This window comes from Streptomyces monticola (assembly GCF_042665355.1).
Lineage (GTDB): Bacteria > Actinomycetota > Actinomycetes > Streptomycetales > Streptomycetaceae > Streptomyces > Streptomyces monticola.
The window spans coordinates 113334-167272 of record NZ_JBHTCF010000004.1 but is presented as its reverse complement, the minus strand read 5'-3'; the positions used below and the strand labels follow the sequence as shown (position 1 = coordinate 167272).

Below are 53939 nucleotides of genomic sequence, written 5' to 3'. Positions count from 1 at the left end.
GGTGGTCGTGGCTCAGTCGTGGCCCGGCGGGGAGCCCGCTGACGGCTCGGCGGGAACCCTGCGGGAACTCGTCGAGGGCTCAGCGGGAGCCCGGCGGCGACTCAGCAGCAGCGGAAGCCCTCCCGCGGATCCGCCTCGCGCGCGTCCATCCGCTCGCGCTCGAACTCGCGCCGCGACATGACCTCGGTGCCGGGCGCACAGGCCCGGGCATGGGCGACATACCGGTCGTACACCGCCTCGCCCGTGAGCTCCCGCCACCAGTAACGGGCGCGCGCCCAGAAGGAGTTCGCGGTGCCCGGGGAGGCCGAGGAGTGCGCGGCGCCCGGGGAAGCCGGGTGGTGCGCGGAGCCCGGGGTGCCCATCAGGACGACCCGGACCCGGCGGGCACATCGTCCTTCGAGCCGCCGGCGTCGCCGCCGCCGGCTCCCACCGCCGCCAGCTCGGCCTTCTCCTCCTTGGTGGCCCAGAGCCCGGCGGGCGCGACCACCTTGGACTCGACGTAGGGCACCTCGGAGAGCTTGGCCGTACCGGGCTTGCGGATGGCCTTGACGCAGACCCGCGCCGCGTCCGCGAGGACGACCAGGATGAGGACCGCGAACAGGGCCGAAAGGACGCCGTCCACCGTGGAGTTGGTGACCACGGTGTGCATGTCGTCGACGGTCTTCGCGGGCGGCAGCGGATCCGCGCCCGAGTCGATCGCGGCCTGGTACTTGTCGCGCTGCGCGAAGAAGCCGACCTTCGGGTCGTCGGAGAACACCTTCTGCCAGCTCGCGGTCAGGGTGACCGCCGCGTCCCAGACCAGCGGAATGCCGGTCACCCAGGCCCACTTGAGGCGCCCGGACTTGATGAGCAGCGTGGTGCACACGGCGAGGGCGACGGCGGCGAGCAGCTGGTTGGCGATACCGAACAGCGGGAACAGCTGGTTGATGCCGCCCAGCGGGTCATGCACGCCGACCCACAGGAAGTAGCCCCAGCCGCCGACCACGACCGCGCTGGTGAGCCAGACGCCCGGCTTCCAGCTGACGTCGCGCAGCGGCTTCCAGACGTTGCCGAGCGTGTCCTGCAGCATGAAGCGGCCGACACGGGTGCCCGCGTCCACCGTGGTCAGGATGAACAGCGCCTCGAACATGATCGCGAAGTGGTACCAGAAGGCCTTGAGCCCGGCACCGCCGATCACGGCGGAGAAGATCTCCGACATACCGAGCGCGAAGGTCGGGGCGCCACCGGTGCGGGAGAGCAGCGAGGCCTCCTCGACATCCTTGGCGGCCTGCGTCAACTGCTCGGGCGAGATGGTGAATCCAAGGCCCTGCACCGCCTGCGATGCGGACTCCACGGTGGAACCGATCACGCCCGCGGGCGAGTTGACGGCGAAGTACAGACCGGGCTCGATGATGCACGCCGCGATCACCGCCATGATCGCCACGAACGACTCGGTGAGCATGGAGCCGTAGCCGATCAGGCGGACCTGCGACTCCTTCTGGATCATCTTCGGTGTCGTACCGGAGGAGACCAGGGAGTGGAAGCCGGACAGGGCGCCGCAGGCGATGGTGATGAAGACGAACGGGAACAGCGAGCCGGAGAAGACCGGGCCCGTGCCGCTGGAGGCGAACTCCGTGACCGCCGGCATCTTCATCGTCGGCAGCGCGATGACGACGCCGAGTGCGAGCAGCACGATCGTGCCGACCTTCATGAAGGTCGAGAGGTAGTCACGGGGCGCCAGGAGCATCCAGACCGGAAGCACGGAGGCGAGGAAGCCGTAGACGACCATCCAGATGACCAGCGTGCCCGGTTCGAGCGTGAAGGTGTCGGCCCACGAGGACTCCGCCACCCAGCTGCCCGCGACGATGGCGAGCAGCAGAAGCGCGACACCGATGACGGAGACCTCGGTGACCCGGCCGGGACGCAGGATGCGCAGATAGAAGCCCATGAGGAGGGCGATCGGGATCGTCATCGCGATGGAGAAGACACCCCACGGCGAGTGCGCGAGGGCGTTCACGATGACCAGGGCGAGCACCGCGAGCAGGATGATCATGATCGCGAACACCGCGACCAGGGCGGCCGCGCCGCCGAACGGCCCGATCTCGTCCCGCGCCATCTGGCCGAGCGAGCGGCCGTCGCGGCGGGTGGAGAAGAACAGGGTGACCATGTCCTGCACGGCACCCGCGAAGATCACGCCCGCGACGATCCAGATGGTGCCGGGGAGATAACCCATCTGGGCCGCGAGCACCGGGCCGACGAGGGGGCCCGCGCCCGCGATCGCGGCGAAGTGGTGCCCGAAGAGCACCCGCCGGTCGGTGGGGTGGAAGTCGACACCGTTGTTCAGGCGCTCGGACGGGGTCGCCCGGGTCTTGTCGACCTTGAGCACCCGGTTCGCGATGAACTTGGAGTAGAAGCGATAGGCGATGGCGTACGAGCCGAGTGCGGCCGCCAGCATCCAGGCGGCCGAGATCTCCTCGCCCCGCGAGAGCGCCAGTACGCCCCAGCCGACGCCGCCGACGAGCGCCACCAGTGTCCAGATGACGATCGATTTGGGTGTGATTCTTCGCGTGCTTCGCGTCTTGGTGGATGCCGACTCCGGCATGGTGGCTCCGTCCCCTAGATCACCCTGTTAATCCGCAGGAAATCTAGGCGACTGTCTCATCAGGAGTCACCCCCCGTCCGCATATCGGTACGACTACGAAAGGTCGCCGATAGCGTCACGGCGCCGCGCCGGCAGTGGCCAGGGGCACTCCCCGGCTCCGGCGGTGGCTGCCGGCGGTGGCCGCCGGCAGCAGCGGTCAGCAGCAGCGGAACCCCTGTCTCGGGTCCGACTCCTGGCGGTCCGTCCGCATCCGTTCGAAGTCGCGCCGGGACAGCACGAGGACACCCGGGTGGTTCTTGCGCGCATGCTCGACATAGCGGTCGTACGCGGACTCGTCGGTGAGTTCACGGACATACCACCGCACCCAGGCCAGTGCCCGCCGGACCCTGCTCGCCGTCATGCCCCCCGTCATGCCTCCTGTCATGCCCGCTGCCTCTCGCGCTCCGCCGCCAGCTCCGCCTTCTCCTCCTTGGAGGCGATGAGGCCGGCCGGCGCGGTCAGCTTCGACTCCACGTACGGCGCCTCGCTGAGCCGGGAGGCCCCGGGGTCGCGTACGTGCTTGACGCAGACCCGTGCCGCGTCCACGAGGATGATCACGATCAGCAGGGCGAGGGCGGCCGAAAGCACCCCGTCCACCGTGGAGTTGGTGACGATGGTGTGCATGTCGTCCATGCTCTTGGCGGGCGGCAGGACCTTGCCCGCGTCGATGCCGTCCTGGTAGACGGAGCGCTGCTCGAAGAAGCCCACGCGCGGATCGCTGGAGAACACCTTCTGCCAGCTCGCGGTGAGGGTGACCGTGGCGTCCCAGGCCAGCGGAATCCCGGTGATCCAGGCCCACTTGAGGTGCCCGGACTTCACCAGGAGCGTGGTGCACACGGCGAGGGCGACGGCGGCGAGCAGCTGGTTGGCGATCCCGAAGATCGGGAAGAGCTGGTTGATCCCGCCGAGCGGCTCGTGCACGCCGACCCAGAGGAAGTAGCCCCACAGGGCGACCACGGCGGCGCTGGTGATCAGGAGTCCGGGCTTCCAGCTCACATTGCGGAACGGCTTGTGGACGTTGCCGAGCATGTCCTGCAGCATGAACCGGCCCACGCGGGTGCCGGCGTCGAGCGCGGTCAGGATGAACAGCGCCTCAAACATGATCGCGAAGTGGTACCAGAAGGCCTTGAGACCGCCCCCGGTGACCTGGGAGAAGATCTCCGAGACGCCGATGGCGAGGGTCGGGGCGCCGCCGGTGCGGGAGAGCAGCGTGGCCTCCTCGACGTTCTTCGCGGCGGCCGCGAGGTCCTGCGGGGAGATGGAGTAGCCGAAGTTCGCGACCGCCTGGGACGCGCTCTGCACGCTGTCGCCGATGACACCCGCGGGCGCGTTCATCGCGAAGTACAGGCCGGGGTCGATGATGCTCGCCGCGACCAGGGCCATGACCGCCACCGATGACTCCATCAGCATGGAGCCGTAGCCGATCATCCGGACCTGCGTCTCCTTCTGGATCATCTTCGGTGTCGTACCGGAGGAGATCAGCGCATGGAATCCGGACAGGGCGCCGCAGGCGATGGTGATGAAGACGAACGGGAAGAGCGAGCCCGCGAACACCGGCCCGTCGCCGCGCCCCGCGAAGTCCGTGACGGGGTCCATCTTCATCGTGGGCAGCGAGACGAGCACTCCGAGCGCGAGCAGCCCGATGGTGCCGATCTTCATGAAGGTGGAGAGGTAGTCGCGCGGCGCGAGCAGCATCCACACGGGAAGCACGGAGGCGACGAAGCCGTACGCCACCATCCAGATGACCAGCGTCGAGGGCGCGAGCGTGAAGGTGTCGGCGAGCGAGGACTGTGCCACCCAGCGCCCCGCGACGATCGCGAGCAGCAGCAACGCGACGCCGATCAGGGTGACTTCGGAGACCCGGCCGGGCCTGAGCACCCGCAGATAGAAGCCCATGAACAGGGCGATCGGAATCGTCATCGCGATGGAGAAGGTGCCCCAGGGCGACTGCGCGAGGGCGTTCACGATGACCAGGGCGAGCACCCCGAGCAGGATGATCATGATGGCGAAGGTGGCGAGCAGCGCCGCCGCCCCGCCGAACGGACCGATCTCCTCGCGCGCCATCTGCCCGAGCGAACGGCCGTTGCGCCGGGTGGAGAAGAACAGCACCACCATGTCCTGCACGGCACCCGCGAAGATCACGCCGACGATGATCCAGATGGTGCCGGGGAGATATCCCATCTGGGCGGCGAGCACGGGGCCGACGAGGGGGCCCGCGCCCGCGATGGCCGCGAAGTGATGACCGAGCAGCACGCGGCGGTCGGTGGGGTGATAGTCGATGCCGTTGTTCAGGCGCTCGGCCGGGGTGGCGCGGGTCTTGTCGACCTTGAGCACCCGATGGGCGATGAACTTCGCGTAGAAGCGATAGGCGATGGCGTACGAGCCGAGGGCCGCGGCCACCATCCACGCGGCCGACACCTCCTCGCCCCGCGAGAGCGCCAGTACGGTCCAGCCCGCGGCGCCGGCCAGCGCAACGAGCGTCCAGATCACGAGGGTTCGCGGGCTTGCACGACGCACTGGGCTGTCCTCCCGTTCATGCGATGACGGGAGGACGGTAGAGCAGGAAAGTGAGCTGCGCTACACCGCGGACGTACGCGGGGAAACGACTGGTTCAGTCCTGCGGGCGCCGCAGGCGGGCCACGAACTTGTAGCGGTCGCCGCGGTAGACCGAGCGCACCCACTCCACCGGGTGGCCCGAGGCGTCCAGGGAGTGCCGCGACAGCATCAGCATCGGCAGCCCGACGTCCGTGCCGAGCAGCGCCGCCTCGGTCGGGGTCGCGAGAGAGGTCTCGATGGTCTCCTCGGCCTCGGCGAGGTGGACGTCGTAGACCTCGGCGAGCGCGGTGTACAGCGACGTGTACTTGACCAGGGAACGGCGAAGGGCGGGGAAGCGCTTCGCGGAGAGATGGGTGGTCTCGATGGCCATCGGCTCGCCGTTGGCCAGCCGCAGCCGCTGGATGCGCAGGACCCGGCCGCCGGTGGTGATGTCGAGCAGCCCGGCGAGCCGGTCGTCGGCGGTGACATAGCCGATGTCCAGGAGCTGCGAGGTGGGTTCGAGACCCTGAGCCCGCATGTCCTCGGTGTACGAGGTGAGTTGCAGCGACTGCGAGACCTTGGGCTTGGCGACGAAGGTGCCCTTGCCCTGGATCCGCTCGAGCCGGCCCTCGACGACCAGCTCCTGCAGGGCCTGGCGCACGGTGGTCCGTGAGGTGTCGAACTCGGCGGCGAGGGTGCGCTCGGGCGGCACGGGTGTGCCCGGCGGCAGCGTCTCCGTCATGTCCAGCAAGTGCCTTTTGAGGCGGTAGTACTTGGGCACGCGGGCGGTGCGGGTCGTGCTCTGCTGCGGCTCGGCCGGCGCGACGGCGGCCTCACTGTCGGTACTGCCCGCTTCGGTGCCCATGCCCTGCCTTTCCGGCTCTTGCGCTGCTGCCGTCACCGGCTCCTCCGTCTGTCGCGGCTCACATCGTGGCACGCCCCGGCCGCGACCTGTCGCTCCCTCTCAGGTGTCGGTCAGGTAACGGGATGTGGGACCCCTCTTATACACCCTTGACACCCCTAAAGGTCTAGGCCAAGCTCCCCGTACTGGTCTACACCATTAAAGACCAGGTCCCAGTCCCACGAACAGTGCCTGCGGTATGTCGCCGAAGTGGGTGGGGGGTTGCTGGTTCCCTGAGGAGGGTGACGTGAAGCGCAAGCTGATAGCCGCGATCGGGGTCGCGGGGATGTTGGTGTCCGTAGCGGCCTGTGGTTCGGACGACGGCGAGGGCAAGGCGGGGGCCGACGGCTTCAAGGGCCAGACGCTGACCCTGTGGGCCATGGACGGTTCGACGCCCGACGGCTGGACCAAGTCCGTGAAGGCCGCCTTCGAGAAGAAGACCGGCGCGAAGCTGAAGCTCGAAGTCCAGCAGTGGAACGGCATCCAGCAGAAGCTGACCACCGCCCTGTCCGAGGAGAACCCGCCGGACGTCTTCGAGATCGGCAACACCCAGACCCCGGCGTACGCCAAGACCGGCGGCCTGGCCGAGCTCGAGGACCTCAAGAAGTCCATCGGCGCCGACTGGACCGAGACCCTCAACGAGGCCTCGGTCGTGGACGGCAAGCAGTACGCCGCCCCGTGGTTCGCCGCGAACCGCGTCGTGATCTACAACAAGTCGGTCTTCAAGGAGGCCGGCGTCACCGAGATCCCCAAGACCCGCGCCGACCTGTTCAAGGCCTTCGACAAGATCAAGGCCAAGGGCAAGGCCGAGCCGGTCTACATGCCGGGCCAGAACTGGTACTTCTTCGACGGCCTGACCATCGGCACCGGCGCCGAGCTCGTGAAGAAGGACGGCGACAAGTGGGTCTCCAATCTCGCCGACCCCAAGGTGGGCGAGGCCATGGAGATCTACAAGAAGTACGCCTCCTACTCCACGGCCCCCAAGGACAAGGACGAGGCGACGCCGCAGCAGGCCGAAGTCTTCGCCAAGGGCAAGACCGGCGCCTTCATCGGCATGGGCTGGGAGGCCGCCACGGCCATCAAGGCCAACCCGAAGATCGAGAAGGACATCGGCTACTTCACGATCCCGGGTGAGAGCGCGGACAAGCCCGAGGGCGTCTTCCTCGGTGGCTCCAACCTCGCGGTCGCCGCGGGCAGCGAGAAGCAGGAACTCGCCAAGGAGTTCCTGAAGATCGCCCTCTCCGACAAGCACGAGGGACAGCTCTCCAAGGAGCTCGGCGTCATCCCCAACAAGGAGTCGCTGCAGAAGAACCTCGAGGGCCAGGCCGCCGGTGAGGCGGCGGCGCCCGCCGTCGCGGGCGGCGGCACCACGCCGCTGATCCCCGAGTGGGCCGCCGTCGAGAACCCGCCGAACCCGATCAAGACGTATATGACCGCCGTCCTGAACGGTAAGTCGCACGCCGCCGCGGCCAAGCAGGTCGAGGCCGAGTTCAACAAGCGTCTCGCGCAGAAGCAGTAGCACCGGCGAGCCGGGGGCGGGGCCGGGGGGCTCCGCCCCCGGCCCGTACTGCCTTGCCGCCACACGGCCTTGAACTGAACGCTCTCGTACGAAAGAGATGGCGAGCATGACCGTGCAGACCGAACGCCAGGACTCCCGCCCGGCGGAGGTGCTGAAGGCGGACGGTGCGGGAGGGCGACCGCGCAAGAACGCGGCGCCGCGGTCCCGCACCACCGCACTCGTGCCCTATCTGCTGCTGCTTCCCGCCCTCGCGGCGACCCTGCTGCTGCTCGGCTGGCCGCTGGTCAAGAACGGGCTCCTGTCGTTCCAGAACCTCAATATGAGGCAGCTGATCCAGCACCTCACCGAGTGGAACGGCATCGACAACTACACCGAGGCGCTCGGCAATTCGGAGTTCTGGCGGGTCACGGTCCGCTCGATCCTGTTCACCGGCGCCAACGTCGTACTGATCATGATCTTCGGAACCCTGGTCGGACTGCTGCTCGCCCGGCTCGGCAAGAGGATGCGGCTGACGCTCCTGATCGGCCTCGTGCTCGCCTGGGCGATGCCGCCGATCGCGGGCACCACCGTCTACCAGTGGCTGTTCGCCCAGCGCTTCGGCGTCGTCAACTGGGTGCTCGACAAGCTCGGCTTCCATTCGATGGCCGACCACAACTGGCTCGGCACCCAGTTCTCCACCTTCTCGGTGGTCACGCTGCTCATCGTCTGGCAGTCCATCCCGTTCGTGGCGATCAACCTGTACGCCGCCACGACCACCATCCCCAAGGAGCTCTACGAGGCCGCGGCCCTGGACGGCGCCGGCCCCTGGAAGAGCTTCACCTCGGTCACCATGCCGTTCCTGCGGCCCTTCCTCTACGCGACCACGTTCCTGGAGATCATCTGGGTCTTCAAGGCGTTCACCCAGGTCTTCGCGATCAACGAGGGCGGCCCCGACCGGCTCACCGAGATCCTGCCCGTGTACGCGTACATCGAGGGCTTCGGCAACCAGCACTTCGGCATGGGCTCCGCCATCGCGCTGCTCACCATCGTGATTCTGCTCGCCCTGACCGCGTACTACCTTCGCGTGGTGCTCAAGCAAGAGGAGGACGAGCTGTGAGCCGCTCGACTTCATCGAGGATCAGCCGTATCTGGCCCAACGCCCTGGCCGTCGTGCTCTTCGTGGGCTTTGTCTTCCCCGTCTACTGGATGTTCGCCACGGCCTTCAAGCCGACCGGCGACATCATCAGCGAGAACCCGGTCTGGTTCCCGCTCGACTTCACCTTCGAGCACTTCAAGACGGCCGTCAGTGCGGACAACTTCTGGACGCTGGTGCGCAACTCCGTCACCGTCACCGTGCTCGCCGTCGGCTTCTCCCTGGTCATCGCGCTGTTCGCGTCCTTCGCACTCGCCCGGATGCGGTTCAAGGGCCGGCGCGGCTTCATCGTCGGCTTCATGCTCGCGCAGATGGCGCCCTGGGAAGTCATGGTGATCGCGATCTACATGCTGGTCCGCGACGCCGACATGCTCAACAGCCTGATCCCGCTCACCCTCTTCTACATGATGATGGTGCTGCCCTTCACGCTGCTCACGCTGCGCGGCTTCGTCGGGGCCATCCCCAAGGACCTGGAGGAGTCGGCCATGGTCGACGGCTGCAGCAGGCCGCAGGCGTTCATCAAGGTGATCCTGCCGCTGCTCGCACCCGGCCTGATGGCGACCTCGCTGTTCGGCTTCATCACCGCCTGGAACGAGTTCCCGATGGTGCTGATCCTCAACAAGCAGGCCGAGGCGCAGACCCTGCCGCTGTGGATCTCCAAGTTCCAGACCGTCTTCGGCGACGACTGGGGCGCCACCATGGCCGCCTCCTCGCTCTTCGCCATCCCGATCCTGCTCCTCTTCCTCTTCCTGCAGCGCAAGGCCGTCAGCGGTCTGACCGCAGGCGCCGTGAAGGGATAACCCGCCGTATGACGACACTCATCCGTGGCACCGACACCCTGACCCGCGACGCCCTGGCGGTCCTGCAGCCCGGTTTCGTCGGCACCAGCGCGCCCGAGTGGCTGCTCCGCCGGATCGGCGAGGGCCTGTGCTCGGTCGGCCTGTTCGGCCGCAATATCGCCTCGCCCGAGCAACTGGCCACGCTCACAGCCCAGTTGCGAGCCGAGCGTGACGACGTCCTGGTCGCCATCGACGAAGAGGGCGGCGACGTCACCCGCCTGGAGGTCCGCTCCGGCTCCTCCTTCCCGGGCAACCACGCGCTCGGCGCGGTCGACGATGTGACGCTGACCCGCGACGTGGCCGCCGAACTCGGCCGCCGCCTCGCCGCCGCCGGCGTCAACCTCAACTGGGCGCCGTCGGCCGACGTCAACTCCAACCCCGACAACCCCGTCATCGGCGTACGCTCCTTCGGCGCCGACCGCGATCTCGTCTCCCGGCACACCGCCGCCTATGTCACCGGACTGCAGTCGTCCGGAGTGGCCGCCTGCACCAAGCACTTCCCGGGCCACGGCGACACGGCGGTCGACTCGCACCACGCGGTGCCCCGTATCGACGCCTCCCTCGAGGTGCTGCGGGAGCGCGAACTGGCCCCCTTCCGCGCGGCCGTCGCGGCGGGCACCAAGGCCGTCATGAGCGCCCACATCCTGCTCCCGGCCCTCGACCGGGACCGCCCGGCGACCCTCTCGCGGCGCATCCTCACCGGACTGCTCCGCGAGGAACTGGGCTTCGACGGCCTGATCGTCACCGACGGCATGGAGATGCAGGCCATCTCCGCGACGTACGGCATCGAACGCGGCAGCGTCCTCGCCGTCGCCGCGGGTGCCGACGCGATCTGCGTGGGCGGCGGCCTCGCCGACGAGGACACCGTCCTGCGCCTCCGGGACGCCCTCGTCGACGCGGTCCGGGCCGGCGAACTGCCCGAGGAGCGCCTCGCCGACGCGGCCGCAAGAGTCCGCGCCCTGGGGGAGTGGACCGCCGCGGCGGTACGTGTCGAAAGCGGTGTCGGCCGTGACATCGGCCAGGTCGCGGCCCGCCGCGCCCTCGCCGTGACCGTCAACGGCGAGCACACACCGCTCACTTCACCCGCCTACGTCGCCGCCTTCACGCCCATGGCCAATATCGCGGTCGGCGACGAGACCCCGTGGGGCGTCGCCGCCGAACTGGCCCGGCTGCTCCCCGGCACGGCGACCGGCAGCTACGGGGCCGACGACGACCCGGCGGAGGTCCTGGCCGCCGCGGGCGAGCGCCGGATCGTCGCCGTGGTCCGCGACGCGCACCGGCACGCCTGGATGGCCGGGGCCCTGGACGCGCTCCTCACCGCCCGCCCCGACACGGTGGTGGTCGAGATGGGCGTACCGCAGTCCGCACCACGCGGCGCGCTGCACATCGCCACGTACGGCGCGGCCAGGGTGTGCGGAGTCGCGGCGGCGGAGGCGATCACCGGCGCGTGAGCCGCGCGCCGCGCCACGCATCACTCGGCAGGTCTGCGCAACACGAACGGGCCGGGCGCCGCACGAAGCGGCACCCGGCCCGTTCCAGCGGAGCTGCGTCCCCTGGGCGTCCCTGGGTATCCCTAGGTACCCCTGGGCCAGGCTCAAATACCCTGCCAGTCAGGCTTGTTGTCGAAGGCGTGCCGGAAGTAGTCCGCCAGCTTCAGCTTGGACGCGGCCGCCTCGTCCACCACGACCGTCGCGTGCCGGTGCAGCTGCAGCGCGGAGGCGGGCACCAGCGAGGAGACCGGCCCTTCCACGGTCTGCGCCACGGCCTCCGCCTTGCCCTCACCGGTGGCGAGCAGCACCAGATGACGGGCGTCGAGAATCGTTCCGATCCCCTGGGTGATCACGTGGTGCGGAACCTGGTCGATGTCGTCGTCGAAGAACCGCGCGTTGTCGATCCGGGTCTGCTCGATCAGCGTCTTGATCCGGGTGCGCGAGGCGAGCGAGGAGCACGGCTCGTTGAACCCGATGTGCCCGTCGGTGCCGATCCCCAGAATCTGCAGATCGACCCCGCCGGCCTCGGCCAGCGCCTTGTCGTACGCCTCGCAGGCCGCCTGCACGTCGTCCGCGCTGCCGTCCGGACCCATGAACTGGCTCTCCGGCAGCCCGAGCGGCTCCACGACCTGGCGCAGCACGGTCGCGCGATACGACTCCGGGTGCCCTGCGGGCAGCCCGACGTACTCGTCGAGCTGGCAGATCCGCGCCCGCGAGGCGTCCACGTCACCGGCGCCGGTCCTGGCGATCAGGGCGTCGTAGATGGGCAGCGGGGTCGAGCCGGTGGCCACGCCGAGCAGCGCGTCGGGCTTGCGGGCCAGCAGGTCCGCGATGGCCCCCGCGATGAGCTCTCCGCCCGCCTTGGCGTCCTTGACGATGACAACTTCCACGCTGGGCCTGCCGATCTGGGTAGTGGATGTGCACGCGTATGGATCTGCGTAGTCCTGAGCCGTGTGGTATAGACCAATCTAACAGAGCTCACGCCAACCCGCGCCCCGAACTGCTCCGGCTGGCGGCCCCCCGCCCCCTCGTGGTCGACTGCCAGTAGCCAGGCCCGACACAGCCCCGCGCCGACGCCACACGGCGCCCGACTCGGGGCACCGACAACCCCAAGCCGCACCCCGACGCACGGCGCCACCCCGCGATCCGCACGGCGACGGCGCCCGCGCCCAGCAATCCGCACGGCGCCCGCTCAGCAATCCGCACGGCGGCGGACACCGGGCAGTCCACGCGCACCCCGGGGCGAACCACCGGCTGCTCGGCGAACCGCACGGCGGGTGCCCGCGATCCACCGGGCACCCGGCACCCGGCACCCGGCACCTAGCACCCCGCACCCCCACCAGCACGCACCCCCGACGCGAACGCCGGGCACCCCGCCGGCGAAGGCACCGTGAAGACTGGGAGGCACCCCGCATGTCCGTCACCACATCCGCGCCGCACAGCGAGCAGCCCGGCCGGATCATGTCCGGGGAGATGGCCGAGCAACCGGCCGTCCTGCGCCGCATCCTCGAGCAGGGCGCCCCGAGAATCCGCGAGGTGGCCCGGCTGATCGCGGCGAAGAAGCCCCGCTTCGTCCTGCTCACCGCCCGCGGCACCTCCGACAACGCCGCGCTCTATGCGAAGTACCTCCTGGAGATCCAGCTGGGTCTGCCCTGTGGCCTCGCCTCCATGTCCACCACGACCGCCTACGGCGCCAAGCCCGATCTCGCCGATGTCCTGGTCATCACCGTCAGCCAGTCGGGCGGCTCACCGGACCTGGTCGCGTCCACCCGCGCCGCGCGCGATGCGGGCGCGCTCACCCTGGCCGTCACCAACAACCCGGACTCGCCGCTGGCCGCGGTCTCCGAGCACCACATCGACATCCTGGCCGGACCCGAGAGGGCCCTGCCCGCCACCAAGACCTATACGGCCTCCCTTCTCGCCCTCTATCTCCTTGTCGAAGGACTGCGCGACGGCGACGGCGCCCCGGCTGCCGCCCTCCCGGACCTGGCCGCCCAACTCCTGTCCCGCCAGGGCGAGATCAAGCAGCTGGCCGCCCGCTACCGCTTCGCCGAGCGCATGGTCATCACCTCCCGCGGCTACGGCTATCCGACCGCCAAGGAAGCCGCCCTCAAGCTGATGGAGACCAGCTACATCCCGGCGCTCTCCTACTCCGGCGCCGACCTGCTGCACGGGCCGCTCGCCATGGTCGACAACATCTCGCCGGTCATCGCGGTCGTCACCGACGGCAAGGGCGGCGAGGCGCTGCAGCCCGTGCTCGACCGGCTGCGCGGCCGCGGCGCCGATCTGGTCGTCATCGGGCCCAGGGCCCAGGTCGAGCAGGCCTCGGCCGGCTTCGACCTGCCCACCTCGGGCGTGCCCGAGGAACTTCAGCCGATCCTGGAGATCATCCCCCTCCAACTGCTCGCCTACGAGGTCACCATCGCCCGTGGCCAGGACCCCGACGCCCCACGCGCCCTGGCCAAGGTGACGGAGACGCACTGACCTTCACCGATCCGGCGCACCTCCCTTTCCCTATCGCTCGTTACAAAAAGAACAGTAGGCCGCCCCGGGTCAAGTTTTCTAGTGCCCGCTATACAATTCACTCATGGTGACGAAACCAGCCGCGACGAAGCAACGATCGGCGGCGGAGCAGCGGGCGGCCACGGCCAAGCAGCGCGGCCGCCCCCGTTCCTTCGACCGTGCGCAGGCCCTTGACCAGGCCGTCTGGACGTTCTGGGAGCGCGGCTACGAAGCGACGTCGGTCGCCGATCTCACCCGCGCCATGGGTATCGGCCCGCCCAGCCTGTACGCCGCCTTCGGTGACAAGCGCACCCTTTTCGAAGAGGTCCTCGCGGAGTACCTGGAGAAATACGGCTCCTTCGGCACCCGCGCCCTGGAAGAGGAGCCGACCGCGAAGGCGGCGCTCGGCCGGGTACTGCGCGAGGCGGCCGCCGAGTTCACCGCCCCCGACCGTCCGCACGGCTGCCTCGTCATCCACGCCGCCACCAACTGCACGACCCCGGAAGTGGAAGAGACCCTGCGGGAGCGGCGCACCTCCAACATCGCGGCCTTCGAGAGCCGTATCCGCGCGGACATCGCGGCGGGGCGGCTGCCGGCGGACACCGATGCCGCGGTCCTGTCCCGCTACGTGGCGGCCGTGTTCCAGGGCATGTCCCAGCAGGCCCGCGACGGCGCCACACGCGAGGAGCTCGAGCGCGTGGCCGAGCTGTCCATGGCGGCCTGGCCGCCCGAGGGGAAGTAGCGCCGGAGGTCTTCCAGGTGCGCTCCGGGCGCGCTCCGGGTGCATCCCGCGGCGCCCGGAGACGAAGGCTGTGCGTCTCGGAGAAAGAAACAAGAACAAACCTCCGCTGACGCATGGACATCGGAGAATGGTCTAGTCCACAATGCACAGGTAAAGCTTCCGCTCTTCCCGCACAGAAGAGCGGAGTGAGGCCCCCGGCGCTCTCTGCCCTGACCGCGCCGGAGACCTCTCTCGGCCGCACGGGACCGCACACCCGACGGCCGGAACTGCTCCGGGCTGCGGTGCCGGGAGGGCTGAGGGTCCCTCCCAGGTGCCGCGGCCCGCGGGTGTTTTGGGGCCCGCGAGGACCGGAAGCGGCGCGGGTCCGCGCTGTCCGAGGCGAAAGGTACGCTCGCACACGTGCCCTCCATGAACGAACTCGTACGCCAGCACACGGCCCTCGGTGACACCGATCTCGAGTGGCTGCATCTGCTGGTCTCGGAGTGGCAGCTGCTCTCCGACCTCTCCTTCGCCGACCTGGTCCTGTGGGTCCCCACACGTGACGGCACCCGTTATGTGTCCGTCGCCCAGATGCGCCCCAACACCGGTCCGACGTCCTACCAGGACGACATGGTCGGCCACCTCGTCCCGCGCGGGCGCCGCCCACTGCTGGACGCCGCGCTCGACGAGGGCCGCATCGTCCGCGAGGGCGACCCGGAGTGGCGCGAGGAGGTCCCGGTCCGGGTCGAGTCCATTCCGGTACGCAGGGAGGGCCGCGTACTCGGCGTCATCGCGCGCAACACCAACCTGCTCACGGTCCGTACGCCGAGCCGCCTGGAGCTGACGTATCTCCAGAGCGCCTCCGACCTCGCGCAGATGATTGCCGCCGGTTCCTTCCCCTTCCCCGGCCAGCAGGTCGACATGGACGCGTCGCCGCGCGTCGGCGACGGCCTGATCCGCCTGGACGCGGACGGCATCGTGCAGTACGCCTCGCCGAACGCCCTGTCCGCGTACCACCGCCTCGGCCTCGCCGCCGACCTCGTCGGCCACCACCTCGGCCGGGCCACCGCCGAACTCGCCCCGTCCCGCGGCCCGGTGGACGAAGCCCTGGTCAAGCTGGCCAGTGGCTGGGCGCCGCGCGAGACCGAAGTGGAGGGGGACGACGGCGTCATCCAGCTCCGCGCCATCCCGCTGAAGCCCAAGGGAACCCGTATCGGCTCCCTCGTCCTGCTGCGCGATGTCACCGAACTGCGTCGCCGCGAGCGCGAGTTGATCACCAAGGACGCCACCATCCGGGAGATCCACCACCGGGTGAAGAACAATCTGCAGACGGTCGCGGCCCTGCTGCGTCTGCAGGCCCGCCGCATCGAGTCCGACCGCGGCCGCGAAGCCCTCGAAGAGGCGGTACGCCGCGTGGGCTCTATCGCGATCGTGCACGAGACGCTGTCCCAGAACCTGGACGAGCGGGTGGAGTTCGACGAGATCGCCGACCGTGTCCTCGCGATGGTCGCCGAGATCTCGCCGGGCAAGGTCACCGGCCGGCGCAGCGGCCGCTTCGGCATCCTGGACGCCGAAGTCGCCACCCCGCTGTCGATGGTGCTCACCGAAGTCCTGCAGAACGCACTGGAGCACGGCTTCCGCGAGGGCGACCACGGCACGGTCGAGGTCTCCGCGGTCCGCGGCGGCACGCGCGCGGAGGCCCGTCTCCTCATCACCGTCCAGGACGACGGCGTGGGTCTGCCCGCCGGCTTCGACCCGCACCGCGCGGGCAATCTGGGCCTGCAGATCGTGCGCACCCTGGTGGAGGGCGAGTTGAGCGGGACCTTCGACATGGTCCCGGCCCCGGAGCGCGGCACCCAGGTGATCCTGGACATCCCGGTCCGCGCCGAGAAGTAGCGCTTACGCAGAGGCCGGTCGTACGGCGGAAATTGCTTGCACTCAGAAGTGGCGTGTACGCACCCGGAGTTGACGCCGCCGCTTCCCTCGCCTTCCGGCCCCGGAACAGCAGTAAGCCCCGGACCTTTTGGTCCGGGGCTCAAAGCTCACGTTGCTGAGCGCATCGGGGGGTACTGCGCGCTGCGGCTCGGGGGCGGGAGATGCGTACTCGCTGTACGCGCCGCCGGGCTCAGGCTCGTACGGGGCGCGGGTGTCAGGCGCTGGCCTGGCGGGCCCGGTTGCGGGCGGCGCGGCGCTTCATTGCGCGACGCTCATCCTCGCTGAGGCCACCCCAGACGCCGGAGTCCTGGCCGGACTCGAGCGCCCACTGCAGGCACTGCTCCACGACGGGGCAGCGGCGGCAGACGGCCTTGGCTTCCTCGATCTGCAGCAGCGCAGGACCGGTGTTGCCGATGGGGAAGAACAGCTCGGGGTCTTCCTCGCGGCAAACGGCGTTGTGACGCCAGTCCATGGCTGCTACCTCTCCTTGGTATTACGTGCAGGTTGCTTGTGAATGTGAACGCTTTCACGAATCCCCCCGCAAGGGAAGGGCCAACCACCAGTCGCCTGGTGTAGGTCCTGTGTGAGAGAGGGGGTTCGGGCTCTCTGTGGGGCCGATGTTGCGGGCCGTCCTGAGCGCCAAGAAGAGATTCGCAAACCTCGGCGGCGGATACAACCCCTTCCGGAAAGTTTTTTTTGATTCCTCGGTGTCGGCTAGGTCACAGCCGTACTTCTATGGGGTGGAGCCTGGCCTAAACGTTCGAGTGAAAGGACTTTAGGCCCTTCCACTCACACAATCACACGCAGTGCACGGCGTACGCCTGTGAACGTCACGCTCGTTCGCAGCCCCAGGTGGTCACCGTCCATCTGGAAGGGAAGCGGGACCTTCGATTGCAAGGTGAAGTCCGTCAGATCGTGGAGGGTGGCCGCGTGCTTGCCGTGCGGGCCGCGCTCGGGGGTTGAAGTGAGCAGCTGAGTGGCGTATCGGGCCACGGCGGGAGTGGAGAGCTTGCTCAGCCCGAGCACATCGAGACCGGCGTCGAAGGAGGCCTGAGGGGACGCGTAGACCGGGCGATTACCCAGGTAGGTCCAGGGCGAGGTGTTGCACACTATGGCGAGTACGAGGTCGCTCAGCGGGTCCTCGCCCGGCTGCTCCAGGGTGATGGTGCCGTGCCGGCGGTTGGGCTCGTCGAGGAACTGGCGCAGCATCTGCCGTACGTAGAGCGCATGGGTCGAACGCTTGCCGCGTTCGCGTTCCCTTTCGACCCGGCCGATCACGCTGGCGTCGAAGCCGAGCCCCGCGCAGAACGTGAACCAGCGCGCCGGTGCCGCTTCGTCCTCGGTGCCTTCCGTGCCCGCGGCCAAGCCGAGCCCGACCGTGCGTTGACTGCCGCTGCGCAAGGCGTCGAGCAGGGCTCCGGTGGCCTCGACCGGGTCGTTCGGGAGGCCGAGTGCGCGGGCGAAGACATTCGTCGAGCCGCCCGGTACGACCGCGAGTCCGGGCAGGGCGTCGGGGCGCGGGCCGTGGTGGAGGAGGCCGTTCACCACTTCGTTGACCGTGCCGTCGCCGCCGAGGGCGACGACCAGTTCGATGTCCTTGCTCTCGGCGGCCTGCCGGCCCAGATCGCGGGCGTGGCCGCGGTACTCGGTGGTCACCGCCTCCAGCTTCATCTCACTGGCGAGGGCATGGATCAGAACGTCCCGCGTGCGGGCACTGGTGGTGGTTGCCGCCGGGTTGACCACGAGGAGTGCACGCATGCGAAGCAGGGTACCCACCGCTCTTTACCTGGCCCAGACCCAGGTGGCCACAGGGCTCCCGGGAGGGCGGGGCTACCCTGCTGGGGTGAGCAGTGCTGAGCAGAATCCAAGCCCCCAGGACCCGCGCCCCCCGCGGCTGACCGCCGCCGCGGCGCTCGCCGCGCTCGAAGGCCTCGCGCTCGTGGTCGCGGGCGGATATCTCGTCGTGAAGGGTGCGGCGGGCGGGGCGGACAACGTCCAGCAGGCGGTCACCGGCGGGATCACCATGATCGCGCTCGCGGTGCTTCCGCTGCTCGCCGCCCGTGGCCTCCTGAAGCTCCGCAGCTGGAGCCGGGGGCCCGCGATCATCACGCAGATCATGGCGCTTCCGGTGGCCTGGCAGCTGCTGCAGGCGGACAGCATGGCGATTCCGGCGGGTATCGCACTCGCCGTGGTGGCGGTGACGGCGCTGGTGCTTCTGGTGAATCCGGCCACGACCAAGGCTCTGGGTATCGGCCCGAGGTAGTCCTTCTGTCTACGTCCGTTCGTCTGCGTCTGTGCGTCTGCGTACGGTCGTCTACGTCCGTCTACCTCGGACGGTCCGTCCACCTCGGGGTTCACGCCGTCCGCCGGTGAGGCGGGACTACTCCTCCACGAGCAGCTTCTCCCGCAGTTGGGCGAGTGTGCGGGCCAGGAGGCGGGAGACATGCATCTGTGAGATGCCGACCTCCTGCGCGATCTGGGACTGCGTCATGTTCCCGAAGAAGCGGAGCAGCAGAATTCGCTTCTCCCGCGGAGGGAGATCTTCCAGGAGCGGCTTGAGGGACTCGCGGTACTCGACGCCCTCCAGGGCCTCGTCCTCCGCGCCCAGGGTGTCGGCCACCGCCGGGGACTCGTCGTCCGTGTCCGGGACGTCGAGGGAGAGCGTGGAATAGGCATTGGCCGATTCCAGCCCCTCCAGGACCTCTTCCTCGGAGATGCTCAGCTTCTCGGCGAGTTCATGCACCGTGGGGGAGCGGCCGTGCTGCTGCGAGAGCTCCGCCGTCGCCGTGGTCAGCGCCAGGCGCAGTTCCTGGAGCCGGCGCGGTACGCGGACCGCCCAGCCCTTGTCGCGGAAGTGCCGCTTGATCTCGCCGACGACGGTGGGTGTCGCGTAGGTGGAGAACTCGACGCCGCGCTCGGGGTCGAAGCGGTCCACGGACTTGATCAGTCCGATCGTCGCCACCTGCGTCAGGTCGTCGAGGGGCTCGCCGCGGTTGCGGAAGCGGCGGGCCAGATGCTCGACCAGGGGCAGATGCATACGGACGAGCTGATTGCGCAGCTCCGCGTACTCCGGGCTGCCGTCGGGCAGCTTGCGCAGCTCGAGGAACATCGCCCGCGCGCCGCTGCGGTCCTGCGGATCGTGGTGGTGCCCGTGCTCTGTCATGTGTCCCGCCCGTCGCCCGCCGCCGACCTGGCGCTCGCCCTTGTCATCGCGCTGTGCCTGCTCCGCAGTCCCCGGCTCCTCCGGGTGCGGCCGGGCCTGCTGTTCGGGGATGACGCGCCGGGTTCCCGGCCGTCCGCCCCTGCCGTCGGTGTTCTCGGCGGGCAGACCCCATGTGCTGCGCTCTTCGTCACGCACCGGCCCGTCCCCGTCCCTCACGCCGGCCCGGGTCCCGCGCCGCGCTGTTTGTACAGGCTGATCGAGACGGTCCTGTCGTCGGCGACCGTGGAGTCGACCTTGCCCGCGAGGGCCGAAAGGACAGTCCAGGCAAAGGTGTCCCGCTCGGGTGCCCGGCCGTCGGTCGTGGGGGCCGAGACCGTGACCTCGAGCGAGTCGTCGACGAGCCGGAAGACGCAGCTGAGTACGGAGCCGGGCACGGCCTGCTGCAGCAGGATCGCGCAGGCCTCGTCGACCGCGATACGGAGGTCTTCGATCTCGTCCAGGGTGAAGTCAAGGCGCGCCGCGAGACCGGCCGTGGCCGTACGCAGCACCGACAGGTAGGCACCCGCGGCCGGCAGCCGGACTTCCACGAAGTCCTGAGTCGCGGGCTCGCCTGCGATCTGGGACACCCTCACCTCCAAGGTGGTACAAGCACGTTCGGGGTTCCGGCCCGCCGCTCGGCGGCGGTCCGGCACAGCGTCGCACGGGAAACGCGCTGCGTGTTCAGCGGTGACGCTATCGCGCTCCCACGTTCCGTGTCCCGGCGGACCCCCGGCCCGTTTGTTCACTCATAGTAAGCCTACGGGTACGGACAGTGGCTAGGGGTTTCGCGGGCCCAATTGGAAACAGCGCGCGCCGGGTTGACGTACCCAGGCCCTACACGATCGAACCGTCCTCGAAGCACCACCGCCAGCTCTGGCCGGGCTCGAAGCTTCGCATCACGGGATGGCCCGTTTCCTTGAAGTGCTGTGAAGCGTGCTGGAACGGCGAGGAGTCGCAGCAGCCCACATGCCCGCAGGACAGGCACAGGCGCAGCTGCACGGGGTGGCTGCCGGCGGCCTCGCACTCCAGGCAGGTCTCACTCAGCGGCGCGGGCTCCGGGTGCGGCAAGAGGGAGACGTGAGAGCACTCGTTCATGATTGCCAGGTTACGACGCACCTTTCGATTGAGGGCGGTCTGAGCCGATGCAGGTATTGCCATTGCTCTTGTTGGTCGCGGGCAGCGCGGCGGTTGCGGGGATCGCACGCCGTACGCCGATCCCCGCGCCGCTGCTGCTCGTCGGCGCGGGCCTCCTGGTGTCGTACGTCCCGGGGGTGCCGCACTACGAGCTGGATCCGCACGTGGTGCTTCCACTGCTGCTGCCGCCGCTGCTGTACACCGCGGGCGTGGAGAGCTCGTATCTCGATCTGCGGGCCAACTGGCGTCCTGTGGCCCTGCTTTCGATCGGGTACGTGCTCTTCGCGACGCTGGTGGTCGGTTATGCGGTCTATCTGATCGTTCCCGATCTGCCGCTGACCGCGGCTCTGGTACTCGGTGCCGTGGTCGCGCCGCCGGACGCGGTGGCGGCGACGGCGATCGCGAGACGCGTCGGCCTGCCGTCGCGGATCACCACGATCCTGCAGGGCGAGTCCCTGGTGAACGACGCCACCGCGATCACCGCCTACAAGGTGGCGCTCGCGGCCGCGGTGGGCGAGGGCGCCAGCTGGGCGGGCGGAATCGGGGAGTTCGCGGTCGCGGCGCTCGGCGGCGTGGGGGTCGGCCTGGTGCTGATGGTGCCGCTGCACTGGCTGCGTACGCGACTCAAGGAGGCGCTGCTGCAGAACACGCTGTCGCTGCTGATCCCCTTCGTCGCCTACGCGGCGGCCGAGGAGGTGCACGCCTCCGGGGTGCTCGCGGTCGTCGTCGTCGCCCTCTATCTGGGCCACCGCTCCTGGCAGGTCGACTTCGCCACCCGGCTCCAGGAAGCGGCCGTCTGGCGGATGGTCGCCTTCATCCTGGAGTCCGCGGTCTTCGCCCTGATCGGACTCCAACTGCCCGTCGTGCTGCAGGGACTTGGGGAGTACGAGGGGCTCCGCGCCGCCTGGTACGCGGTGGCCGTCTTCCTCGTCGTCGTGGCGGCGCGCTTCGTGTGGGTCTATCCGGCGACGTTCCTGCCGCGCGTGCTGTTCCCGCGGATCAGGGAGCGCGAGACCAATCCGACGTGGACGGGGCCGCTGATCGTCGGCTGGGCGGGGATGCGCGGGGTCGTGTCGCTGGCGATCGCCTTCTCCATTCCGGTCGCCATGGACGACGGCGAGGCCTTTCCGGGGCGCAGCCTCGTGCTGTTCCTGACCTTCACGACGGTCATCGGGACGCTCGTGGTGCAGGGTCTGACGCTGCCCACCCTGATCCGGGTGCTGCCCATCGCCAGGCCCGATGTCCACGCGGACACGCTCGCCGAGGCGCAGGCGCAGAGCGAGGCCTCACAGGCGGCGGAGGCGCGCCTGGAGGAATTGCTCGCCGACGAGCGCAACGCCCTGCCGCAGGCCCTCGCCGACCGCCTGCGCACCGTCCTTGAGCGTCGCCGCAACGCTGTGTGGGAGCGGCTCGGCGCCGCCAACCCGGTCACCGGCGAGTCGGCCGACGACACCTACCGCAGGCTGTCGCGCGAGACCCTGGCCGCCGAGCGGGCGGTCTTCGTGGAGCTGCGCGACCGGCGGCGGATCGACGACGAGATGCTGCGGAACCTGCTGCGCCGCCTGGACCTGGAGGAAGCGGCGGCCTATCGGGAGGAGTCCGCCTGAGGTCCGGGCCAGGGGCGGCCCGTGATCACCGCGGTGACGCGGGTGCCCGCCGGGAAGGCGCCCTCTTGGGTGAGGGTGGTGAGGCCGTAGAGCAATTTGGCGACATAGAGACGTTCGGGCGCGAGGCCGTGGCGGTGCTCGAAGTCCTCGGCGAAGGCGTCCAGTCCAGGGGTCGTACGGGCGTAGCCACCGCAGTGGAAGCGGTCCTCCAGGTGCCAGCGGCCCGTACGGGAGCCGAACGCGCTCTCCTGGAGGCGCTCTATGTCGGCGGCCAGGAAGCCGCCCTTGAGGACCGGAACGCCGATGGCCCGCTGCGAGGGCGCCAGGCCCGCGGCGAGGCCGGCGAGGGTGCCGCCGGTGCCACAGGCCACGGCGGCGACGTCGGTCACCGCGCGCAGCTCCTCGCCGAGTGCGGTACAGCCTTGTACGGCAAGGGAGTTGCTGCCGCCTTCCGGCACCACGTGCACGTCCCCGGGGCCTGCCGCACCGGTGGCGGCCAGGAGCGCGGCGAGCACGTCCGGCTCGCTCTTGCGGCGGTACGTCGACCGGGCCACGAAGTGCAGCCGCATGCCGTCGGCGGCGCACTGGGCGAGCGAGGGGTTCAGCGGGCGGTGGGCGAGTTCGTCGCCGCGTACGACACCGATGGTCGGGAAGCCGAGGAGACGGCCCGCGGCCGCGGTGGCCCGCAGATGGTTGGAGTAGGCCCCGCCGAAGGTGAGCACGGGGCGGCCGGCCGCGGCCCGCAGATTGAGGGCGAGCTTGCGCCATTTGTTGCCCGCGAGCTCCGGGTGGATCAGGTCATCGCGTTTGAGGAGCAGGCGGACGCCGTGGCGGGTGAAGCGCTCGTCCTCGATCTCCTGCAGGGGGGACGGGAGTCTCGGCTGCAGGAGGGCGGGGTCGGGCGCTTTCACCCGATCATTGTCGCTCTTGGTGACCGCCGGCGGTGGTCGGCGGTCCGTGGTGACCGCAGTGACCGCCAGTGACCACCAGTGATCTTCGGTGGTCGTCGGTGGCCGTCGGGTCAGGGGCGGGTCACTTCAGGCGGTCGCCGATGCGCTTGCGCATGGCGTCCATGGTGAAACCGCGCGGGTCGGGCTTGCCCGGCTGCCACTCCAGATGACCGATGACCGAGCGCTCCGTCCAGCCGTGGTGGCGGCAGACCGCGGCGGCGGCCTTCTCGATGGCCTCCAGCTGGGCCTCGGGCCAGGGGTCCTCGCCGTCGCCCATGTTCTCGCACTCGAAGCCGTAGAAGTGGCGATTGCCGTCGGTGTTCGCCTCGTTGTCCGAGGGGAGGCGCTTTTCGGCGATGACGGCGCGCAGGACGTCGTCGTCGCCGAGGCCGGCGTGGTTGGCGCGGCCGTTGCCCACCAGGTGGACCCGGCCGTCCTTGGTGATGACTCCGTGGCACAGCGGGCCGGGCAGCGAGGCGTGGCCGTCGTAGCAGATACGCACGGTCGCCGCGCTGCCCGAGGTCACGGTGTGGTGGATCATCACGCCGTGCACCTGGCCCCAGGGGCCTTTGTGGTTGCGGTTGTGATTCCGCCAGTCGCGTACTTCGACGACCGTCAGGCCTTCGTCCTTCAGGGCGTCGAGGAAGGTTCCCGCAGACATGGGCTTGGCCATGACTCCTCCGTCACGGGATGCGGCGGCGGCCGATTGCGCACCGCCTCTTAGTGCCGCTTGTACCGGAATGCCGGGGCGGTAGCCAGCAGTTGGACCGCGTTCGACGGGGCGTGCGAGCCGATCCGGCCGCTGTGGCCGGTTCAGGTGCTGTGGCCGGTTCGGGTGGGGGTCAGCCGCGGAGGATGCCGTCGCCGTTCGCCGCGATGTGGGCTTCCACGGCCTGGAGGGCCTGCTGGGTGGCGCGGGGGTCGCCGGTGCCCTGCCGCTCGGCGTAGTACGCGGCGCCCAGCTTCTTGAGGAGGTCTCCTCCCGCGCGCTGCGTCTGCACCTCGTCGATCTTCTGCTTGCCCTGTGTGAGGCCGCGCTGTGCCTGCTCCTTCGCGCGATCCAGGAAGCCTGCCATGGCTTGTCTCCCGTCGTGGTGCGGATGTGCGGTCGGTTGCGGAGTGTGAACGGATGGTCGGATCTTGGAGTTCCCGAAGGGGGAGGGCCGGGAGTTCCCGCGGTGAGGGGCCGGGGAAAGCGCGCGGCCCGCGGGCGGAGCGAAAACGGATTGAGGGAATCCGTTGTTCTGCCCATGCCCGCGGTGACCCATTCCCGCTCGTTTGTGTGATGGCGCCACAACTCCTCGTGCTGGAAGGGTTGTTGATCGCGCCGGTGCACGCCGGGCGCGCGTCGACATGCTGCACAGCAGGTCAAGGCAGATGGAGAGGGCACATACATGTCGGTAGGCGAAGAGATCCGCACGGAGCAGGGCAGGCCTCAGCAGAGTCTTGCCACCGGTGCCGCGCGGAATCTGGCCACCACCACCAAGTCCACCCCGCAGATGCAGGAGATCAGCTCGCGCTGGCTCCTGCGCCAGTTGCCCTGGGTCCAGGTGCAGGGTGGCACGTACCGCGTGAACCGCAGGCTGAGCTACTCGGTCGGCGACGGCCGCGTCACCTTTGTGAAGACCGGTGACCGGGTGCAGGTGATCCCCGCCGAACTCGGCGAGCTGCCCGCGCTGCGCACGTACGAGGACCTGGAAGTGCTCGGCGAGCTCGCGAGCCGCTGCGAGCAGCGGGAGTTCGCACCGGGAGAGGCGCTCGCCTCCTTCGGCAGCCGGGTGGACGGGGTCTTTCTGCTCGCCCACGGCCGCGCCGAGAAGCTCGGCACCGGCCCCTACGGCGACGATTCGGTGCTCGGGGTGCTTGCCGACGGCGCGTACTTCGGCGACGCCTGCATCGTCGACTCCGAGGCGATCTGGGAGTACACCGCACGGGCCGTGACGACCTGCACGGTCCTGGTGCTGCCTCGCCAGGCCATCGACCAGGTGGCGGAGCGTTCGGAGACGCTGCGCGGACACCTCGGGCAGGTGCGGTCCATTCCGCACCAGCGCACCAACAAATACGGCGAGAAGGAGATCGACCTCTCCGCCGGCCACGTCGGCGAGCCGGAGATCCCCGGCACGTTCGTGGACTACGAGGCCTCGCCCCGTGAGTACGAACTGAGCGTCGCGCAGACCGTGTTGCGTATCCACACGCGCGTGGCGGACCTCTACAACCAGCCGATGAACCAGACCGAACAGCAGCTGCGGCTCACCGTGGAGGCGCTGAAGGAGCGCCAGGAGCACGAGCTCATCAACAACCGCGAGTTCGGCCTGCTCAACAACTGCGAGTACGAGCAGCGCATCCAGCCGCACGACGGCGCGCCCAGCCCCGACGACATGGATGAGCTGCTCAGCCGCAGGCGTGGCTCCAAGCTGTTCCTCGCCCACCCGCGCGCCATCGCCGCGTTCGGCCGAGAGTGCAACAAGCGGGGTCTCTACCCCGACAGCGTGGACGTGGACGGCCACCGCCTTCCGGCCTGGCGCGGTGTGCCGATCTTCCCGTGCAACAAGATCCCGATCAGTGACGAGCGGACGACCTCGATCATCTGCATGCGTACCGGCGAGGACGACTCGGGCGTCGTCGGACTGCGCCAGTCCGGAATCCCCGACGAGATCGAGCCCAGCCTGTCGGTGCGCTTCATGGGCATCAACGAGCAGGCGATCATCTCCTATCTGGTGACGGCCTATTACTCGGCGGCGGTGCTCGTGCCCGACGCGCTCGGCGTTCTGGAGAACGTCGAGATCGGCCGCTGGAGGTGAGCGAGGGGCTGCTCGCGGCGCACACCGCAGAGGGGCAGGAGGCCGTCGCCCTGCTCGACCGCACACGGCAGGCCGTCGAACCCGAGCTGCGCAGGGCCGTCGCCTCGCTGCCCGGGTCGATGCGCCGGATCGCGAGCTACCACCTCGGGTGGGAGCACGCGGACGGCGGCCCCGCGGCCGGACAGGGCGGCAAGGCGATCCGCCCGGGGCTCGTGCTCGCCGCGGCACGCGCCCTGGGCGGGCAGCCCGCGACGGCCGTGAAGGCGGCAGCCGCAGTGGAGCTGATCCATAATTTCACGCTCCTGCACGACGACGTCATCGACCGCGACCGCACCCGCAGACACCGTCCCACCGCCTGGACCGTCTTCGGGGACGCGGACGCGATCCTGGCCGGTGACGCCATGCAGGCGCTCGCCCTGCGGGTGCTCGCCGACGATCCGCACCCGGCGGCACCGGCGGCGGCGGCGCGGCTCGCGGCCTGTGTGGTGGAGCTCTGCGAGGGCCAGCACACGGACACGGCTCTGGAGGAGCGCGGCTGCGACGAAGTGAACCTGGAGGAGTGCCTCGCGATGGCCGAGGCCAAGACGGGGGCGCTGCTCGGCTGCGCGTGCGCGCTGGGCGCGCTGTACGCGGGGGCGGACCGCGACGAAGTGGAGGCGATGGACGCCTTCGGCCGCGAGGCCGGGCTCGCCTTCCAGCTGATCGACGACGTGATCGGCATCTGGGGCGATCCGGGCCGTACCGGCAAGCCCGCCGGTGCCGATCTGCTCGCTCGCAAGAAGTCCCTGCCCGTGGTGGCCGCGCTCACCTCGGGTACCGCAGCGGGGTCGGAACTGGCCGCCCTCTACGCGGACTTGCAGGCCGACGACGTCGAGCGAGCCGCCGAAGCGGTGGACCGCGCGGGCGGCCGGGACTGGGCACAGGCCCATGCGGCCGACCGGATGGCCCGCGCGGTGCAGCAGCTGTCCCGCGCGGTGCCGGATCCGGAGCAGGCGGGCGGGCTCCTCGCGCTCGCGGAGTTCGTGACGCGGCGTACGTACTGAACCCCGGGGCGCCCGGGTGCGGAAGGCAGGTGGCCCGACTGGGACGAGGAGATGTCCGACCGGGATGAGGAGATGTCCGACCGGGATGAGGGGACGCCCGACCGGGATGAGGGGACGCCCGACCGGGATGAGGGGACGCCCGACCGGGATGAGGAGACGCCCGACCGGGATGAGGAGACGCCCGATTGGGATGAGGGGACGCCCGATTGGGCGCGGAGATGCCCGACTTGAGGAAGAAATGATGACGGGGAAGTGATCATGGCGCGCCCACGGGCGGCCCCATAGAGGGGTTTTCCGGTCCTCGGCCACTAGAACAGCGACGTTTCTAGCCCTTGGAAGGAATACGTCATGTTCACCCCCCGCTTCACCTCCCGCAAGACCCTGGGAACCGTCGCATCGGCGGCCCTGGTCGTCCTCGCCGCCCCCGCTGTGGCCCACGCGGATGGGCCCGAGAAGCTGGCCAACCTCTGGGTCCCCTCGAAGGTGGATGCCAACAACCCGCTGCCCGAGGACGTCGCCGCGGGCCTCGACGAGGCCGTCGGCGAGCTCGTCAACAAGGTGCGCACCGAGCGCAAGGACCGCGTCGACGCCTCGGTCGGCGACGAGCAGGGCCACTGACCACGGACTTCGCGCCGTCCGGCCCCGTACACCGGTGTGATCACGCCAGTGTGCGGGGCCGTCGGCTGTCCGAGGCGAAGCTCGTCTAGGCTGCAACGGCCGGGTACACAGGGGCGGTTGGTGTGGGGAGAGGAGCCGGGGATGGGCGTGACGATCCGCACGGCGGAGGAGAGCGATCGCGCGCATCTGGAGCGGCTGTTCGACGACGCCTTCCAGCATGACCCGGTGAGCAGCTGGGTCTTCCCCGACGAGGCGCACCGGCGCAAGGTGCACGGCTTGTTCATGGGCGTCTTCCTCGACGTCGCTCTGAGCGAGGGCCGGGTCGACATCGCGGACGACGGCACGGCGGCCGCGCTCTGGCTGCATGTGCCCGCGGGCGAGCCCGAGGAGGAGGACGACACTCCGACCCGTATGCGGGAGACGGCCGACCCGGACAACGAACGGGCCGAACTGGTCGGCCGGCTGACCGGCGCCGTGCATCCGCACGACAGGGCGCACGAGTATCTGCTGCTGGTCGCGGTGGTGCCGGGGCGGCAGGGCGAAGGGCTCGGCACCGCGCTGATCGACTCGGTGCTCGAGCGCTGCGACCGCGACGGCGTACCGGCGTACCTGGAGGCGAGCAGCACCCGCAGCCGTGGCCTCTACGAGCGGCTGGGCTTCGCCTTCACCGGTACGGCGGTCCAACTGCCCGACGGGCCGCAGATGTTCCCCATGTGGCGCGAGCCGCGGCAGAGGTAGCCGAAGCCCCTGCAGAGGTAGCCGACCTAAGCCGCGGTGGAGGCAGCCGGCGGCCGCCCGCCATCGCGGCGGAGGGCTCAGGCGTCGGGCACGATCCGGGTGACGACCGTGTCCACCAAGTCGTCCACCGCGCGGTCGGAGAGCAGGTCCGGGAGCGTGAAGTGCTCCAGGAGCAGGCCCGTCATGGCGAGGAACAGCGCCAGGAACGTGTCGGTGTCACCGGGGAAACCCGACTCCTTATAGAGCTGGACGTTCGACTCGAAGTCGGCGCGCACCGCGTGGTTGAGCTCTGCCTGCAGCGCGGGGCGGCGGGTGCCCTCCAGGCGCAGCTCCAGCATGGCCAGATAGCCGGTGCGGTTCTCCGTCATACGGCGCACCAGCCAGCGCATCAGCTCGGTGAGCAGCTCGCGGCTGGGCTCCGGGCTCATGGCCTGCCGGGCTTCGTCCGGGTCGGGCGTCATACGGACATGGATCCGGGTGCCGGCCTGTGTGAACAGATCGTCCCTGCTGGCGAAGTAGTTGGACGCGGTGCCGACCGGAACGCCGGCCTCCTGGTCGACGGCGCGGAAGGTCAGGCCGCGGGCGCCCTCCCGGGCCAGCACCTCGATGGCCGCGTCCACCAGGGCAGTTCTGCGTTCGGGGTTTCTGGCCATGGGACTTCTCCTTCGGCTCCTTCGGCGGCGGACAGAAAGGGGCTTGCGTAACCACTACACATGGAGCACTATACATGGAGTGGTTCGGTGCCGGGAGGTGCCGGCCGCGACCTGTCGGCTCCTGCCCGCAGGGGCCTGTTCACCTACTAAAGGGGATTGCTTTGCGAAAGCTCTCGTACTTGGTCGCCACCTCGATCGACGGCTTCATCGGCGACCCCACCGGAGAGGCCGAGTTCTTCGCCCAGTACGGCAAGGAGGACTACTGGGAGTACTACTGGGCGGAGCTGCCCGAGACCCTGCCCACCGCCGCGCGCCGCCACTTCGGCATCGACGACCGGCCCAACCGGCGCTTCGACACCACGATCATGGGGCGCGCCACCTACGAGGTCGGGCTGCCGCTGGGGTTCACGAGCCCGTACGGACATCTGCGCCAGTACGTCGTGTCGACCACGCTCGACAAGGCGCCCGACCCTGCTGTCGAGGTCATCTCCGAGGATCCTGTCGGCCGGGTCCGGGAGCTCAAGCGGGAGGACGGGCTCGACATCTGGCTGTGCGGCGGTGCCCGGCTCGCCGGTGAACTGGTCGAGGAGATGGACGAGTTGGTCATCAAGACCTATCCGTGCTTCCTCGGCTCCGGGATGCCCCTCGCCGAAGCGGGTTTCGCCATCCGTGACTTCACGCTCGACTCCGTGAAGTCCTTCGGCGGCGGCGTCGTCCTCACCACGTACAGCAGGAAGCGGTAGTTCCGTCGGCAGGAAGCCGTAGCCCGGCGTAAATCCCTGGTCCGCCGGGTGAAACGGGAATAACCTGGACGTATGGCCAAGGACACAGGCCGTGCCGAGCCGCGGCAAGCCGGGCATGTCTGTCCCGTCTGCAAGCAGCCCGTCGAGACGGTCATCAAGCGCCGCAAAGTTCTCGGGGCCTATGTCCCGACCTGGGGCCCCGGGCCCTGCCGTCATGCCGACTGTTCCGCGCGGGTCGATGAGGACACCGCGAAGGGCGAGTGGAAGCCGACCCGCAGCGCTCGTCTGAACAAGCTGAGCCAGGGCTAGCCGCCCGCTGTCAGGGCGGGCCGGGCGCGAAGGGATGGACGGCCAGGTGTGAAGGGGGACGGGCGAGCGTGAAGGGTGGACGCGCATGAAGTACCTGGTGATGGTGCAGGGCTCACAGGCGGACTACGAAGCGATGAGCGGCAAGGCGAGCGCGCACTCCCCGGCCTGGGGCGAGAAGGACGTGCAGGCGATGTTCGCCTTCATGGCGTCGCTCAACGACGAACTCGCCGAGTCCGGTGAGTTCGTGGACGGCAACGGCCTGGCGGAGCCCGCGCGGACCCGGCACGTCAGCCGGGACGAGAACGGCCGCGCGGTCGTCATCGACGGCCCCCATGGCGAAACCGACCAACTGCTCGCCGGCTACTGGGTCCTCGACTGCGCGAGCCTGGAGCGGGTCACCGAGATCGCCCTGCGCATCGCGGAGTGCCCGCAGCCGGAAGGCGCACCCGAGTACCCCATCGTCATCCGGCCCATCCAGGAAGCCGCGGGGGACAGCGCGTGACCCGTACCGACGGGACCGGGACCGGGGCCCGGACCGGGGCCGCCGCTTTGGTGTCGTAGCAGCCTCTCAGGGCGTCCGCGTCGCGATGCCCCGGCGCCGGGCCAGACGGAGGACGAGAAGGGCGTACAGCGGCGCGAAGAGCAGCTCCAGGGCGAAGGCCTGCCAGGCCGCGTCGGCGGCCGTGCTGGTGTCGCCGAGTTCGCCGGTGCCGGCGAGCAGGGTGAAGGCGAGCGCGTTGTTCACCACGTGCGGGGCGATCGTCGCTTCGAGGCCGCCCGTCCTGATCGTCAGCCAGGCCCACCAGGCGGCGGAGTAGAACAGCAGGAAGAAGCCGGACAGTTCACCGAAGCCGTGCGCCAGGGCGAAGAGCAGCGAGCTGATGACGATGCCCGGCCAGGGCGTGTTCCAGTGCGCCCCGAAGATCTGCTGGAACCAGCCGCGGAAGGCGTACTCCTCGGCCGCCGCCTGGAACGGAATCAGTGCCCACAGGACGGCCACGCTCACCAGGAAGGTGCCCAGGCCGGGGAAGCCCACCGACCCCGTGCCGCCGCCGTCGCCCCCGCCGCCGTCCGTGCCGTCCGTCACCGTGACCCACAGGATGAGCAGGCCGTTCTGCACCAGCATCACCGGCACCGCGATGCCGGTGCAGATCGCGAGCCAGCGCCAACGCAGCCGCCCGGTCACCGAGGAGAGGGTGCCCGCGGGACGCAGTTCCACCCGGCGGGCGGCGATCATCACTGCCGGGATGAGTACGGCCAGGGAGACCAGGCCGAGCGCCTGCTCGGCGAGCGGCGCCTCGAAGATCTCGTCGTTGCGGGGGCGCACGGCCCGGCCGCCGAAGAGATCGGCGAAGGCGTCGGCGGCGACGTACAGCGAGAGAAAACCGACGAAGGCCGCGACGACGGCCACCAGGGTGCCGAGCACCTCGCGCCACCAGCGCTGCAGTCCGTTCCTGGCCTGCTGGTGATACGGCGTTCCCGACGGGGCGGCCACGGGGCCGACGGCCCGTGGCGCGGGGGCGCCCGTCCGGTGCGGCGGCCCCGCGGCCGCCCGGTCCGCGGCGCTCCAGCCGGCCCAGTCACCCTGTCCCCTGTTCACGCCCCCAGTCAGCCATGTCCACGGGGCATACGCATCCCCACTGGTGGCGGGCGGCGTCTAGCGTTGCGGTGTGACCGAACTCCTGCACATCACCGAGCGCGCCCTGTGGGACGCGGCGCGCGCTTCCGGGACGTATGAAATCTCCACCCGTGGGCGCACATTGGAGGAGGTGGGCTTCATCCACTGCTCGCTGCGGCACCAACTCGCGGGCGTGGCAGCCATGTTGTACGGCGGCCGCACGGGGCCCGACGACCTCGTGGTCCTCGTCGTCGACGACGAGCGGCTCGATGTGCCGGTGCGCTACGAGGCCCCCGCGCCCGGCGCCGATGAGTTCCCGCACATCTACGGGGCGCTGCCGGTGGCTGCCGTGGTCCGCGTGGAGGACTGGCCCTGACCGGCACGCGCGCGTGCGGCGGCCAGGGCCTCCCGCAGTGAGCGGCCCAGGCGCGTCACGAAGGCCTCGCGGCCCTCTGCGGGCAGCAGGTCGAGGGAGAGATACGGATTGAGGTCCTCCAGCTCCACGAGGAGGAGCTCGCCGTCCGGGGTGCGGCAGGCGTCGACCCGCTGGATGCCGTGCGCGATGCCGTTCCAGTCGATGAAGCGGCGGGCGAACTCCAGATCCGCGCCGGTGGGCCGGTACGGCACCAGGGCCCAGCGGGCGTCCACGTCGGGGGCGTGCAGGGCGTACTGGAAGTCGTGGTCGATGAAGTAGAACGACACCTCGTAGCGGAAGCGGATCCGCGGCTGCACGAGGAGGCCGCTGTCGAAGGGCTGCTCGTCGAGGCCCGTGCGGGGCAGGAACCGCAGGCCTATGGAGTCGGCGCCGAGCTTGGGTTTGACGGCGTACTCGGGCACGTCGGGCAGCCGGTCCAGGTTCTCGCGCCGGTCCACGGTCGGGATCACCGGGAGGCCCGCGGCGGTCAGGTCGACGAGGTACTGCTTGCCCGCCATGTCGGCGCGGCCGGTCAGTTCGTTGTAGACCGGCGTTCCGGTGGCGGCCGCGCGGGCGCGGAAGTCGTCGTACTCCGCCTGGTAGTTGAGGACGGGCCCGCTGTTGCGTATGACGGCGAGGTCGAAGGAGCCGATCAGGGCGGCCGCGTCCAGGGGGTGGCACAGGGCGATGTCGAACTCGGCGCGCAGCCGTGAGGTCAGGAATATGTCCTCGTCGCAGTAGCGCCGCCCGCGCGCCTCGTAGGCGAGGTCGGTGACATAGAGGACGCGGGGGCGGGCGTCGGGGGTCATACGTCTCCTGACGTGGTGGCGGAGGCTGCGGGCAGCGGGGATTCCTGCGCTGTCGGCGCGGCGGACGGAACACGGTACCCGCGGCGCAACCTGCTCAGCCCCCATGCCGCCGCGCCGAGCACCGCGGGCAGCAGCAGGAACGGCCCGCAGAAGCACAGCACCACCGCGACCAGGGCGGCGCCGACGGCGGCGCCCGCGCGCAGGGGCCCGCGGCGGGGCAGCAGCACGGTCGCGGCGAGCAGCCCGGCCAGGGTGACGGCGGCCAGACAGGCAGAGGTCGCCCGCATCAGGGTGGCGAGGTCGACGGCGCCCGCGGCCGCGAGGGCGGTGACGGCCGTGGAGACGGCGGCGAGGAGAGTGAGGCTGCGCCGGGGCGCGGCCGCCGCCTGGTCGCCGCCCGCCCGGTCACTGCCCGCCCGGTCGACCGTCAGACGCCGCGGCATGTCCCCGTCCCGGCCGAGCGCCGCGCCGAGCCGTGCGCCGCCCGCCAGATAGGCATTGACGGCGCCGAAGGTGAGCAGCAGTGCCGCGGCGGCGGCCACCGGGTGCGCGGCGGGCCCGATGCCCCGTTCGAGGAGCAGGGTGAGCGGCGTCGTCGTGTCGCCCGCCGCGGCCCCGAGCACCCCGATGGTGACCACGGCGAGCCCCGCGTACAGGACGGCGACGACGATCCAGGCGCGCAGCGTGGCCCGCGGCAGGTCGCGGCGCGGAGCCGTGAACTCCGCCGACAGATGGCTGACCGCCTCCCACCCGGCGAACGCGAAGAACAGCACGCTTGCCGCACCCCCGACCGACGCCCAGCCGTGCGGCAGGAATGGCGTGAAATGTTCGGTCTCCACGTGGGCGCCGGCGACGGCCACGGCGACGCACAGGAGCAGCGCGAGGAGCCCGAGCAGAAGCAGTTGGAGCCCTCCGGACAGGCGCAGGCCCGCGAGGTTCGCGGTGTACGCGCCGGCCAGGACGACGAGTGCGATCACGGGAACGGCGGCGCGGCCGAGGCCGAGGGCGGAGGCGACGTACTCGCCGCCGATCAGCGCGGCCGCCGGTACACCGAGGGGCACCGCCCAGTAGAACCACCAGCCCACCGGGGCGGCCGTCCGGGCCCCGAAGGCCTTGCGCACGAAGGTGGCGACACCGCCGCCGTCCGGGTGCCGGGCACCGAGTGCCGCGAAGGCCAGGGCGATGGGCAGGCTCGCGGCGATCAGGACGGACCAGGCGAGGAGTGAGGCGGGGCCCGCGACCGCGGCGGCCGCCGACGCGAGGCTCAGCGCTCCTGGCCCGAGCACCGCACCGACACAGAGCGCGGCCCCCGCCCCCACGCCGAGACCGCCGCCCTTGACCGTCGTACGCCCCATCTTCCCTGTCTCCGTTCGAAGTTCGGCAACTGGAGGCGAACGTAGGGAGAAGATAGATCGTTTGGGGGCCGGCCCGAATTCAATTCGGTGCGCATCCCACAATGGCGTGCATGGATGAACTTGATTCGGCGATCCTGGAGCACCTGCAGCGCGACGCACGGACCACCAACCGTGAACTCGCCCGCAAACTGGGCATAGCCCCCTCCACCTGCCTGGAGCGGGTGCGGGCCCTCCGTAACCGGGGAGTGATCACCGGCTATCACGCCTCGGTCGATCTGCGCGCCCTCAACCGCGGCGTGCAGGCCCTGCTCTCCCTCACGATTCGCCCGCTCAGCCGCGAGGTCATCGAGGGCTTCAAGTCCTACGTCGCCGAACTCCCGGAAGTGCTCTCGGTGTTCGTCATCGCGGGCAGCGACGACTTCCTGGTCCATGTGGCGGTCCGGGACGTCGACCAGCTGCACGCCTTCCTCATGGACCACCTGAGCCAGCGCCGCGAGGTGGTCAACTTCCGCAGCTCGGTGATCTACCAGCATGTGAACTCGCCGGTGGTGGGCCCGCTGACGGATCAGGGTCAACAGGGCTGACGGATCAGGGTCAACAGGGCTGACGGAACAGGGCGGGCGGGGCTGACGGACCGGGGCGGGCAGGGGTGACGGAACAAGGCCGGCGGGACCGGAGGGGGCCCGGGCCCTAAGCCCGCAGCCAGGCCGCCGCGTCCAGCCGGAAGGCCGTCGGCGGTACGGCCTCGCGCAGTGTGTCCTCGAGCTCCCGCAGCCGCCGCGCGCCCACTTCGCGGGCCCAGCGGGCATGCAGCTCGTCGAAGACCGCCGCCGAGCGGGCCAGGGCGTCGCGGCCGTGCGGGGTGAGCCGGACCAGCTTGCGGCGGGCGTCGCCGGGGTCGTCGGAGCGCTCCACGTAGCCGAGTTCGGCGAGCCGGTCGACGGTCTTGCCCGCGGCCTGCTTGCTCACCCCGAGCCGCCGCCCGAGCTCACTGGTGCTCGCACCGTCGGGGCCGACGCCGATGGCCTGCAGTGCGAAGCCGTGCGCGGGCCGCACGTCCGGGTGGCCCTGGCGGGCGAGTTCGGCGTGCAGCTCGTCGATGAGGCTGCGGAATCCGGCGAAGAGGAGCAGCGGCAACTCGGCCCCGTGCCCTGGCCCCTTGTGAGTATCGACAACCTGGTTTACTTTATTTTCGTCAACCACGTTGTCCATTCTAGGGGGATGCCATGTTTGTGGAACACACCGTGGAGACCGCTCCCGCCGACTCGCGGCGAGCGCTGCAGCGGATCGAGCGTCAGCTGGGGTACGTCCCGGCCGCCGCGGCCCGCCTTGCCTCATCTCCCCATCTGCTGGAGGGATTTCAGCGCCTGAGCGGCATGTTCGAGCAGACGACGCTGGAACCGGTGGCGCGCGAAGTGGTCATCATGACGGTGGCCGTGCGCAACGACTGCCATGTCTGCGTGGCCATGCACAGCGGCAAGCTGAGCCGGCTCGGGGCGTCACGGGAGACGGTCGACGCCCTGCGCGAACGGCGTCCCCTGGGCGACGAACGCCTCGAAGCGGTGCGCCGGTTCACGCTCGAGGTCCTGGACAGGGCCGGTGCGGTGGGTGACGGCGAGATCGAGGACTTTCTGTCCCACGGTCACACCGAGCAGAACGCCCTGGAGATCTGTCTGGGCATCGGTGCCTACACCCTGTCGACGTTCGCCAACCGCCTGGTGCGGGCGCCTGTCGACGTACCGGGGCAGTAGGGCACCAGGGACAGCCATGGACTGCCATGGCCCCGGCCGCGGTCCCACTCCCCATGGAGCCGCAGACCGGGTTGCCTCGACCGGAACGTGCCGGGTGCGGGATGCCCGGCAGTGGGAGGCGCACGGTCGACCAGGGTCTGGGGCCGCGTGGTGAGCGTAGTTGTGCCGTGGTGGCGGGGCCAGGGCGGTTTCAGGCCGGTCCGGCGGCGGCCTGCGGCGGTACCGGAGTCGGGCCGCGGCCTGCGGCGGTACCGGAGTCGGGCCGCGGCCTGCGGCGGTACCGGAGTCGGGCCGCGGCCTGCGGCGGTGCCGGAGCGGAGTCAGGGGGTGCTCTCTCCGTTGTCCTCCAGGCGCAGGCGGCGGGCCAGTACGTCCCGGGCGACGTCCAGGAGCGGCCGGCCGTGGCTGAAGGCGTAGCCGCGCAGCCGGATCAGGGCGTGGTCGCAGTCGGTGTTCAGTTCGTCGGCGAGCATGCCGGTGGCCTGGTGTACCTCGGCGAAGTGCAGGCCGGGGTCGTCGAGGAGCGGAGCGTGGGGCAGATCGGCGTGGGCGGCGGCGGTGGTGATGGTGATCTGGGCGAGGGTGTCGGCCAGGCCGAAGGCGTCCGTGAGCTGGTCGGTGGTCATCGGTCCTGGCCGGGTCCGATGACCGGTGAGTGCGCCGAGTGCGATCACCCCGATGCGCACGGGGAAGGAGAACACCGCGCGTACGCCCAGTGCCTCGATGGCGCCCGACAAGGAGGGCCAGCGGGCGGTGGCGAACGCAGCGGTGTCGGTCACGTCGGGCAGCAGCATCAGGGCTCCATGGCGCGCGGCGTCCAGGCTGGGGCCCTGGCCCTGGACTTGCTGCAGGTCCTCAAGCGCTAGGGTGCGCTCGCCGAAGGACTGCACCAGTTCGGTCCGGTGGCCGCCGGGTGCGAGGAGCAGACCGAGGCCGTCAAGGCCGAGCATGTCCGCGCAGGCGGCGAGGGGCAGCGATGCCAGGCCGGGGCCGGTGTGTGAGCTGAGGGCACGCAGGTAGTCGGCCATCACCGGATGGGTCACCGCACCTGCCCCCTTCCCGGTGCCACGCAGTTCAGACGACGACCGCCCCGCCAGTCAGGGCAGAGGGGGCGGGTCCTCACCGGTCACGCCGCGGGAGGAGCGATGTGTCGGCCGTTCCCTGCAGCACCTGGCGAGCGATCTCGGTCAGTCGCGTCTGGTGATCGCGGGCATGCCGGCGCATGAGAGTGAACGCCTCTTCGACACCGGTGCCACGGCGGTTGGCCAGATAGCCCTTGGCCTGCTCGATGATGACCCGGCTGTCCAGGGCAGCCTGCAGCTGCGCTGTCACGGTCATCTGCTCACTCACCGCCCTCTGTTGAAGCACACCGATGGTCGCGGTGTCGGCGAGCGCCTGACCGAGTCGCAACTGGGACTCGTCCAGCGGACCGGGACGGTCCTGGAAGAGATTCAGGGCGCCGATCACCTGGTCGTGGAGCCGAAGCGGCGCCGCCACGACCGAGGTGAAGCCGACCTTCACGGCGCGCGGCGCGAACCGGGGCCAGCGCATGGTGGCCGCCTCGGTCGCCAGCGCTACGTCGGGGATCTGCTTCTTGGTGCGGAAGCAGTCACGGCAGGGGCCTTCGCCCCACTCGATGCCGGCCAGTTCCAGCTGGCGGGTGCGCTCGTCCGAGGCCGCGGCATCCACCAACTGGCCGCCGGGAGTGGCAAGGAGGACTCCGGCCGCCGCCACGTCAAGGAGGTGCACACAGTGTTCGGCGAGCGAATGGAGGAAGTTGATGACGTCGAAGTCCCGCACCAATGTGTCGGCAAGGTCGACGAACGCCGCCGCCAGCTGCTCCTCGCGCGGCAGTTCAGCCATGCCCCACTCACCTCCGGCAGTGATCCGGGGGCAATCTTCCCACAAGCTGCTGCCTCCTGCTGCGACCGATTCTCGTCCGTGAAGGGGGCCTTGGCCGGAGCGGTCGGCGAGGAGCCCGGGCGGCTGGGCGGCGGATCTCGACGGCCAGTGCGCCGAGCGCCTCCATCAGTGGCAGATGTCTCGCCATGATGTGCCGGCAGTGCGGACGCCGGACGGGAAGCTGCGGCTGCTTTCGAGGGACTGGCCGGGCCGGGGCTCTGCTCAGCCGGTCGAGCGCAAGGCCGACGCCCGAATCACCGACGACGCCTTGCGAGTCCAGAGGAGTACGGACCCTCAACTGCCGTCGCGGGAAGGCCGAATGGAACTGCGCCGGCAAGGCGCTCCGGGCGGCGGAGGAGAAGGCGGCCGGGCGTGAGGGCCGCAGGCCCGTGGAGGTGCCGCACATGATCGTGGGGGAGAGAGAAAGACCGCACCCGGTCCGTCGTGGACGCCGTGCTCGGCGGCCTGCGGACCGGGTGCGGACAGGTAGCCGATGCGACCCGCGGAATCGCAGGTCAGACGGCCTAGCCGGAGATCAAGCCTTCTTCGTCTCCCAGAAGATCTTGTCGATCTGGGCGATGTAGTCCAGCGCCTTCTGGCCCGTGGCCGGGTCCGTCGAGCCCTTGGCGGCCGAGAGGGCCTTGAGGGCGTCGTTGACCAGCTGGTGCAGCTCCGGGTACTTCTCGAAGTGCGGGGGCTTGAAGTAGTCGCTCCACAGCACCGAGACGTGGTGCTTGGCGAGTTCGGCGCGCTGTTCCTTGATGACGGTGGCGCGGGCCTGGAAGTGGGCGTCGTCGTTCGCCGCCATCTTTTCCTGGACGGCCTTGACGGACTCCGCCTCGATACGGGCCTGGGCCGGGTCGTACACGCCGCAGGGGAGGTCGCAGTGAGCGCTGACCTTCACCTTGGGGGCAAACAGGCGGGAGAGCATGGAGCTGTCCTTCCTCGTGATCGTCTTCTCAAGGTGGAGGTTACTCCGTGACAGCGGGGTTTTTGCGAGTGCCCCCGTGGGCTTAGGACAAAAGTCCAGGGGGAGACCGGGACCCGTGGAGGATCGGACCGGCAGACTGGGGACACGAGCGGAGCAGGCCGTGCGGCCGGGAGGTGTGTGATGCGGGAGGCAGGGTACGAGCCGGGCCGTGCCGGTGAGGCGAGGGTGCCGTTCGGCGTCGCCGAGGTGCACGGGCCCTCGATGGTGCCCACGCTGCGCCATGGCGACCAGCTGCTCATCCGGTACGGCGCCCGGGTGCGGGCGGGCGATGTCGTCGTACTGCGCCACCCCTTCCAGCAGGACCTGCTGGTCGTCAAGCGTGCGGTGGAGCGGCGCGAGGGCGGCTGGTGGGTCCTCGGGGACAACTCCTACGCGGGGGGCGACAGTACGGACTACGGGACCGTGCCCGCGGAGCTGGTCCTCGCCCGGGTCGTGGCGCGCTACCGACCGCGCCCCCAGGGTCAGCGGTCGGTCGTACGGGCCGTGCTCTGGGCGCTCTCCGCGGTGCGGCCCGTCTTCTGTGACCGGTCGGCCTCCTCGCGCTTGCGGGCGCGGTAGGCGGCGACGTTGGCGCGGGTCGCGCAGCGGTCCGAGCAGTAGCGCCGGGAGCGGTTGGTCGAGGTGTCCAGATAGGCGTTGCGGCAGGGGGCCGCCTCGCACAGGCCGAGGCGGTCGACGCCGTATTCCGTCAGGTGGAAGGCGAGGCCCATCGAGGCGATGGCGGCGTATCCCGCAGTCGCGTTCGACGGGTGGTCGGCGAGGTGCATGTGCCACAGCGGCCGGTCGTCGTCGTCCCGGTGGTCGTGCCCGGAGATCTGCGGGCTCACCGGGAATTCGAGCAGCAGGGAGTTGAGGAGGTCCACGGCGAGGGTCTCGTCGCCGCCGTCGGCCGCCTCGAAGACGGCGCGCAGCCGGCCGCGGACCGAGCGGAACCGGGTCACATCCGCATCCGTCGCCCTGCGGGCCGCGGACGCATTGCCCCCGAACAGGTCGCGCACCGCGTCGACCGAGGTCAGGGAGTCCTTGTTGCGGGCCGGCTCCTCGCTGTTGACCAGGCGTACCGCATAGTCCGAGTAATAGGCCAGTTCCACTTGTAGTCCTTACGGGCGCGGTCTATCGTCGTCTGCAGGGTGAGTAATGGGCGCGTACGTGTCCAGGGTATTACGTAGTGGAGGGTTCCATGGCTGACACCGCCGCCGGCGGCGCCACCGCCAACACCACCGACTGGCCAGCCTGGCAGACGAGCTGGGATCGGCAGCAGGAGTGGTACATGCCGGACCGCGAGGAGCGGTTCCGGGTGATGCTCGACATGGTCGAGGCACTCGTGGGGTCCGCGCCGAGGGTGCTCGACCTCGCCTGCGGTACGGGGAGCATTACGGACCGCCTCCTCAAGAGGTTCCCGGACGCGGTCAGTACGGGTGTCGACCTCGACCCGGCGCTGCTCGCCATCGCCGAGGGCACCTTCGCCGGTGACGACCGCGTCACCTTCGTCACCGCCGATCTCAAGGACCCCGAGTGGACGGCGAAGCTGCCGTACGACTCCTACGACGCCGTCCTCACCGCCACCGCGCTGCACTGGCTGCACAGCGAGCCGCTTTCGGTGCTCTACGGACAGATCGCCCAAGTGGTGCGTGACGGCGGCGTGTTCATGAACGCCGACCATATGCCGGACCCGGCGACCCCGCGCATCAACGCCGCCGACCGCGCCCAGCGGCACGCACGCCAGGACCGGGCCAAGGCCGCCGGCGCCCTGGACTGGGCCGACTGGTGGCAGCTCGCCGCCAAGGATCCCGTCCTCGCGGAGCCGACCGCCAGGCGCTTCGCGATCTACGGCGAGCACGCGGACGGCGACACCCCGCCCGCCGAGTGGCACGCGCGCGTGCTGCGCGAAAAGGGCTTCTCCGAGGCGCGCACGGTGTGGGCCTCGCCTTCGGACGGTCTGGTGCTCGGCCTGAAGTGACCCGGACACGGACGGCCGGTGGGGCGGTACGGAACGCGTCCGTACCGCCCCACTCATGCCGTGAACTCCCGTGCTCTCAGAGGACCTTCGACAGGAACGACTTCGTACGTTCGTGCTGCGGATCGGTCAGGACGTCCCGGGGGTGGCCGGATTCGACGACGACGCCTTCGTCCATGAAGACGAGGTTGTCGCCGACCTCCCGCGCGAAGCCCATCTCGTGCGTGACGACGATCATCGTCATGCCGTCCTCGGCGAGACCGCGCATCACGTCCAGGACGTCACCCACCAGCTCCGGGTCGAGCGCCGACGTCGGCTCGTCGAAGAGCATCAGCTTCGGCTCCATGGCCAGCGCGCGGGCGATGGCCACGCGCTGCTGCTGGCCGCCGGAGAGCTGCGAGGGGTAGTTCCCGGCCTTGTCGGCCAGACCCACGCGGTCGAGCAGCTGCTCGGCACGCGCGCGTGCCGTCGCCTTCGACTCGCCCTTGACCTGGACCGGCGCCTCCATGACGTTCTCCAGGGCCGTCATGTGCGGGAACAGGTTGAAGCGCTGGAAGACCATGCCGATGTCCCGGCGCTTCAGGGCGACTTCGCTGTCCTTGAGCTCGTAGAGCTTGTCGCCCTTCTGCCGGTAGCCGACCAGGTCGCCGTCGACGTAGAGCCGGCCGGCGTTGATCTTCTCCAGGTGGTTGATGCAGCGCAGGAAGGTCGACTTGCCGGAGCCGGACGGGCCGATCAGGCAGAAGACCTCGCGCGGGGCGACTTCGAGGTCGATGCCCTTGAGGACCTCGACGTGGCCGAACGACTTGTGCACGTTCTCGGCCTTGACCATGGCGTTCATCGGACACCCCTCGGGCCGCTCAGGGACAGCATGTTGGCCTTGACCTTCTGCCAGGGCGTGGCGGGCAGCTGCCGGGACGAGCCGCGTGCGTAGTACCGCTCCAGGTAGAACTGTCCGACGCTGAGGATCGACGTCATGATCAGGTACCAGGCGGCGGCGAGGAAGAGCACCTCGACCGTGGCGCCCGAACTCTGGCCGATGTCCTGGGCGTTGCGAAGGAGCTCGTAGTACTGCACGGCGGCGACGAGCGACGTCGTCTTCAGCATGTTGATGACTTCGTTGCCCGTCGGCGGCACGATGACGCGCATCGCCTGCGGGAGCACCACGCGCCGCAGCGTCTTGCTGTGGCTCATGCCGAGCGCGTGCGCCGCCTCGGTCTGGCCCTCGTCGACCGCGAGCAGACCGGCGCGGCAGATCTCCGCCATGTACGCCGCCTCGTTGAGGCCGAGTCCGAGCAGCGCCGTCAGGAACGGCGTCATGAAGTCGGACCACTCGTCCTTGTAGAACGGGCCGAGGTTGATGTACTCGAAGACGAAGCCCAGGTTGAACCAGACGAACAGCTGGACCAGGACCGGGGTGCCGCGGAAGAACCAGATGTAGAACCAGGCGATCGAGGAGGTCACCGGGTTCTTCGAGAGCCGCATCACCGCGAGCAGGATGCCGCCGACCACACCGATCAGCATCGAGAGCACGGTGAGCAGGAGGGTTTCCTTGACGCCGCTGACGATGCGGGAGTCGAAGAAGTAGTCCGGGATCGCGCCCCAGTTGATGTCGCCGAGCGCGAACGCGTAGACGATCGCGGCGAGCGCGGCGATGGCGACGAGTGCGGAGAGATACCGTCCGTAGTGCCGGACCGGTACGGCCTTGATGGCCTCGGGCCCGGCCGGCGGGGTGTCCTCCGGGCCCTTCTTGTCTATGTCAACAGTCACGGGTAGTGCCTTTCAACAGTGACCGGGAAATGGTCACTTGCCGCCGTTGACCTGGGCCTTGGTGACAGCGCCGTCCTCGACGCCCCACTTCGAGATGATCTTGTCGTACTCGCCGTTCTTGATGATGGCGTCGAGCGCGGCCTTCAGGGCGTCGCGCAGCTCGGGGTTGGACTTGGGCACGGCGATGCCGTACGGAGCGGCCTCGACCTGCTCGCCGACCAGCTCGAAGTCCTTGCCGCCGCCGGAGGTCTTCACGGCGAACGCGGCGACCGGGAAGTCCGACGAGCCGGCGTCGGCGCCGCCGGAGCGAAGCCGGGTCTGGGCCTGCTGGTCGTTGTCGAAGGCCTCGATGGACAGCTTGCCCTTGCCGTCCTTCTCGCACTTCTTCGCCTCGGCCTTGGCCAGGTCGTGCGAGACGGTGCCGCGCTGCACGACGACCTTCTTGCCGCACAGGTCGGACCAGGTCTTGATGCCCTGGGTCTCGCCCTTCTTGGTGTAGATCGAGACGCCCGCGGTGAAGTAGTCCACGAAGTCGACGCCCTCGCCGACCTTCGTGCCCTTCTCGGGGTCGATGCCGTTCTGGCGGTCCTTGGTGTCCGTCATGGCCGACATCGCGACGTTGTAGCGCTTGGAGCGCAGACCGCCGAGGAGGGTGTCGAAGGTGCCGTTCTCGAACTTGAACTCCACGCCGAGCTGCTTGCCGAGGGCCTCGGCCACATCGAGGTCGATGCCGACGACCTTGCCCGACTTGTCCTTGTACTCCACCGGCGGGTAGGCGATGTCGGAGCCGACCTTGATGACGCCGTCGTCCTTGATGTCCTTCGGCAGCTTGTCGGCGAGCGGGGCGTTCTTGGCGGTGCCGCCGCCGTCGCTGTCCTTGGTCTGGTCGCCGCAGCCGGTGAGCAGCAGGGCGCCCGCGACCGCGATGGCGCCGACCGCGACTATCCGGGACTTGCCTGCGGCCGTACGACAGGTGGTGCTTGCGGTCATGGTGGGTTCCTCCGGCGGGTGAGGGAGTCATCGTGCTGACAGGAGGGCTCGGGCACGCACCTTTGGGTGTCGCGACCTCGTGTGATGACGGCATCTTGCCATTCGGACGGGCGGCTTCAGGGGTCCAGCCATGTCAAAATCGGATAACGGGAGAACCCCGGGACGCACAGCCCAGTGATGGCGGGGCGGACGCCCGAATCCGGTGAACCATCGCTAACCACATCAAGAGCGACCTATCTCGCCATGTGGACAGCCTGGAGCCACTTTTTGGGGCAAGTCGGGCATTTGGGGCTAGGGTTGAGCGTCGCTTCCGAGGCTTCGGGTGGGCCTTGAGCGCGGCTCAGCCGATGCTGTGCGTCCAGGGCTGATGGTCGGGCAGTGACCAATGCCGCTCGCCCGCGCCTACGGTCTTCAGGTAAAAAGGTCTGTTACACCCCTCATCCGGGGCTCAGGGCGCGTGTGCGGCGCGCCCGCGCGTGCGTACCTCCCCTTGCGGAGGCGGGCCAACCGCCGACGCGAGACACGGACGCGGTGCCCGCCCACCCCTAAACCAGGAGTGGTCACCCTCAACGAATAAGACTTAAGGGGTCAGACAAAAGTGGCAGCGGAGATCGTCAATCCTCGCAGCGACGCCGGTACCGAGGGCACGGAAGAGCCCTTCGATCCGGCCTTCGCGCTGCACCGTGGCGGCAAGATGGCCGTGCAGGCCACCGTGCCGGTCCGCGACAAGGACGACCTGTCCCTCGCGTACACGCCGGGCGTCGCCAAGGTGTGCAGCGCGATCGCCGAGCAGCCCGAGCTCGTCCACGACTACACATGGAAGTCCAATGTGGTCGCGGTCGTCACCGACGGCACCGCGGTGCTCGGACTCGGCGACATCGGCCCGGAGGCCTCGCTCCCCGTGATGGAGGGCAAGGCCATTCTGTTCAAGCAGTTCGGCGGCGTGGACGCGGTGCCGATCGCGCTCCAGACCACCAGCGTGGACGAGATCGTCGAGACCGTGGTCCGGCTCGCCCCGTCCTTCGGCGGCGTCAACCTCGAAGACATCTCGGCGCCCCGCTGCTTCGAGATCGAGGACCGGCTCAAGGAAGCCCTGGACATCCCGGTCTTCCACGACGACCAGCACGGCACGGCGGTCGTCACGCTCGCCGCGCTGCGCAACGCCGCGAAGCTCACCGACCGGAGCCTCGGCGACCTGCGCGCCGTCATCTCCGGCGCGGGCGCGGCCGGTGTCGCCATCGCCAAGTTCCTGCTCGAAGCGGGCATCGGCGATGTGGCGGTCGCGGACCGCAAGGGCATCGTGAGCAGCGACCGTGACGACCTCACGCCGGTCAAGCGCGAACTCGCCGAGCTCACCAACAAGGGCGGCCTCTCCGGCTCCCTCGAGAGTGCGCTCGCGGGTGCGGATGTCTTCATCGGCGTCTCCGGCGGTACGGTCCCGGAGCCCGCCGTCGCCTCCATGGCCGAGAACGCCTTCGTGTTCGCCATGGCCAACCCGAACCCCGAGGTCCACCCCGACATCGCGCACAAGTACGCGGCCGTCGTGGCGACCGGACGCTCGGACTACCCGAACCAGATCAACAACGTGCTCGCGTTCCCCGGCATCTTCGCCGGTGCGCTGCAGGTGCGGGCCTCGCAGATCACCGAGGGCATGAAGATCGCCGCAGCCGACGCGCTCGCGGCCGTCGTCGGTGACGACCTGTCCGCGGAGTACGTGATCCCGTCCCCGTTCGACGAGCGGGTGGCCCCCGCCGTCACCGCTGCGGTCGCCGCCGCGGCCCGTGCGGAGGGTGTCGCGCGCCGCTGACCCGGCGCCGGCAGGATTGCCGAGCCGTGTGAACACCCGGAAGGGCCCCGCCTGTTGGCGGGGCCCTTCCGTTGTTCCGCCGCCAAGGGCAGGCATGGGCCTGGGGCGGCACTTGTCTGGACAGGTTGGAGAGAAAAGGTTCGCTGCAGGTCTTCCGGTGGTTCATGTGCGGCTGGTGTGATTCCGGCGCCAACTCACCTCACCACAGGAGGCGTGCGTGAATCTCGTCGTCAACGGCGATGCCGAGTCAGGGCCCGGCGGCAGCGCGGACCCCGTCGACTCGGTCACCGGCTGGAGGGTCGCGCAGGGCGCCCCGGCGCTGATCCCCTACAGCCTGGGCGGTGGCTATCCGACGCCTTCGGACCCCGGTCCCGGGCAGCGCGGCAGCCGGTTCTTCTCGGGCGGCAACTCCCCGCGTACGGCACTGCTGCAGGACATATCCCTGCCCGCGGACGGGGCGACCGGGCGGGCCGCCGTGGACGCGGGCAAGGTGCGCTACACCGTGGCCGGCTGGCTCGGCGGCTACGCGGCGCAGGAGGACGGCGTCCGGCTGTCCGTGGAGTTCAGGGACGCCAAGGGCACCCCGGTCGCGCTGAGCGTCCTCGGGCCCGTGGCCGCCGCCGAGCGTGGCGGCCGTACCGGAATGGTGGAGCGGAAAGCCTCGGCCGCCGTGCCGCCCGGTGCGCGCAGTGCGCGGGTGCTGCTCGTCTTCACCCGCACCGGGGGCGGCACCTCCAACGACGGCTACGCGGATGCCCTTTCCCTCACTCTGACCGCCGGGAGCGCCTCGTGACCCTCAACCGCCGTGATCTGCTGAAGGCCGCGGGCGCCGCCGGAGCGCTCGGCGCCGTCTGGCCGCTGACCGTCGGCCTGACCCCGGCGCAGGCCCGTGAGGCCGCCGAGGCGCTCGGTGCCCGGTACGACGCGGCGCCCTTCACGCTCGGGGTGGCCTCCGGTGATCCGCAGCCCTCAAGTGTCGTGCTCTGGACCAGACTCGCGCCCGAGCCGCTCGCCGCCGAGCAGCCGTTGCCCGAGGTGGTCGAGGTCGAGTGGGTGGTGGCCGAGGACGCCGCGCTCAGCCGGGTCGTCGCACGGGGCAAGGCGCCGGCGTCGGCCACGCTCGGGCACAGCGTGCACGTCCCGGTGAGCGGTCTGCGCGCGGGCAGGCACTACTGGTACGCCTTCAAGGCCCTGGGCAAGGCGAGCCGCGTCGGGCGGACCCGGACGGCGCCCGTCGGCAGCGTCGGCACGGTCCGCTTCGCGGCCGCCAACTGCCAGGCGTTCCACGACGGTTACTACGCCGCGCACCGTGGCATCGCCCGCGAGAACGTGGACTTCGTGGTGCACCTCGGCGACTACATCTACGAGCACGGCCAGGTCGGCGGCGTACCCGAGGAGCATGTCCGCGACCACGACGGCCCGGAGATCCTCACCCTCGCCGACTACCGCAAGCGCCATGCCCTCTACAAGGGCGACGCCTCCCTGCGCGAGGCACACGCGGCCCATCCGTGGTTCCTGACCTGGGACGACCACGAGGTGGTCAACGACTACAGCGGTACGGGCGGCGGGGCGCCGTTCATGAAACGGCGCGCGGCCGCGTACCAGGCGTGGTTCGAGCACATGCCGCACCGCGACAGCTTCGGCGGCTCGGCGCTGCCCGACCCGGAGATCCACCGGGTGCGCAAGTGGGGCGATCTGCTGGAACTGACCGTCCTCGATCTGCGTTCGTACCGCTCGGCGCAGAATCTGCCGGACGGCACGATCCTGGGCGCGGGGCAGAAGTCCTGGCTGAAGAAGGGCGTCGACAACGCGCCCGACGCCTGGCACGTCTGGGCCAACTCGATCATGCTGAGCCAGCTGCGCGGCAAGCCCGGCGGCCCGTATATGTTCACCGACCAGTGGGACGGCTTCCTCGCGGAGCGCAAGGAGGTCCTCGGTCATGTGCACGGCTCGGGCCTCGAAGACCTGGTGGTGATCACCGGTGACTGGCACTCGGCCTTCGTGGACGACATCCGTGTGGACTTCGACGACCCGTCGTCCCCGCTCGTCGGTACGGAGTTCACGGCGCACTCGGTGACGTCGGGGGCGTACTCGGCGGACTGGAACCAGACCAACGGGCCGCTCATGGGCAAGGCCAACCCGCACCTCAAGTACTTCGAGGGCAACCGCTACGGCTATGACGTGTACGAGGTCACGCCCGAGCGGTTCTCGGCCCATATGCGGGTGATCGGGGACCGGCGCGATCCGGCCTCGGCCGTCTCCACGCTGACGTCGTTCCATGTGGACCGGGGCAAGGCCGGCTCGTACGAGGACGAGGCGACGAAGGGCTCGCCGGCGCAGTACCGGCGGGACTGACCGCGGCTCGGCCGGGTCACGGCAGGCACCGAGGGCGCGCTGACGTGGCTCTGATGTGGCTCTGACGTGGCCAGAAGGGACGGGTGGGTGCGGGGTGTCACACATGGGCATGGTTCCGTGGCACCCCGCACCGCAATATCGTCGGCGTCATGTTCGCTGCCTACGCCGCCCGCATCGACCGTGACCAGCCGCTCAACGGCCTTGAGTTGGGGGAGCGTCCGGCCCCCGAGGAACGCCCCGGCTGGACGACCGTCAACGTCAGGGCCGCCTCCCTGAACCATCACGACCTGTGGTCCCTGAGGGGAGTCGGCCTCGGCGAGGACAAACTCCCCATGATTCTCGGCTGTGACGCCGCCGGTGTCGACGCCGACGGCAACGAGGTCGTCCTGCACTCCGTCATCGGGCAGTCCGGTATCGGCTTCGGCCCCGGTGAGCCCCGCTCCATCCTGACGGAGAAGTACCAGGGCACGTTCGCCGAGCAGGTGAGCGTGCCCACGGCGAATCTGCTGCCCAAGCCCAAGGAGCTGAGCTTCGAGGAGGCGGCCTGTCTGCCGACCGCCTGGCTGACCGCGTACCGCATGCTCTTCACCAACGCCGGTGTACGGCCCGGTGATTCGGTGCTTGTGCAGGGCGCGGGCGGCGGTGTCGCCACGGCCGCGATCGTCCTCGGCAAGGCGGCAGGCCTGCGGGTCTTCGCCACCAGCCGCGACGAGGCCAAGCGCAAGCGGGCGCTCGAACTGGGCGCGGTGGAGGCCCTGGAGTCCGGCGCCCGGCTGCCGCAGCGGGTGGACGCGGTGATCGAGACGGTCGGCGCGGCCACCTGGTCGCACTCCATCAAGTCCCTCAAGCCCGGCGGCACCGTGGTGATCTCCGGCGCGACCAGCGGCGACCGGCCCTCGCACGCCGAGCTGACCCGGGTCTTCTTCCTGGAGCTCAAGATCGTCGGCTCGACCATGGGCACCAAGGACGAGCTGGAGGATCTGCTGTCCTTCTGCGCCACCGCCGGCGTACGTCCCGTCATCGACGAGGTCCTTCCGCTCGACCGGGCCCGGGAGGGCTTCGAACGGATGGCTGCGGGCGGGCAGTTCGGGAAGATCGTGCTCACGGTGTGACAGCTGTCGCCGCCCCCCTGTCTGGCCTGTCCGTCCTGGCCGTCCTGTCTGTCCAGGCCATCCCGTCCGCCCGGTCCGCCCTGCCTGTCAACGAAGGTTGACATCGGTCGAATGTCAACGTAAGTTGACGTCATGACCGAGGCAACGGATCTCGCGGAGCGAGCCGGAGATCGCGATCCACGCGTAGGGCTGCGGGCGGTCGCCGCACTGCGGCGGCTGCTCGAACAGCTCGAAGCCGTCCAGGTGCGCAGCGCCCGCAATCAGGGCTGGTCGTGGCAGGAGATCGCCGCCGCGCTCGGAGTGAGCAGACAGGCCGTGCACAAGAAGTACGGGAGGCAGTGATGTTCGAGCGGTTCACGCAAGGGGCCAGGGCTGCGGTCAAGGGGGCGGTCGGGCACTGCGAGCGGGCCGACGCCGTGACCGTCACCGAAGAGCATCTGCTGCTCGCCCTCCTCGACGCCGAGGGCACGAAGGCGGCGTTCGTCTTCAGCGCCCTCGGTGTCGCCGAGCGGCGCGAGGCGGTGGCCATCGCTCTGGCCGAGGCGCGGCGGCGCGGGGGAGTGTCACCGGCCGACGAGGAGGCCCTGGCCGGCCTCGGGATCGATGTCGGGGCGATCGTCTCGCGGATCGAAGAGGCGCACGGGGAAGGGGCGTTGGCGCGGGACGGCAAGCGACGGCGCCGGCTCACGGGGCACCGCCCGTTCACGCCCGGGGCCAAGGGCGTCCTCGAACAGTCCCTGCGGATCGCGCTCGCCCGCAAGGAGAAGTGCATCGGCGACGAACACCTGCTGCTCGCGCTTGCCGCCAGGCCCGGGGTCGTACGGGATGTGCTGGCGGCGCACGGTGCTTCCTACGACGCGGTGACGCGGGTGGTCGGGGCCGGGTGAGTCTCCCCGGGCCCCTTCGGTTCACCTGACCCCGTGGTTCAGCCCTTTCCGCCGCCTCGCAGGGCCGCGCCGATGTGGGCCGCGGCGGTGGACAAGTGGCGGCGGGCATCGCGGAGTTGGGACTCCGTCACGCCGTGGTCGCGGGCCGCGTCGCGGATGTCGTCGCGGAAGCGGTCCAGAAGGCGCTCCAGGTCGCGGGCCGGGTCGCCGGTGGAGTCCTCCTTGGCCCACTCCGGCTCGGTCGGCGGCTCGGCCGGTGTCCCGGTGTCCGCCGTCCCGGTGTCCGCCGGGGCGGCGTTGGACGTCTGCGCGTCCGTGCCCGCGCCCTTCGGGGCCGCGCCGGTGGCGCCGCCCTTGCCGAACCGGGCGAACTCCTTGGAGATCTCCGCGAGGCCCTCCCGCAGCCCCGTGGGCCAGTCGCCGCGCGTGAAGTGGTCCTGCACCTGCTCCTGTACGCGTTTGGCGATGCGCTGCACCTCCTCGCGGGCCTCCTCCTGCGCCTCCTTGGCCTGGCGGCGGGCGCGCTGTGCCTCGTCGCGGGCCCGGCGTGACTCGTCCTTGGCGCGGCGGGCCTGCTCCTTCCACTCCTGCTTCGCGCGGCGCAGTTCCTCCTTCGCGACCCGCCAGGCCTCCTTGTCGCCGAAGCCGCTCTCCCAGTCGCCCGTCGCCGACGACGACGGCTTGCGCCGGGCCTCGCCGGCCGCCGCCCGCATCTCCCGCCGCAGATCTCCCGCCGCGCCACGCACGTCGTCACGGATCTCGGCGGCCAGCTCGGCGACGGACTCGCGGATCTCCAGCTCGAGGTCGGCCAGCTCGCCGCTGCGGTCGGCCAGTTCGGCACGGCCCGCGTCGGTGATCGAGTAGACCTTGCGGCCGCCCTCGGTGGCGTGGGTGACCAGGCCCTCGGCCTCCAGCTTGGCGAGGCGCGGGTAGACGGTGCCCGCCGAGGGTGCGTACAGGCCCTGGAAGCGCTCTTCGAGAAGCCGGATCACTTCGTACCCGTGCCGGGGGGCTTCGTCGAGGAGCTTGAGGAGGTAGAGGCGCAGGCGCCCGTGGGCGAAGACGGGGGGCATGTCAGAGCACCTTCCCGGTCGTGCCGTCGCCGGCGGGCGGGGTGTCCGCCGGCGGATTGTCGGAGGGGTTGCCGGGAGGGCCGTCCGGCTCGTAACGCTCCTCCTGCGGGCGGCGCAGCAGAGCGATGGAGCCCGAGACGGTGGTCGCCTTGAGGACGCCGGTGCCCGCGCCGAGCTTGCCCGTGATGCGCTTCGCGCCCCACTCGCCGCCGACCCGCAGATCCTCGAACGCGTTGGAGACCGTACCGCTCGTGGTGTCGGCCTCCACCACCGCGTCCGCCGGGTGCGGGAGCCGGATCGCGATCTCGCCGGAGACGCTGGTGAGCTTGACGTCGGTGGACCGGCCGGAGGGGCCGAGGTCGACGATCATGTCCCCGCTGACGGAGTCCGCCTTGACCGAGGGGCCGGTCGCCTCGACCACGGTCAGGTCGCCGGAGACCGAGTGGAAGCGCAGCTCGCCGGTGACCGCCTGGGCCTCGACATTGCCGCTGACCGTCTCGGCGCGGACGCTGCCGGAGAGCCCGACGAGGGTGGTGTCGCCGGCCACGCCCTTGACCGTGGTCCGGCCGTCGATGCCCGAGACCATGGCGCCCGCGCCGACCGTGCCCACCTCGACCGCGGTGCCCGACGGCACGGCGAGGGAGACCACCGCGTGGCGCCGCCAGCCCTTGCGGTCGAGCCACTTGAGGAAGCCCTTCCAGGGCAGGTCGTCGTAGGCGACGGTGAGGGTGCCGCCCTCCTGGGTCACGATCAGCGGCGGGCCGTCGAGCTGGGTCACTTCGAGGCGGGCGGCGTCCTCGTCGGTGCCCATCACATTGACCGTGCCGTTGACGACGCGCACATGGAGCGCGGTCACCGGTTCGTCGAAGGCGAGCTTCTGCGGCTCAGCGATTTCCCACGTGGACTCTGCCGACTCTGCCATGGTGCTGACCTCCTCCGGCCGGTCTTGACGCGCCATATCGCGTCTTCATTCAATACACGATATATCGCGGATGCCCCAAGTCAAGGCCGGGCGGTGACGTCAGGGCCGGGCGGTGACCCGGTACGCCCGATGTGCGCGATACGCATGAGCCGATATGGGCGAATTGACCTAGCGTGGTGCTGTGCTGACACCGCCCGACCCCGTCCCCGCAGCCACCGGCGGGCTGCTGTTCTGCCGTGCCGAACCCGCGGCCGTCGGCCCCGCCGCCCAGCTGCTGCGCGAACGGCTGCTGCTCGCCGCCGCGGGCCCCGAATGGAGCGTCCTCGTGCCGGAGGGCGCGCTCTGGCTGCACGGCGAAGAGCCCGTCGACCGGGTGCTGTCCGGCTGGGCCACCGCCCTCGCCGTCGGCGCACCCTGGCCGGTGCTCGCCCTGTGGTGGGACGCGGACCGCGGCGGCTGCACCCTGGCGTCCGGATTCCGGCGCGGTGTCGGCTACGAATGGCTGGCCAACGGCACGCCCGTCGGCGAGGACGAGGCGATGCGCACCTTCGCCGCCCGCCTCGGTCTCGACCCGGTCCTCGACATGCAGTCCCTCGAATCACTGACCCGGCCCGACTCGGGTGCCGACGCCAGGGCCCGGCTGCTCGGACTGGTCGCGGTCCTCACCCGCGCCGGACTCACCGTGCCCGCGGGCCTGGCCCCCGGCGCCGGCGCGGACCGGCTGCGCGCCGCCGCGCAAGCGCTGCCCGCGGTCGAGGAGGTCGAGTGGGCGGGCTGGCGCGAGGTCGTACGTGCCGAACTCGACGCCGACAGCGGCCGGTTGGGCCCGCGCACACTGGCCGTGGCGCAGCTGACCGCGGGTCTGCCGGTCACGGTGTGGGGGCTGCGGCGGCGCAGTGCGGGCTGGATCGCCGCGGGGGCGCTGCTGCTCGCGTACGGGGCGGCGGGCCTGGCCCGTGCCCGGTTCCCGGCGAGCGACTAGTCCTCGTCCTCGTCGTCCAGGCGGGCCAGCCAGGTGGCGAGGCGCTCGACCGGCACCTCGAAGTCGGGGTTCAGATCGACGAACGTCCGCAGCTGCTCGGCAAGCCACTCAAAGGTGACCTCCTCCTCGCCCCGCCGCTTCTCCAGCTCTTCGATGCCACGGTCCGTGAAGTACATGGCTCCAGGATATGCGGGGCCGCCTCGTCAGCCCGCCCCGGAGCCGGAGCTGCGGGCCGTGCTCCGAGGGGCGGTTCCCCCAGCAGCCCGTCCGGCGTTTGAGGACGAGCCCGCAGGGCGATTGCGGAGGCCGCACGCCGGGTGCGATTCACACGGGCCGCACGCCGGGTGCACCCCCACGCGCCGCACGCCGGGTGCGACCCGCACACCCCACGCGCCGCACGCCGGGTGCGACCCCCACGCCCCACGCGCCGCGCGCCGGGTGCGACCCCCACGCCCCACGCGCCGCGCGCCGGGTGCGACCCCCACGCCCCACGCGCCGCACGCCGGGTGCGACCCGCACACCCCACGCGCCGCACGCCAGGTGCGACCCCCACGCCCCACGCGCCGCACGCCAGGTGCGCATGACAGTGGGCCCGCACCCCCTGGGAAGGGGGGCACGGGCCCACCGAAGAACTGAGCCGAGCTCAGCGCAGCGTCACGCGTCGAAGACCTCGGCGATCAACTGCTCCTGCTCCGCCTGGTGCCGCTTCGCGGAACCCACCGCCGGCGAGGAGCCGTGCGGGCGCGAGATACGGCGCAGGCGCTCGTCGTGCGGGACGTCGGCGCCGACCGCCAGGTCCAGGTGGTCGATCAGGTTGAGCGCGATGAACGGCCACGCGCCCTGGTTCGCCGGCTCTTCCTGCGCCCACAGGTACTTCTCGGCGTTCGGGAACTTGGCGAGCTCCTCCTGGATCTCCTGACCCGGCAGCGGGTACAGCCGCTCCAGGCGCAGGATCGCCGTGTCGTTCGCACCGCGCTTCTGCCGCTCGGCCTCCAGGTCGTAGTAGACCTTGCCCGCGCAGAAGACGACCTTGCGGACGGCGGCCGGGTCGACCGTGGCGTCGCCGATGACGGGACGGAAGCCGCCCGTCGTGAACTCCTCCGCCTTGGAGGCCGCGGCCTTCAGGCGCAGCATCGACTTCGGGGTGAAGACGATCAGCGGCTTGTGGTGCGGGTTGTGCACCTGCCACCGCAGGAGGTGGAAGTAGTTCGACGGCAGCGTCGGCATGGCGACCGTCATGTTGTTCTGGGC

58 protein-coding genes (1 of these 58 only partly in view) are annotated in these 53939 nt (G+C 70.2%); 28 read left to right on the top strand and 30 right to left on the bottom strand.

The window, feature by feature from the left end; all coding sequences use genetic code 11:
* Positions 1-101: 101 nt before the first annotated feature.
* The 5 genes from ACFQVC_RS11920 to ACFQVC_RS11900 form a co-directional block, all read right to left on the bottom strand.
* Positions 102-362: a YbdD/YjiX family protein gene (locus ACFQVC_RS11920; RefSeq protein WP_381829871.1), complete on the bottom strand. Its 261-nt coding sequence runs from the start codon at positions 360-362 to the stop codon at positions 102-104.
* On the bottom strand, positions 362-2581 hold the full coding sequence (locus tag ACFQVC_RS11915) for a carbon starvation CstA family protein (RefSeq protein ID WP_381829869.1): 2220 nt from the start codon (positions 2579-2581) through the stop codon (positions 362-364). The genes ACFQVC_RS11920 and ACFQVC_RS11915 overlap by 1 nt, the downstream gene beginning before the upstream one ends.
* Positions 2582-2777: 196 nt before the next feature.
* Positions 2778-2981: a CstA-like transporter-associated (seleno)protein gene (locus ACFQVC_RS11910; RefSeq protein WP_381829866.1), complete on the bottom strand. Its 204-nt coding sequence runs from the start codon at positions 2979-2981 to the stop codon at positions 2778-2780.
* A 20-nt stretch (positions 2982-3001) separates the two neighbouring features.
* Positions 3002-5137, bottom strand: a complete 2136-nt coding sequence (locus ACFQVC_RS11905; RefSeq protein ID WP_381829864.1) for a carbon starvation CstA family protein — start codon at positions 5135-5137, stop codon at positions 3002-3004.
* Between the two features lie 94 nt (positions 5138-5231).
* A complete protein-coding gene (locus ACFQVC_RS11900) occupies positions 5232-6020 on the bottom strand; it encodes a GntR family transcriptional regulator (RefSeq protein WP_381830535.1) in 789 nt (262 codons plus the stop codon).
* Between the two features lie 283 nt (positions 6021-6303).
* Between ACFQVC_RS11900 and ACFQVC_RS11895 the strand changes: the two genes are divergently transcribed.
* The 4 genes from ACFQVC_RS11895 (at position 6304) to ACFQVC_RS11880 (ending at position 10997) form a co-directional block, all read left to right on the top strand.
* Positions 6304-7575 (top strand): extracellular solute-binding protein, encoded by a 1272-nt coding sequence (locus tag ACFQVC_RS11895; RefSeq protein WP_381829862.1) that lies wholly within the window; start codon positions 6304-6306, stop codon positions 7573-7575.
* A 106-nt stretch (positions 7576-7681) separates the two neighbouring features.
* Positions 7682-8671 (top strand): carbohydrate ABC transporter permease, encoded by a 990-nt coding sequence (locus ACFQVC_RS11890; RefSeq protein WP_381829860.1) that lies wholly within the window; start codon positions 7682-7684, stop codon positions 8669-8671.
* Positions 8668-9507, top strand: a complete 840-nt coding sequence (locus tag ACFQVC_RS11885) for a carbohydrate ABC transporter permease (protein WP_381829858.1) — start codon at positions 8668-8670, stop codon at positions 9505-9507. Before ACFQVC_RS11890 ends, ACFQVC_RS11885 begins: the two co-directional genes overlap by 4 nt.
* An 8-nt stretch (positions 9508-9515) precedes the next feature.
* The gene (locus ACFQVC_RS11880; RefSeq protein ID WP_381829856.1) at positions 9516-10997 is read left to right on the top strand and encodes a glycoside hydrolase family 3 protein; all 1482 of its coding nucleotides are present in this window, start codon (positions 9516-9518) and stop codon (positions 10995-10997) included.
* A 143-nt stretch (positions 10998-11140) separates the two neighbouring features.
* Here the strand turns inward: ACFQVC_RS11880 and nagB are convergent, their stop codons facing one another.
* On the bottom strand, positions 11141-11926 hold the full coding sequence (nagB, locus tag ACFQVC_RS11875) for a glucosamine-6-phosphate deaminase (RefSeq protein ID WP_381829854.1): 786 nt from the start codon (positions 11924-11926) through the stop codon (positions 11141-11143).
* Between the two features lie 523 nt (positions 11927-12449).
* Here nagB and ACFQVC_RS11870 point away from each other — a divergent pair.
* The 3 genes from ACFQVC_RS11870 (at position 12450) to ACFQVC_RS11860 (ending at position 16155) form a co-directional block, all read left to right on the top strand.
* Positions 12450-13520: an SIS domain-containing protein gene (locus ACFQVC_RS11870; protein WP_381829852.1), complete on the top strand. Its 1071-nt coding sequence runs from the start codon at positions 12450-12452 to the stop codon at positions 13518-13520.
* Positions 13521-13623: 103 nt separating this feature from the next.
* Complete coding sequence (locus ACFQVC_RS11865) at positions 13624-14280, top strand: TetR/AcrR family transcriptional regulator (protein ID WP_381829850.1); 657 nt, start codon at positions 13624-13626, stop codon at positions 14278-14280.
* A 408-nt stretch (positions 14281-14688) separates the two neighbouring features.
* Positions 14689-16155, top strand: coding sequence for a PAS domain-containing sensor histidine kinase (locus tag ACFQVC_RS11860; RefSeq protein ID WP_381830533.1), 1467 nt, complete (start codon positions 14689-14691; stop codon positions 16153-16155).
* 253 nt (positions 16156-16408) lie between these two features.
* Here the strand turns inward: ACFQVC_RS11860 and ACFQVC_RS11855 are convergent, their stop codons facing one another.
* Both ACFQVC_RS11855 and ACFQVC_RS11850 read right to left on the bottom strand, forming a co-directional pair.
* Positions 16409-16666, bottom strand: a complete 258-nt coding sequence (locus tag ACFQVC_RS11855; RefSeq protein WP_040248489.1) for a WhiB family transcriptional regulator — start codon at positions 16664-16666, stop codon at positions 16409-16411.
* A gap of 317 nt (positions 16667-16983) precedes the next feature.
* Positions 16984-17952, bottom strand: coding sequence for a diacylglycerol/lipid kinase family protein (locus tag ACFQVC_RS11850; protein ID WP_381829847.1), 969 nt, complete (start codon positions 17950-17952; stop codon positions 16984-16986).
* Positions 17953-18037: 85 nt separating this feature from the next.
* Here ACFQVC_RS11850 and ACFQVC_RS11845 point away from each other — a divergent pair, with 85 nt between their 5' ends.
* The gene (locus tag ACFQVC_RS11845) at positions 18038-18457 is read left to right on the top strand and encodes a hypothetical protein (RefSeq protein ID WP_381829845.1); all 420 of its coding nucleotides are present in this window, start codon (positions 18038-18040) and stop codon (positions 18455-18457) included.
* A 117-nt stretch (positions 18458-18574) separates the two neighbouring features.
* On the opposite strand, the gene ACFQVC_RS11840 is transcribed toward ACFQVC_RS11845, so the two are convergent.
* The 3 genes from ACFQVC_RS11840 to ACFQVC_RS11830 all read right to left on the bottom strand — a co-directional run bounded on the left by ACFQVC_RS11840 (position 18575) and on the right by ACFQVC_RS11830 (position 20491).
* Complete coding sequence (locus ACFQVC_RS11840; protein ID WP_381829843.1) at positions 18575-19573, bottom strand: RNA polymerase sigma factor SigF; 999 nt, start codon at positions 19571-19573, stop codon at positions 18575-18577.
* Positions 19570-19983 (bottom strand): ATP-binding protein, encoded by a 414-nt coding sequence (locus ACFQVC_RS11835; RefSeq protein ID WP_355835710.1) that lies wholly within the window; start codon positions 19981-19983, stop codon positions 19570-19572. Before ACFQVC_RS11835 ends, ACFQVC_RS11840 begins: the two co-directional genes overlap by 4 nt.
* A gap of 247 nt (positions 19984-20230) precedes the next feature.
* On the bottom strand, positions 20231-20491 hold the full coding sequence (locus ACFQVC_RS11830; RefSeq protein WP_381829841.1) for a UBP-type zinc finger domain-containing protein: 261 nt from the start codon (positions 20489-20491) through the stop codon (positions 20231-20233).
* Positions 20492-20538: 47 nt separating this feature from the next.
* Here ACFQVC_RS11830 and ACFQVC_RS11825 point away from each other — a divergent pair, with 47 nt between their 5' ends.
* Entirely contained in the window at positions 20539-22137 is a 1599-nt protein-coding gene (locus ACFQVC_RS11825) for a Na+/H+ antiporter (RefSeq protein ID WP_381829839.1), read from the top strand.
* Here the strand turns inward: ACFQVC_RS11825 and ACFQVC_RS11820 are convergent.
* From ACFQVC_RS11820 to ACFQVC_RS11810, 3 genes are all read right to left on the bottom strand, one after another.
* The gene (locus ACFQVC_RS11820; RefSeq protein ID WP_381829837.1) at positions 22116-23048 is read right to left on the bottom strand and encodes a 1-aminocyclopropane-1-carboxylate deaminase/D-cysteine desulfhydrase; all 933 of its coding nucleotides are present in this window, start codon (positions 23046-23048) and stop codon (positions 22116-22118) included. The two genes, ACFQVC_RS11825 and ACFQVC_RS11820, sit on opposite strands and share 22 nt — an antisense overlap.
* Before the next feature lie 121 nt (positions 23049-23169).
* Positions 23170-23760, bottom strand: a complete 591-nt coding sequence (locus ACFQVC_RS11815) for an N-acetylmuramoyl-L-alanine amidase (protein WP_381829835.1) — start codon at positions 23758-23760, stop codon at positions 23170-23172.
* Between the two features lie 169 nt (positions 23761-23929).
* On the bottom strand, positions 23930-24163 hold the full coding sequence (locus ACFQVC_RS11810; RefSeq protein ID WP_381829833.1) for a hypothetical protein: 234 nt from the start codon (positions 24161-24163) through the stop codon (positions 23930-23932).
* Between the two features lie 318 nt (positions 24164-24481).
* On the opposite strand from ACFQVC_RS11810, the gene ACFQVC_RS11805 reads away from it, so the two are divergent.
* The 4 genes from ACFQVC_RS11805 to ACFQVC_RS11790 all read left to right on the top strand — a co-directional run bounded on the left by ACFQVC_RS11805 (position 24482) and on the right by ACFQVC_RS11790 (position 28287).
* Positions 24482-25888, top strand: a complete 1407-nt coding sequence (locus tag ACFQVC_RS11805; RefSeq protein ID WP_381829831.1) for a family 2B encapsulin nanocompartment shell protein — start codon at positions 24482-24484, stop codon at positions 25886-25888.
* Positions 25885-26931 (top strand): family 2 encapsulin nanocompartment cargo protein polyprenyl transferase, encoded by a 1047-nt coding sequence (locus ACFQVC_RS11800; RefSeq protein WP_381829829.1) that lies wholly within the window; start codon positions 25885-25887, stop codon positions 26929-26931. Before ACFQVC_RS11805 ends, ACFQVC_RS11800 begins: the two co-directional genes overlap by 4 nt.
* Positions 26932-27279: 348 nt before the next feature.
* A complete protein-coding gene (locus tag ACFQVC_RS11795; protein WP_381829827.1) occupies positions 27280-27549 on the top strand; it encodes a hypothetical protein in 270 nt (89 codons plus the stop codon).
* 141 nt (positions 27550-27690) lie between these two features.
* Complete coding sequence (locus ACFQVC_RS11790) at positions 27691-28287, top strand: GNAT family N-acetyltransferase (RefSeq protein ID WP_381829825.1); 597 nt, start codon at positions 27691-27693, stop codon at positions 28285-28287.
* A 77-nt stretch (positions 28288-28364) separates the two neighbouring features.
* Here ACFQVC_RS11790 and ACFQVC_RS11785 read toward each other — a convergent pair whose 3' ends face one another.
* Positions 28365-28940, bottom strand: a complete 576-nt coding sequence (locus ACFQVC_RS11785; protein WP_381829823.1) for a TetR/AcrR family transcriptional regulator — start codon at positions 28938-28940, stop codon at positions 28365-28367.
* A gap of 161 nt (positions 28941-29101) precedes the next feature.
* Here ACFQVC_RS11785 and ACFQVC_RS11780 point away from each other — a divergent pair, with 161 nt between their 5' ends.
* The 3 genes from ACFQVC_RS11780 (at position 29102) to ACFQVC_RS11770 (ending at position 30494) form a co-directional block, all read left to right on the top strand.
* Positions 29102-29683: a dihydrofolate reductase family protein gene (locus ACFQVC_RS11780; protein WP_381829821.1), complete on the top strand. Its 582-nt coding sequence runs from the start codon at positions 29102-29104 to the stop codon at positions 29681-29683.
* Between the two features lie 72 nt (positions 29684-29755).
* Positions 29756-29992 carry a hypothetical protein gene (locus ACFQVC_RS11775; RefSeq protein WP_381829819.1) on the top strand — a complete coding sequence of 79 codons (237 nt, stop codon included), beginning with the start codon at positions 29756-29758 and terminating at the stop codon, positions 29990-29992.
* An 85-nt stretch (positions 29993-30077) separates the two neighbouring features.
* The gene (locus ACFQVC_RS11770) at positions 30078-30494 is read left to right on the top strand and encodes a YciI family protein (RefSeq protein WP_381829817.1); all 417 of its coding nucleotides are present in this window, start codon (positions 30078-30080) and stop codon (positions 30492-30494) included.
* A 66-nt stretch (positions 30495-30560) separates the two neighbouring features.
* On the opposite strand, the gene ACFQVC_RS11765 is transcribed toward ACFQVC_RS11770, so the two are convergent.
* Positions 30561-31592 carry a CPBP family intramembrane glutamic endopeptidase gene (locus ACFQVC_RS11765; protein ID WP_381829815.1) on the bottom strand — a complete coding sequence of 344 codons (1032 nt, stop codon included), beginning with the start codon at positions 31590-31592 and terminating at the stop codon, positions 30561-30563.
* A 70-nt stretch (positions 31593-31662) separates the two neighbouring features.
* Here ACFQVC_RS11765 and ACFQVC_RS11760 point away from each other — a divergent pair, with 70 nt between their 5' ends.
* Positions 31663-31986 carry a DUF952 domain-containing protein gene (locus ACFQVC_RS11760; protein WP_381829813.1) on the top strand — a complete coding sequence of 108 codons (324 nt, stop codon included), beginning with the start codon at positions 31663-31665 and terminating at the stop codon, positions 31984-31986.
* On the opposite strand, the gene ACFQVC_RS11755 is transcribed toward ACFQVC_RS11760, so the two are convergent.
* Both ACFQVC_RS11755 and ACFQVC_RS11750 read right to left on the bottom strand, forming a co-directional pair.
* Positions 31935-32834 carry an ATP-grasp domain-containing protein gene (locus ACFQVC_RS11755; RefSeq protein WP_381829811.1) on the bottom strand — a complete coding sequence of 300 codons (900 nt, stop codon included), beginning with the start codon at positions 32832-32834 and terminating at the stop codon, positions 31935-31937. The genes ACFQVC_RS11760 and ACFQVC_RS11755 overlap by 52 nt on opposite strands.
* Entirely contained in the window at positions 32831-34189 is a 1359-nt protein-coding gene (locus tag ACFQVC_RS11750) for an APC family permease (protein ID WP_381829809.1), read from the bottom strand. The genes ACFQVC_RS11755 and ACFQVC_RS11750 overlap by 4 nt, the downstream gene beginning before the upstream one ends.
* 110 nt (positions 34190-34299) lie before the next feature.
* Between ACFQVC_RS11750 and ACFQVC_RS11745 the strand changes: the two genes are divergently transcribed.
* Positions 34300-34773 carry an Lrp/AsnC family transcriptional regulator gene (locus ACFQVC_RS11745; protein ID WP_381829807.1) on the top strand — a complete coding sequence of 158 codons (474 nt, stop codon included), beginning with the start codon at positions 34300-34302 and terminating at the stop codon, positions 34771-34773.
* 106 nt (positions 34774-34879) lie between these two features.
* Here ACFQVC_RS11745 and ACFQVC_RS11740 read toward each other — a convergent pair whose 3' ends face one another.
* Entirely contained in the window at positions 34880-35401 is a 522-nt protein-coding gene (locus ACFQVC_RS11740) for a MarR family winged helix-turn-helix transcriptional regulator (RefSeq protein ID WP_381829805.1), read from the bottom strand.
* Between the two features lie 14 nt (positions 35402-35415).
* Here ACFQVC_RS11740 and ACFQVC_RS11735 point away from each other — a divergent pair, with 14 nt between their 5' ends.
* Entirely contained in the window at positions 35416-35940 is a 525-nt protein-coding gene (locus tag ACFQVC_RS11735; protein WP_381829803.1) for a carboxymuconolactone decarboxylase family protein, read from the top strand.
* A gap of 320 nt (positions 35941-36260) precedes the next feature.
* On the opposite strand, the gene ACFQVC_RS11730 is transcribed toward ACFQVC_RS11735, so the two are convergent.
* From ACFQVC_RS11730 to sodN, 3 genes are all read right to left on the bottom strand, one after another.
* The gene (locus ACFQVC_RS11730) at positions 36261-36983 is read right to left on the bottom strand and encodes an ANTAR domain-containing protein (RefSeq protein ID WP_381829801.1); all 723 of its coding nucleotides are present in this window, start codon (positions 36981-36983) and stop codon (positions 36261-36263) included.
* A 76-nt stretch (positions 36984-37059) separates the two neighbouring features.
* Positions 37060-37803, bottom strand: coding sequence for a GAF and ANTAR domain-containing protein (locus ACFQVC_RS11725; protein WP_381829799.1), 744 nt, complete (start codon positions 37801-37803; stop codon positions 37060-37062).
* Between the two features lie 574 nt (positions 37804-38377).
* A complete protein-coding gene (gene sodN / locus ACFQVC_RS11720) occupies positions 38378-38773 on the bottom strand; it encodes a superoxide dismutase, Ni (RefSeq protein ID WP_055531247.1) in 396 nt (131 codons plus the stop codon).
* Between the two features lie 180 nt (positions 38774-38953).
* On the opposite strand from sodN, the gene sodX reads away from it, so the two are divergent.
* Positions 38954-39391 carry a nickel-type superoxide dismutase maturation protease gene (gene sodX, locus ACFQVC_RS11715; protein WP_381829796.1) on the top strand — a complete coding sequence of 146 codons (438 nt, stop codon included), beginning with the start codon at positions 38954-38956 and terminating at the stop codon, positions 39389-39391.
* Here the strand turns inward: sodX and ACFQVC_RS11710 are convergent.
* A complete protein-coding gene (locus tag ACFQVC_RS11710) occupies positions 39295-39924 on the bottom strand; it encodes a CGNR zinc finger domain-containing protein (protein WP_381829794.1) in 630 nt (209 codons plus the stop codon). The genes sodX and ACFQVC_RS11710 overlap by 97 nt on opposite strands.
* A gap of 89 nt (positions 39925-40013) precedes the next feature.
* Between ACFQVC_RS11710 and ACFQVC_RS11705 the strand changes: the two genes are divergently transcribed.
* Positions 40014-40793: a class I SAM-dependent methyltransferase gene (locus ACFQVC_RS11705; protein WP_381829792.1), complete on the top strand. Its 780-nt coding sequence runs from the start codon at positions 40014-40016 to the stop codon at positions 40791-40793.
* A gap of 76 nt (positions 40794-40869) precedes the next feature.
* Here the strand turns inward: ACFQVC_RS11705 and ACFQVC_RS11700 are convergent, their stop codons facing one another.
* From ACFQVC_RS11700 to ACFQVC_RS11690, 3 genes are read right to left on the bottom strand one after another with little or no spacing between them, the layout of a single operon-like run.
* On the bottom strand, positions 40870-41631 hold the full coding sequence (locus tag ACFQVC_RS11700; protein WP_381829790.1) for an amino acid ABC transporter ATP-binding protein: 762 nt from the start codon (positions 41629-41631) through the stop codon (positions 40870-40872).
* Complete coding sequence (locus tag ACFQVC_RS11695) at positions 41628-42560, bottom strand: amino acid ABC transporter permease (RefSeq protein WP_381829788.1); 933 nt, start codon at positions 42558-42560, stop codon at positions 41628-41630. Before ACFQVC_RS11695 ends, ACFQVC_RS11700 begins: the two co-directional genes overlap by 4 nt.
* Positions 42561-42593: 33 nt before the next feature.
* Positions 42594-43550 carry an ABC transporter substrate-binding protein gene (locus ACFQVC_RS11690; RefSeq protein WP_381829786.1) on the bottom strand — a complete coding sequence of 319 codons (957 nt, stop codon included), beginning with the start codon at positions 43548-43550 and terminating at the stop codon, positions 42594-42596.
* Positions 43551-44148: 598 nt separating this feature from the next.
* On the opposite strand from ACFQVC_RS11690, the gene ACFQVC_RS11685 reads away from it, so the two are divergent.
* The 6 genes from ACFQVC_RS11685 (at position 44149) to ACFQVC_RS11660 (ending at position 49711) form a co-directional block, all read left to right on the top strand.
* Complete coding sequence (locus ACFQVC_RS11685) at positions 44149-45357, top strand: NAD(P)-dependent malic enzyme (RefSeq protein WP_381829784.1); 1209 nt, start codon at positions 44149-44151, stop codon at positions 45355-45357.
* A gap of 217 nt (positions 45358-45574) precedes the next feature.
* Positions 45575-46150, top strand: coding sequence for a phosphoesterase (locus ACFQVC_RS11680; protein ID WP_381829782.1), 576 nt, complete (start codon positions 45575-45577; stop codon positions 46148-46150).
* Positions 46147-47712: an alkaline phosphatase D family protein gene (locus ACFQVC_RS11675; protein WP_381829780.1), complete on the top strand. Its 1566-nt coding sequence runs from the start codon at positions 46147-46149 to the stop codon at positions 47710-47712. Before ACFQVC_RS11680 ends, ACFQVC_RS11675 begins: the two co-directional genes overlap by 4 nt.
* Positions 47713-47861: 149 nt before the next feature.
* Positions 47862-48824: a zinc-binding dehydrogenase gene (locus ACFQVC_RS11670; RefSeq protein ID WP_381829778.1), complete on the top strand. Its 963-nt coding sequence runs from the start codon at positions 47862-47864 to the stop codon at positions 48822-48824.
* Positions 48825-48956: 132 nt separating this feature from the next.
* A complete protein-coding gene (locus ACFQVC_RS11665; protein WP_381829776.1) occupies positions 48957-49166 on the top strand; it encodes a helix-turn-helix domain-containing protein in 210 nt (69 codons plus the stop codon).
* Positions 49166-49711, top strand: coding sequence for a Clp protease N-terminal domain-containing protein (locus tag ACFQVC_RS11660; RefSeq protein WP_381829774.1), 546 nt, complete (start codon positions 49166-49168; stop codon positions 49709-49711). Before ACFQVC_RS11665 ends, ACFQVC_RS11660 begins: the two co-directional genes overlap by 1 nt.
* Positions 49712-49749: 38 nt before the next feature.
* On the opposite strand, the gene ACFQVC_RS11655 is transcribed toward ACFQVC_RS11660, so the two are convergent.
* Positions 49750-50784 (bottom strand): PadR family transcriptional regulator, encoded by a 1035-nt coding sequence (locus tag ACFQVC_RS11655; protein WP_381829772.1) that lies wholly within the window; start codon positions 50782-50784, stop codon positions 49750-49752.
* A 1-nt stretch (position 50785) separates the two neighbouring features.
* A complete protein-coding gene (locus ACFQVC_RS11650; RefSeq protein ID WP_381829770.1) occupies positions 50786-51706 on the bottom strand; it encodes a DUF4097 family beta strand repeat-containing protein in 921 nt (306 codons plus the stop codon).
* A 181-nt stretch (positions 51707-51887) separates the two neighbouring features.
* Between ACFQVC_RS11650 and ACFQVC_RS11645 the strand changes: the two genes are divergently transcribed.
* Positions 51888-52688 carry a hypothetical protein gene (locus ACFQVC_RS11645; RefSeq protein WP_381829768.1) on the top strand — a complete coding sequence of 267 codons (801 nt, stop codon included), beginning with the start codon at positions 51888-51890 and terminating at the stop codon, positions 52686-52688.
* On the opposite strand, the gene ACFQVC_RS11640 is transcribed toward ACFQVC_RS11645, so the two are convergent.
* Positions 52685-52864 (bottom strand): DUF6104 family protein, encoded by a 180-nt coding sequence (locus tag ACFQVC_RS11640; RefSeq protein WP_128557595.1) that lies wholly within the window; start codon positions 52862-52864, stop codon positions 52685-52687. The two genes, ACFQVC_RS11645 and ACFQVC_RS11640, sit on opposite strands and share 4 nt — an antisense overlap.
* A gap of 478 nt (positions 52865-53342) precedes the next feature.
* Positions 53343-53939: the 3' end of a multifunctional oxoglutarate decarboxylase/oxoglutarate dehydrogenase thiamine pyrophosphate-binding subunit/dihydrolipoyllysine-residue succinyltransferase subunit gene (locus ACFQVC_RS11635; protein ID WP_381829766.1), read on the bottom strand. The gene runs 3264 nt beyond the window's last position; the window shows 597 of its 3861 coding nt (coding positions 3265-3861); its start codon lies beyond the right edge, outside the window; it ends in the stop codon at positions 53343-53345.

What these genes read in the sequence shown, in the direction of transcription:
- ACFQVC_RS11920 (WP_381829871.1), bottom strand. Translation starts at nt 362, where the DNA reads ATGGGCACCCCGGGCTCCGCGCACCACCCGGCTTCCCCGGGCGCCGCG.
- ACFQVC_RS11915 (WP_381829869.1), bottom strand. Translation starts at nt 2,581, where the DNA reads ATGCCGGAGTCGGCATCCACCAAGACGCGAAGCACGCGAAGAATCACA.
- ACFQVC_RS11910 (WP_381829866.1), bottom strand. Translation starts at nt 2,981, where the DNA reads ATGACGGCGAGCAGGGTCCGGCGGGCACTGGCCTGGGTGCGGTGGTAT.
- ACFQVC_RS11900 (WP_381830535.1), bottom strand. Translation starts at nt 6,020, where the DNA reads ATGGGCACCGAAGCGGGCAGTACCGACAGTGAGGCCGCCGTCGCGCCG.
- ACFQVC_RS11890 (WP_381829860.1), top strand. Translation starts at nt 7,682, where the DNA reads ATGACCGTGCAGACCGAACGCCAGGACTCCCGCCCGGCGGAGGTGCTG.
- ACFQVC_RS11880 (WP_381829856.1), top strand. Translation starts at nt 9,516, where the DNA reads ATGACGACACTCATCCGTGGCACCGACACCCTGACCCGCGACGCCCTG.
- ACFQVC_RS11870 (WP_381829852.1), top strand. Translation starts at nt 12,450, where the DNA reads ATGTCCGTCACCACATCCGCGCCGCACAGCGAGCAGCCCGGCCGGATC.
- ACFQVC_RS11865 (WP_381829850.1), top strand. Translation starts at nt 13,624, where the DNA reads ATGGTGACGAAACCAGCCGCGACGAAGCAACGATCGGCGGCGGAGCAG.
- ACFQVC_RS11860 (WP_381830533.1), top strand. Translation starts at nt 14,689, where the DNA reads ATGAACGAACTCGTACGCCAGCACACGGCCCTCGGTGACACCGATCTC.
- ACFQVC_RS11855 (WP_040248489.1), bottom strand. Translation starts at nt 16,666, where the DNA reads ATGGACTGGCGTCACAACGCCGTTTGCCGCGAGGAAGACCCCGAGCTG.
- ACFQVC_RS11850 (WP_381829847.1), bottom strand. Translation starts at nt 17,952, where the DNA reads ATGCGTGCACTCCTCGTGGTCAACCCGGCGGCAACCACCACCAGTGCC.
- ACFQVC_RS11830 (WP_381829841.1), bottom strand. Translation starts at nt 20,491, where the DNA reads ATGAACGAGTGCTCTCACGTCTCCCTCTTGCCGCACCCGGAGCCCGCG.
- ACFQVC_RS11825 (WP_381829839.1), top strand. Translation starts at nt 20,539, where the DNA reads ATGCAGGTATTGCCATTGCTCTTGTTGGTCGCGGGCAGCGCGGCGGTT.
- ACFQVC_RS11815 (WP_381829835.1), bottom strand. Translation starts at nt 23,760, where the DNA reads ATGGCCAAGCCCATGTCTGCGGGAACCTTCCTCGACGCCCTGAAGGAC.
- ACFQVC_RS11810 (WP_381829833.1), bottom strand. Translation starts at nt 24,163, where the DNA reads ATGGCAGGCTTCCTGGATCGCGCGAAGGAGCAGGCACAGCGCGGCCTC.
- ACFQVC_RS11805 (WP_381829831.1), top strand. Translation starts at nt 24,482, where the DNA reads ATGTCGGTAGGCGAAGAGATCCGCACGGAGCAGGGCAGGCCTCAGCAG.
- ACFQVC_RS11795 (WP_381829827.1), top strand. Translation starts at nt 27,280, where the DNA reads ATGTTCACCCCCCGCTTCACCTCCCGCAAGACCCTGGGAACCGTCGCA.
- ACFQVC_RS11790 (WP_381829825.1), top strand. Translation starts at nt 27,691, where the DNA reads ATGGGCGTGACGATCCGCACGGCGGAGGAGAGCGATCGCGCGCATCTG.
- ACFQVC_RS11785 (WP_381829823.1), bottom strand. Translation starts at nt 28,940, where the DNA reads ATGGCCAGAAACCCCGAACGCAGAACTGCCCTGGTGGACGCGGCCATC.
- ACFQVC_RS11775 (WP_381829819.1), top strand. Translation starts at nt 29,756, where the DNA reads ATGGCCAAGGACACAGGCCGTGCCGAGCCGCGGCAAGCCGGGCATGTC.
- ACFQVC_RS11770 (WP_381829817.1), top strand. Translation starts at nt 30,078, where the DNA reads ATGAAGTACCTGGTGATGGTGCAGGGCTCACAGGCGGACTACGAAGCG.
- ACFQVC_RS11755 (WP_381829811.1), bottom strand. Translation starts at nt 32,834, where the DNA reads ATGACCCCCGACGCCCGCCCCCGCGTCCTCTATGTCACCGACCTCGCC.
- ACFQVC_RS11750 (WP_381829809.1), bottom strand. Translation starts at nt 34,189, where the DNA reads ATGGGGCGTACGACGGTCAAGGGCGGCGGTCTCGGCGTGGGGGCGGGG.
- ACFQVC_RS11745 (WP_381829807.1), top strand. Translation starts at nt 34,300, where the DNA reads ATGGATGAACTTGATTCGGCGATCCTGGAGCACCTGCAGCGCGACGCA.
- ACFQVC_RS11740 (WP_381829805.1), bottom strand. Translation starts at nt 35,401, where the DNA reads ATGGACAACGTGGTTGACGAAAATAAAGTAAACCAGGTTGTCGATACT.
- ACFQVC_RS11735 (WP_381829803.1), top strand. Translation starts at nt 35,416, where the DNA reads ATGTTTGTGGAACACACCGTGGAGACCGCTCCCGCCGACTCGCGGCGA.
- ACFQVC_RS11725 (WP_381829799.1), bottom strand. Translation starts at nt 37,803, where the DNA reads ATGGCTGAACTGCCGCGCGAGGAGCAGCTGGCGGCGGCGTTCGTCGAC.
- sodN (WP_055531247.1), bottom strand. Translation starts at nt 38,773, where the DNA reads ATGCTCTCCCGCCTGTTTGCCCCCAAGGTGAAGGTCAGCGCTCACTGC.
- sodX (WP_381829796.1), top strand. Translation starts at nt 38,954, where the DNA reads ATGCGGGAGGCAGGGTACGAGCCGGGCCGTGCCGGTGAGGCGAGGGTG.
- ACFQVC_RS11705 (WP_381829792.1), top strand. Translation starts at nt 40,014, where the DNA reads ATGGCTGACACCGCCGCCGGCGGCGCCACCGCCAACACCACCGACTGG.
- ACFQVC_RS11700 (WP_381829790.1), bottom strand. Translation starts at nt 41,631, where the DNA reads ATGAACGCCATGGTCAAGGCCGAGAACGTGCACAAGTCGTTCGGCCAC.
- ACFQVC_RS11690 (WP_381829786.1), bottom strand. Translation starts at nt 43,550, where the DNA reads ATGACCGCAAGCACCACCTGTCGTACGGCCGCAGGCAAGTCCCGGATA.
- ACFQVC_RS11670 (WP_381829778.1), top strand. Translation starts at nt 47,862, where the DNA reads ATGTTCGCTGCCTACGCCGCCCGCATCGACCGTGACCAGCCGCTCAAC.
- ACFQVC_RS11665 (WP_381829776.1), top strand. Translation starts at nt 48,957, where the DNA reads ATGACCGAGGCAACGGATCTCGCGGAGCGAGCCGGAGATCGCGATCCA.
- ACFQVC_RS11660 (WP_381829774.1), top strand. Translation starts at nt 49,166, where the DNA reads ATGTTCGAGCGGTTCACGCAAGGGGCCAGGGCTGCGGTCAAGGGGGCG.
- ACFQVC_RS11655 (WP_381829772.1), bottom strand. Translation starts at nt 50,784, where the DNA reads ATGCCCCCCGTCTTCGCCCACGGGCGCCTGCGCCTCTACCTCCTCAAG.
- ACFQVC_RS11650 (WP_381829770.1), bottom strand. Translation starts at nt 51,706, where the DNA reads ATGGCAGAGTCGGCAGAGTCCACGTGGGAAATCGCTGAGCCGCAGAAG.
- ACFQVC_RS11640 (WP_128557595.1), bottom strand. Translation starts at nt 52,864, where the DNA reads ATGTACTTCACGGACCGTGGCATCGAAGAGCTGGAGAAGCGGCGGGGC.